Below are 51,723 nucleotides of genomic sequence, written 5' to 3'. Positions count from 1 at the left end.
CGCAGGCCAAGACCCTCTGGAAGGCGCTCCGCGAGGACGCCGCCATCCCCGAGTCCGCCAAGAAGTCCCCCGCGACCGGCGGCTGACGGATCAGCAGCAGGGCCGGGTGCCGCGAGCGCGGCAGCCGGCCGTGACACTCTGCCTTCATGCTGACCCGAGACACCCTGGTGATCGTCGACGCGGCCAACGTGGTCGGGTCGGTACCCGACGGCTGGTGGCGGGACCGGCGTGGGGCCGCCGAGCGGCTGCGGGACTCACTGGTTCCGTACGCCGACGACGGGCTGCCCGGGTACCCCGGCCCCGTCGAACTGGTCCTCGTCGTCGAGGGCCGGGCCCGGGACATCGACCCCGTTCCCGGGGTGCGGGTGGACACGGCTCCCGTCAGCGGTGACGACCGGATCGTCGAGCTGGTCGCCGCGGAGGCCGCAGGGGCCACGCCACGCCGGTGCCTGGTCGTCACCGCCGACCGGGAGCTGCGGCAGCGGGTCGAGGTGTACGGGGCGGTGTGCGCGGGCCCCCGTACGGTACGGCCGCTGTCACCCCCTTCGCGGGAGTGACTGCGGTCGCTCTCAGGTGGCCGTCTTGTTCATCCGGCTGCGCTTGCGCCCGTAGGCGAAGTAGAGGACCGCACCGATGACCATCCAGATGCCGAACCGCAGCCAGGTCTCCGCCGGAAGGTTGAGCATCAGCCAGACCGACGCGGCCACCGACAGGATCGGGATCAGCGGCACCCACGGGGTGCGGAAGGCGCGGTGCAGCCCGGGACGGGTGCGGCGCAGGACGATGACGCCCAGGGCGACGACCACGAAGGCGAAGAGCGTGCCGATGTTCACCAGGGTCGCAAGCTCATCGATGCTGGTGAAACCGGCGACGATCGCGATGATCACGCCGAGCAGGATGGTCGGGCGGTACGGGGTGTGGAAGCGCGGGTGCGTCTTGGAGAAGAACCGCGGGAGAAGTCCGTCGCGACTCATCGCGAAGAACACCCGGGTCTGGCCGAGCAGCAGGATCATGCAGACCACAGTGAGGCCGACGGCGGCGCCGAAGCTGATGACACCGGCGTAGAAGGGGTGCCCGACGGCCTTGAAGGCGTCGGCGAGCGGGGCGCTGACCGAGAGCTCGGTGTAGTGCTCCATGCCGGTGACGACGATCGATACGGCGACGTAGAGCGTGGTGCAGATGATGAGCGAGGCCATGATGCCGCGCGGCATGTCGCGCTGCGGGACCTTGGTCTCCTCCGCGGCGGTGGCCACCACGTCGAAGCCGATGAAGGCGAAGAAGACGACGGAGGCGGCGGTGAAGATGCCCATCACGCCGAAGTTGGTGGGGGCGTACCCGAAGATCAGCTGGACGAGCGGTGCCTGCAGGCCCGATCCGGAGGACTGCGGCTGGGCCTCGGGGATGAACGGCGAGTAGTTCGCGGTGTCGATGAAGAAGAGGCCCGCGATGATCACGATCAGCACCACGGCCACCTTGATGGCCACCACCACGGTGGTGACCCGGGCGGAGAGCTTCATGCCCAGCACCAGGATGACGGTGAGGATCAGGACCAGGACGAACGCGAGGATGTCGAAGCCGAATCCTTTCGTCGCATCGGTACCGGAGAGCGCGTTCGGCAGTGACCAGCCGATGTTGTCCAGCAACGAGCGGACGTAGCCGGACCAGCCGACCGCCACCACCGCGGTCCCCAGTGCGAACTCCAGCACCAGGTCCCAGCCGATGATCCAGGCGACCAGTTCACCGAGCGAGGCGTACGAGAAGGTGTAGGCCGAGCCGGCCACCGGGACGGTGGAGGCGAATTCCGCGTAGCAGAGCGCGGCCAGGGCACAGACGACGCCCGCGACCACGAAGGCGATCGCGGTGGCCGGGCCCGCGGTCTCCTTGGCCACCTTGCCGGTGAGGACGAAGATCCCGGTGCCGATGATGACACCCACCCCGAACACCGTCAGGTCCAGGGCGGAGAGGGACTTCTTGAGCGCGTGCTCCGGCTCCTCGGTGTCGCGGATGGACTGTTCGATCGTCTTGGTGCGGAACAGCCCGTCCCGGCTGGGGGGCAGGTCCTGCTGCGTGCTCACCGGCGTACCTCCACGCACTCGTCGTGCACGCCATGATTCGGACCTGTCTGCCCGCGGCACGCCCCGCAGGGCGGGGTTTCACGCGAATGGGCCGGTCGGACCACCCGTACAGGGTGGGCGACCGGCCCAATCGGGGTGCGGTGCGACGGGTCAGTCGCGGACGGGCTCCACCACGGAGCGGCTCTCCGTGTCCGTCCCGTAGCGGCCGTCGAGCTTGGCGACCAGACCGGTGACCTGGCGGGCGATGTCCGGTGCGGTCAGCCCGATCTCGGCCATGACCTCCTTGCGGGAGGCGTGGTCGAGGAAGACCGGCGGGATGCCGAAGTCGCGCAGCGGGACGTCGACGTCGGCGTCCCGCAGCGCCTGGGCGACGGCTGAGCCGACGCCGCCGGCCCGGCTGTTGTCCTCGACGGTGACGACGACGCGGTGCTGCGAGGCGAGCGGGGCCATGGCCTCGTCGACGGGCTTGACCCAGCGCGGGTCGACGACCGTGGTCGAGATGCCCTGGGCGTCCAGCAGATCCGCGATCTCCAGGCACATCGGGGCCAGCGCGCCGATGGAGACGAGCAGGACATCGGGCCGGGACGTGCCGGGCTCGCGGAGCACGTCCATGCCGCCTGCCGTGCCGACGGCCTTGACCGACGGGCCGACCGCGCCCTTGGAGAAGCGGACGACCGTCGGTGCGTCGTCGACCTCGACGGCCTCGCGCAGCTGGGCGCGGACCTGGTCGGCGTCGCGCGGGGCTGCGATCCGGAGGGTCGGCACGCACTGCAGGATCGACATGTCCCACATGCCGTTGTGCGAGGCGCCGTCCGTGCCGGTGACCCCGGCCCGGTCCAGGACGAAGGTCACTCCGCACCTGTGCAGGGCGACGTCCATCAGGACCTGGTCGAAGGCGCGGTTGAGGAAGGTGGCGTACACCGCGAACACGGGGTGCAGGCCGCCGGTCGCCAGCCCCGCCGCGGAGACCGCGCCGTGCTGCTCGGCGATGCCGACGTCGTAGATCCGGTCCGGGAAGGCCTTCTCGAACTTGGTCAGACCGACCGGCTGGAGCATGGCCGCGGTGATCGCGACGATGTCCTCGCGCTCCCGGCCGAGCTTGACCATCTCCTCGCCGAAGACGGACGTCCAGTCGAGACCGGAGGTGGCGACGGGCAGTCCGGTGTCGGGGTGGATCTTGCCGACGGCGTGGAAGCGGTCGGCCTCGTCGAGCAGCGCCGGGGTGTAGCCGCGGCCCTTCTCGGTGATGCAGTGGACGATGACGGGGCCGCCGAAGCGCTTGGCGCGCTGGAGCGCGGACTCCAGCGCCTCCAGGTCGTGTCCGTCGATCGGTCCGACGTACTTCAGCCCGAGGTCCTCGAACATGCCTTGAGGGGCGATGAAGTCCTTGAGGCCCTTCTTGGCCCCGTGCAGCGTCTCGTACAGCGGCCTGCCGACGACGGGGGTGCGCTCCAGGAGGTCCTTGCCGCGGGCCAGGAAGCGTTCGTAGCCGTCGGTGGTGCGGAGCGTGGCGAGGTGGTTGGCCAGGCCGCCGATCGTCGGCGCGTAGGAGCGCTCGTTGTCGTTGACGACGATGACGAGCGGCCGGTCCTTGGCGGCGGCGATGTTGTTCAGCGCCTCCCAGGCCATGCCGCCGGTGAGTGCTCCGTCGCCGATGACCGCGACGACGTGGTCGGGCCGGTCCAGCACCTCGTTGGCCTTGGCGAGGCCGTCGGCCCAGCCGAGCACCGTGGAGGCGTGCGAGTTCTCGATGACGTCGTGCTCGGACTCGGCACGCGAGGGGTAACCGGAGAGGCCACCCTTGCTCTTGAGCTTCGAGAAGTCCTGGCGGCCGGTGAGGAGCTTGTGCACATAGCTCTGATGGCCGGTGTCGAAGAGGACCTTGTCCTTCGGGGACTCGAAGACCCGGTGCAGGGCGATGGTCAGCTCGACCACGCCCAGGTTGGGTCCGAGGTGTCCACCGGTCTTGGAGACGGCGTCGACGAGGAAGGTCCGGATCTCTTCGGCGAGCTGCTCCAGCTGCTCGGGGGTGAGCCGGTCCAGGTCACGCGGTCCGCCGATGCGGGTCAGCAGATCCCATCCGTCGCCCACCACCGCCCGTGCATGACGCGCTTCGCGCGGCTGTGTCACCGTGCCTCCTTGCGATTGTGCTGGTCGAGCATGCCGATCCGATGAGTCTAATGTTCCGTTCGCCGCCACGGACATCGGGCGGACGTGTGCTGTCCCACCGTTCCCGGCCGGAACCGTTCGGGATGCGCCCGGATCCACCGGCGCGTTCCGGCCGGGCGCGGTGACCGGAACCGACGCCGCGGGGGTCAGGCCCGCGTCTCGCGCAGCCGCCTCACCACGTCGCGCGCACCGCCCAGCAGGATCAGCAGGACCACCACGGTGTAGAAGGCGTCCGGGGTCTGCCAGTCGCCGTTGGCGTCGGACAGGACGGCCGGGTCGAAGAACTCCTGCCGGTACAGGATCCAGGCCAGCGGCAGCGTGAACGCCGCCCGGGCGGCGATGTTCCACACCGCGAGCAACCGCGTCGGGCCCCGCACCGCCCGGATCACGTCGAGTGCCACGAGACCGGCGAGGCCGGCCAGGACCGGCCAGATCCAGCCCGACCACAGTCCGGGGTCGAGCACCTCGAGGTGTGTGCCGTCGTCGGTCCGGTACGGCTGCGCGGTGTGCTGCCAGACGATCAGGGCAAGCAGCAGCGAGTGCCACGCCACCCCGGCGTACAGCGCCGCGTCGCGCCTCTTCGGCGCGCTGCGCTCGGGCAGGTCGTCGGGCTTCCAGGCCGTGCCGGGCGCGGCGGACCGCGTGCCGGAGCGCTCGACCAGGGCGAACACCACGGTGAGCCACGCGATCATCTGGGCGCCGAGGGAGAGCACCGTGCCGGCGGCCCCGCCGATCACCGCTGCGGCCCCCTTCCCGTCCAGCACGTCGAGCGCCGCGCTCATGGCGGTGACGACCGGCAGCACGGTGATCAGCAGGATCCTGAGGAGCCGTACGTACGCCGGGTAGAGCTCCGGCCCGATCAGTACGAGCGGCCGGTCCGCGTACAGGGCGGCGAGCCGGACCGGATCGCCCATCTCGGTGAGTACCTCGCGTTCGGCGGCATCCGCGCCGGCCGGGCCCCGGGCCTCGACGGTGTCGGCGATGGTGCCGCGCAGCTCGTCGGCCACGTCACCGCGCCGGCCTGCCGGGATGTGCCGCACGACCTCCGCCACGTAGCGGTCGGCCAGCTCCCCGGTGCCGGACGCATCCAACATACTCATCGGTCCCCCCTGGTCAGTCGCGATATCGAGGCGTCCAGGGTCTGCCACTCGCGCAGCAGACCGGCGCGGACCCGGGCGCCCTCGGGGCTGATCGAATAGAACTTCCGCGGCCTGGACTGGCCGGTGTTCCACTCGCTGACGAGCAGCCCCTGCTTCTCCAGGCGGCGCAGCAGCGGGTAGAGCGTGTTGCCGTCCACGGCGATCCCCGCGTCGCCGAGCGTTTCCAGGAGCGCGTAGCCGTACTGCGGCTCTTCGAGGAGCGCCAGGCAGGCCAGGACGACCGTGCCGCGGCGTAGCTCCTGGGCCTGGCTGAGGATCAGTTCTTCGGTGCCCACACATGACACGATACTGTGTGCCACACACTATTGTCAGCCAGCTCCCCGATCGCCCCGGAACACGACAGTGCCCGGCGCCCCGTGAAGGGCGCCGGGCACTGTCCGGCTCTGCGTGGGTACCGGGCCCCGCCGGGCCCGGTGATCTACGCGCGGCCTGCGGTCTTCTGCGTACGGCGGGAGACCGAGTCGATGACCACGGCGGCGAGGAGAACCGCACCGGTGATCATGAACTGCACGGCGTTGGCCATGCCGATCATGTTCAGACCCTGCTGGATCGACTGGATGACGATCATGCCGAGGAGCGCGGACCAGACCTTGCCCCGGCCACCGAAGAGGCTGGTGCCACCGATGACGGCGGCCGCGATGACCAGCATCAGGGTGTTGCCGGCGCCGACGCTCTTGGTGGCGCCGCCGGAGAGGCTGGCGATGAAGAGTCCGCCGAAGGCGCCCAGCGTGCCGGAGAGCGCGAACACGATGATCCGGATCCGGTCGACGCTGATACCGGCGCGGCGCGCGGCCTCGGGGTTGCCGCCGACCGCGAAGACCTGACGGCCGAAGGTCGTGCGGCGGGCCACGAAGTCCGCGATCACCAGGACGGCGAGGAAGAGCACCAGGGCCAGCGGCAGTCCGCGGGCGCCCGCGGGCTCGTTCAGGATGTACGCGACGACGAAGCACAGGACGGCGACGACGCCGGTACGCAGCACGATCTCGGCGATCGGGCGGGCCGGGAGCAGCGCCGCCTTGCGGCGCTTGCTGTCGATCAGGAGCGAGGCGGCGTAGGCCACCACGGCGACGAGGGCGAGACCGTAGCCGACGCCCTTGTCCTCGAAGAAGTAGTTGGTGAGGTTCTCGACGACACTGCCGGAAGGCGTGTTGATCGAGCCCTCGCCGCCCATCATCCAGTCCTGCAGACCGCTCCAGCCGAGGAAGCCGGCCAGGGTGACGACGAAGGCCGGCACCCCGATCTTGGCGAAGAAGAAGCCGTGCAGGGCACCGAGCGCCGTTCCGGAGAGGACCGCGGCGAGGATCGCCACCCACTCGGGCCAGCCGTGGTTGACGTTGATCACGGCCCAGACGGCGGCGCCGACACCGGCGACCGAACCGACCGAGAGGTCGATCTCACCGAGCAGCAGCACGAAGACGATGCCGACCGCCATGATGCCGAGGCCGGAGCTGTAGACAGCGATGTTGGCGACGGAGCTGGCGGAGAGGAAGTTGCTGTTCTGGAGCTGGAAGACGATCGCGATGACGATCACACCGACGAAGACGGGCAGCGAGCCGAGCTCACCGCCGCGCACCTTGCGGGTGAACTCCGACCAGTAGCCCTTGAAGCCCTCCTCGCGGACGAGGAGGCGTGGGTCCACCGCGGGGGCGGGCGCCGCCGACGGCTCGGTCGCCTGGGCCGGCACCGTGGCGCTCTGCTCGGCCTTCTCGGTCTTCTCGGCGGAAGACCCGGGGGTCTTGGCGAGGTCGCTCACTTCGCGTCCTCCTTCGTGACTGTGCGTGCCTGACGGCGCGTGACGGCATTGTCCGTGGCGCCGGTGATCGCGGCGATGACCTCTTCGTGGGACGTGGACGCGACGTCGAAGACGCCGTTGTTGCGGCCGAGACGGAGCACCGCGACCCTGTCCGCGACGGCGTTCACGTCGGCCATGTTGTGGCTGATGAGGATGACGCCGTGGCCGCGCTCGCGCAGCCGCTCCACGAGGTCGAGGACCTGGGCGGTCTGCTCGACGCCCAGGGCGGCGGTCGGCTCGTCCAGGATGACGACCTTGGGGTCGCCGATCAGGGCACGGGCGATGGCGACGACCTGGCGCTGGCCACCGGAGAGCGAGGCGACCGGGATGCGGACGCTGGGTATCCGGATGGACAGGGTGTCCAGGAGTTCCTTGGCGCGCTTCTCCATCGCGATCTCGTCGAGGACGGAGGCGCTGCGCAGCTCGTTGCCGAGGAAGAGGTTGGCGACGACATCGAGGTTGTCGCAGAGGGCCAAGTCCTGGTAGACGGTGGCGATTCCGAGGTCCTGGGCGTCGTTCGGCCGGTTGATCCGGACCGTCCCGCCCTCCCACTCGATGGCGCCTTCGTCGATCGGGTGAACACCCGAGATGGTCTTGACAAGGGTTGACTTGCCGGCGCCGTTGTCGCCGACCAGGGCAACCACTTCGCCGGGGTGAATCTCCAGGTTCACATCGGTGAGCGCCTGAACGGCGCCGAACCGCTTGGAGATTCCGCGCAACGCCAGCACGGGCGTAGCGGACACGTGAATCATCTCCTTCGCCGCCTGACCGGCGGGGATGGTGCTGCATTGCACAGGGGGTGCCGGCTCGGGCCGTCGGACCACCGTCGTCGCCTTGCGGCCGGGGGGCCTGGGGCGGCGGCAGTCCGACGACCGGAACCAGTGGGAGGAGTCCGGCCCCGCCCCCGCTTTGCGGGGCGTTGACGGGGCGGGTGCCGGACTGTCTGGAGGGCCCTTGCGGGCGCCCGCCGGTGTTACTTGATACCGGCGGCTTCGCACGCCTTCTTGAACTCGGCGGTGCAGATCTCGGAGGCCTTGTAGACCTTGTCCGCGATCAGCGTGGAGCCGACGTTGTCCTTCGTCACGACCGTGGCGTCGTACAGCCGCGACGGGGTGCCCTTGAAGTCGCCCGACAGGCTGTCGACCTTGGTGTTGGTCAGCGAGTCGATCTTCTCGCCCTTGAGCAGCTTGACCGCGATCTCTGCGGTGACCTCGGCCTGCGGCTTGATCTGCTTGTAGATCGTGAAGGACTGCTCGCCCGCGAGGATGCGCTGCAGACCGGCGATCTCGGAGTCCTGGCCACCGACCGGGACCTTGAGGCCCTGCTTCTTGAGGGCGGTGATGACACCGCCGGCCATGCCGTCGTTGGCGGAGTAGACGCCCTGGATCCCGCTCTTGCCGAGCGAGTCGATGGCGGCACCCATCTTCTTGTTCGCCTCGTCCGGCGACCAGTCCGGGATGTCCTGCTCGTAGACGACCTTCTTGACCTGGGTGTCCAGGACGCTGTGCGCGCCCTTCTTGAAGAAGGGGGCGTTCGGGTCGGTCGGCGCGCCGTTGATCATGACGACATTGCTGTCCTTGGCCTTGTCGCCCAGCGCCTTGACCAGGGCCTCGCCCTGGAGGCGGCCGATCTTCTCGTTGTCGTACGAGATGTACGCGGAGATCGGGCCCTCGGCGAGACGGTCGTACGCGACGACCTTGACGCCCTTCTTGTCGGCCTGCTGGACCCAGGACTTCGCGGCCTTGTAGTCCACGGTGTCCAGGATGATGACCTTGACGCCCTGCGTGACGAGCGCGTCGAACTGCTTCTTCTGCGTCTCGGTGTCCTGTGCGGCGTTGTTGTACTTGACGTCGCAGTCCGAGCAGAGCGCCTTGATCTTCGCCTCGATCATGGGGCGGTCGAAGGTCTCGTAACGCGTGGTCTTGTTCTCCGGCAGCAGCAGACCGATGGTCTTGCTGTCACCACCGCTGCCGCTGTCCTTATCGTCGCCGGCCTTGCCACAGGCTGCGAGGGAGACGGCCATGGAAACTGCGGCCGTGCCTATGACGATGCGTCGCGTCATTGCGTTCATTGCGGGTGTGCCTCCCTGACGAGGCCGCAGCGTTGCGGCCGAGGTGGCCAGAAGTCAACTCGGCCGCAGCGCCAGCGTCAAGGAGTAAATCCTTAACGAGATGACAACGGTGCCATTCGTTATCTAAGTGAAGGCAGGAGTGGCTGCGGGGAGCGTGCTCTCCAAAAGGGTTGAATCCCCCATCTCGCTCAGCACGAGAGCGAGTGCGCCCAGCACTTCGGCCCGGCCCCCGAGGGCTCCGGGGAGCACCGAGAGCTGCCGTGCGGCGCTGGGGATGGAGTAGCGCGCGACCGAGTCGCGGATCGGTCCGAGGACCAGTTCGCCGGCCTCCGCGAGCGAACCGCCGAGCACCACCCGGCTCGGGTTGAGCAGATTGCAGAGGTTGGCCACCCCGCTGCCGATGTGCCGCCCGACGTCGCCGATCACCCGTCGGCAGCCCGGATCGCCCTCACGGGCCAGCTGGACCACCCGCTCCATGGTGAGATCGGCCCCGTGGCTGGGCTGGAGCAGGGGCAGCACGTACCGCGCGGCGGTGAACGTCTCCAGGCATCCCCGGTTGCCGCAGCGGCAGACCGGACCGGACTCGTCGAGGGTGATGTGGCCGATCTCGCCGGCCGTGCCGCCGGGGCCGCGGTAGATGTGCCCGTCGATGACCAGCCCCGCGCCGACACCGCTGGCGACCTTGATGTACGCGAGGTCCCTGACCCCCCGGCCGCTCCCCCAGACCAGCTCGCCCAGTGCCCCGAGGTTGGCGTCGTTGTCGACGTACACCGGCACTCCGAGGCGCCCGGCCAGCTCTTCCCTGGGGTTGATGCCCGTCCAGCCCGGCAGGATCGACGTGGAGCCCAGCGTGCCGGACTCGACGTCGATCGGGCCGGGTACACCGAGGCCGACCCCGATCACCTTGCCGGGACTGATCCCGGTCGTCTCGATCAGCCGGTTGACCAGCTGTTCCGCCCGTCCGAAGCCCTCGGCCGACGAGGCGTCCACGTCCAGCGGCTCGGACTCCTCGGCGAGCACCTGGTGGGCCAGGTTGCCGACCGCCACCCGTAGGTGCGTATGCCCGAAGTCGACGCCGATGACGATGCCCGCGTCGCCGCTGAGCGAGACGCTGCGGGCGCGGCGGCCGCCCGCCGAGGTGGGGGTCACCTCGACCGTGCCGCCCTCTTTCAGTTCGCGAACGATATTGGAGACGGTGGCCGCGGAGAGGCCCGTGCTCCTGGCGATCTCCGCCTGGGTGAGCGAACCCGCCATGCGTACGGCGCGCACTACCCGCTCAAGGTTGGCGCGATGCAGAGATGTCTGCGACCCCGGAGTCTCCATCGACTCACTCACTCCTGCCATATTCTCCAACATGTGAACCCTAAGCTGAGCGTTTTGGGGTACTCCCCGTCAAGACCTTGAGCAGTCGAAGCCTCGGATGAGCACCGGACCCTCGCACGACGGCCCCTGCAAACTCCCCCGTAAACAGACGAACCGCCCGTCGGCGCGGACGCCGACGGGCGGTTCGGTCATTCGGTGCGAGCGTTCGAGGAGTTACTTCACCGCTCCTGCGGTGAGGCCCGCCACCACCTGGCGCTGGAAGATGATGTAGGCCGCGAGGACCGGCAGCATCGCCATCACCAGGCCGGCGAAGAGACCGGACCAGTCGCCCTTGTAGCCCTGCCCGTTGGCCAGTTCGACCAGACCCTGCGAGAGCACCCGGTACTTCGGATCGGTGTTCAGCACCGTTGGCAGCAGGTACTGGTTCCACTGCCCGAGGAAGTTGAAGATACCGACGCTGATCAGGCCGGGCTTCGCCATCGGCAGCATCACCTGGAAGAACGTCCGGGTGTGCGAGGCACCGTCGAGCATCGCGGCCTCGGCCACCGAACTCGGCAACGAGCGGAAGAACGAGGTGAGGAAGAAGACGGTGAACGGCAGCGAGTACGCGATATAGACCATGATCAGTCCGTGCCGCGTGTTCAGCAGGCCCATGTTGTTCATGACGAAGAACAGCGGGACCAGCGCCAGGATGATCGGGAAGCTCATCCCGCCGATGAAGAGGTAGTACACGAAACGGTTGCCGGGGAAGTCGAACCGCGCCAGCACGTACGCCGCCATCGAGCCGAGCAGCAGGGTACCGATGAGTGAACCGCCCACCACCAGGATGGTGTTCAAGAAGTAATCGCTCATGTGCGCCTGACTCCAGGCGCGCGACCAGTTCTCGAAGTGAAGCTTGTCCGGCAGCGCCCACGGCGTCGACAGGATCGAGTCATCCGTCTTGAACGAGGCCATGATCGCCCAGAGCAGCGGCATGACCACCAGGATCGCCCAGATGACCAGCACGCCGTGCGAGAAGACGTTGAGGACCTTGCCCTCGCTGCTCTTCGCCTTGCCGGCCGGTGCGGGCGCCTCGGACACGGGGGCCGGTTCCTTCACCGTATCCACGGGAGGGGTGTCAGTGGCCTTCACGTGTGCTCACCTCGTACTACTGTCGAGCCGGCCGCCGCGGCCGGGCTGTCTTGCCTGCTGGGGGTCCGGGCACCGCGCCCCGGGGAGCGTGGCATCAGAACTCCAGCCGCTCGCGCCGGCCCAGTCGCATCACGATGGCGGCGAACACCATGGTGATGATGAGCAGTCCGACACCGATCGTCGTCGCGTATCCGGCCTGACCGTCACGGAAGGCCGTCTGGTAGACGTACAGCGGCAGGACGGTGGTCGAGTAGTCGGGGCCGCCGGGGCCCACGGTCATGACCTGTACTGCGGTGAACGCCTCGACCCCGAGCGCCAGGATGCCCATGTAGACCCAGCCCGACTGCACCGTGTCCCAGAGCAGCGGCAGGGTGATCCGGAAGAACGTCGTGACGCGGCTGGCCCCGTCAAGGAGCGCCGCCTCGTAGAAGTCCTTCGGAATGGACGCCATTCCGGCGGAGAAGAGGACGACGAAGAATCCGACCGTCGACCAGATCAGCACCGACATGACGCAGATGAGCGCCAGGCTCGGGTCGCCCAGCCAGTCCGGCTGAATGGAACCGAGGCCGACCCCCTTGAGCGCCGAATTCAGCATTCCACTGCGCGGGTTGAACGCGAACTGGAACAGCAGGGCGACAATGACGATCGACAGCACCTGCGGGAAGAAGTAGGCGATCTTGTAGAAACCCGAACCCCGCACGCCGGAGACCGCGGCGTTCTTGCGCCGCCGGCCTCCGACATTGAGCATGAAGGCGAAGAAGAGCGCGAGGCCCAGCGTCACCAGCGGCAGCAGCAGCACAAGCAGCAGGCTGTGCTGCAAGGACTTCCAGAAGATGTCGTCCTTCAGCATCCTGGTGTAGTTGTCGAAGCCGACCATCTTGAAGTCGGGGCTCAGACCGGTCCAGTCCGTGAACGAATAGTAGATGGCCTGGATGAACGGCCAGATGACGAAGACCGCGTACAACACCAGTGGGACTACCAAGAACCCCACAATGAAGCGGTACTTGCCGTGCTGCATCGTTTACCGACCCCGATCTTTCCGCGGGTGCCGCCGCTGGTGACGGTTACTCACTGGTGCTTGTAGTGCTTGATGGACTGGTCCTTGGCCGCTGCGTCCGCGTAGCCCTGGATCTTCTTGATGGCTTCGGCAGGCGTCAGACGCCCGGCCATCATCTCGCCGAGGCCGGCACCGATCTGCTCCTTCTGGAGCTTCACGTACCAGTCCTGCAGACGCGGGTTCACCACGTTGTCGCCGGCCTTCTCCAGCACGTCGACGCCGGACTGCATGGCCGTGGACAGGGTCAGTCCGTCGGTGCCGCCGTTGAAGGCGCTCAGCGACTTGACCTGCTTGGTGAAGTTCTTCGATGACGCCTCGGAGAGCATGATGCGCAGCTGCTCCATGCCGCCCTCGGGGTTCTTCGCCTTGGCCGGGATGATGAACGGCTCGCCGCCGGACGCCCAGAGGGTGCCGAAGGGCAGCTTGTCGGACGAGTCCAGGCTGGACGGCGCCGCGACCATCATCTTGAAGTCCTTGGGCGTGGTCGGCGCCGCCTCGTTCTCCACCCACGAACCGTTCGGGATGAAGAGCGCCTTGCCCTTGGTCCATTCGGTCTGCGACTGGATGTGGGTCAGGCCCGCGGTGCCCTTGAGGATGTACCCCTTCTGCTGCAGCTCGTAGTACGCCTCGAACGCCGCCTTGACGGCCGGGTCCTTCCAGGCGTTCGGCTCCAGGTTGTCGATCTTGTCGAGAACCTCCCGGCCACCGATCTTGGCGATGAACGGGTAGAGCGAGAACGGAAGGTAGTAGGGGTACTTACCGGCGTACGTCCAGCCGGCGATGCCCTTCTTCTTCGCCTTCGCGCACAGGGCGAGCATGTCGTCCCAGTTCTCCGGGTACTCGGCGTCCAGACCTTCGAGCGCGGTCTGCGAGTACCAGACGCCGTACACGGTGTACGCGTAGTACATGATCCAGACCGGGTCGCCGTCGAACTGACCCATTTCCAGGACGCCCGGGCGCAGGGTGTCGCGGACCTTCTTGGCCGGGTCGTCGAAGGACGGGGCGTCCATCAGCGGCGTCAGGTCGAGCAGCTGCTTCTTGCCGACGAGGACACCCATGTCCATCTGCTCGGCGCCCGAGTTGTCGATCAGGTCCGGCGGGGTGCCACCGTTGAAGCGCGGCTGCAGCTGCGACTGGATCTTCTGCGTCGCGGAGTGCTTGACCTTGGCCTTGGGGAACGCCTTCGTGTACTCCTTCTCGGCGTCGATGGCGTACTGCTCGCCGAAGCCGCCGTTGAAGATGACCACGTCGAGACCGGCCGTGTCATTGACTCCCAGCGGGTTCTTCGCGCTGGTCTTGCCCTTCTTGACCGTGTCGTCGTCGCTGCTGTCGCTACTCGCACACGCCGACAGGAAGCTCATTGTCGGGACGGTGATCAGACCGAGTGCGGCAGACCGCTTGATCACGTCGCGACGGCCAAGGCCCTCATTCTTGCGGGCGGAGGTGGATGCCATGCTCAAGTCCTCGCCTTCTCCAGGACTCAGGCGGTGTTGTACCGGTCGCCCATCGATATTCGCCTCAGGCGAAGGGCCCCGCCACCGCGGTCAGTTGCGCTTGGGTGGTGCAGATTTCAGGCTAGCCATTGCAGTGGGGGGCGTCGGGGACCGGACAGTGGTCGCCCGATGGCTCCCAGCTGCCTCCCCCGTGTCCCCCTCCCACACAGTCGTAAAACTCCTGTGCAGACGCCGACAGGTATAGTCCACTTGTCGCCAACTGAGCAAGATCGAATGCAGGTTTGGGCGGCAGTCTTTCCCGAGTTGAGACCTCGCGGATACCTCGGCACCGCACGGCCTCCTCCGGATGTAACGATTTCCGCAATACGGTCGATTCGACTGCGGCCTCCCATCCAACACCCTTGACACCACCAGGCACTTCGCTCCCTACTAGATCCTGCGCACGGTTCTGACAACGTTGTCCAAGTGCACTTCCTCGGGAGGAATGGCTCGGCATGCAGCCCCGACACGGTTCTCGCAAGAGACAAAACGGTATGGCCGCGCTCATCGCGGCTTCACTCGTCCTGGTCGTGACAGCCCCCACCGCGGCCGCCGCTCAGTCGGCCGGGTCAGGAGAAAAGGGTCATAAGCCTGCGGGCGACCGGATATTCAGTTCATCCTTCGAGGCGGACGAGAAGCAGCCGGACTGGCGCAATACCGTCGAAGAAGGCCCTGACGGAAAGAAGCGGACATCGGGCATCGATGGCGCCTTCTCCTCCGGAATTCCGGGCAATGTCACCGACAAGGTCACAGATGTCCGCGCAAGCGACGAGAACACCAGCGGCGGTGAGGTGAAGGAAAACCTCATCGACGGTGAATCCGGTACGAAGTGGCTGTCGTTCGAGTCCACCGCCTGGGCCGAGTTCGATCTCTCCGAGCCGGTCAAGGTCGTGACGTACGCGCTGACTTCGGCCGACGACCACGACGAGCGGGACCCCAAGGACTGGACCCTGCAGGGCTCGGAGGACGGCAAGACCTGGACGGACCTGGACTCGCAGACCGGCCAGACCTTCTCCGAGCGCCTCCAGACCAAGTCGTACGACTTCAAGACGGACAAGGCCTACCAGCACTTCCGTCTGGACATCACGAAGAACAACGGCGCCAGTGACGCGACCCAGCTCGCCGACGTCCAGTTCTCCGACGGGGACACCTCGGCACCCGCCCCCGACGACATGCGCAGCCAGGTGGACCGCGGCCCCTCCGGCTCCCCCACCGCCAAGTCGGGCGCGGGATTCACCGGAAAGAAGGCACTGCGGTACGCCGGTACGCACAAGGCGGACGGCCGGGCGTACTCGTACAACAAGGTCTTCGACGTCAACACGGCGGTCACCCGGGACACTGAACTCTCCTACCTGGTCTACCCCCAGATGGGTGAGACGGATCTGAACTACCCGGCCACGCACGTCGCGGTGGACCTGGCGTTCACGGACGGCACGTACCTGAGCGACCTGCGCGCCACCGACTCCAACGGCGGTCTGCTGACCCCGCAGGGCCAGGCCGACGCCAAGCGGCTGTACGTCAACCAGTGGAACAAGGTCGACTCGCAGATCGGTACGGTCGCGGCCGGCAAGACCGTCGACCGGATCCTCGTCGCGTACGACTCCCCCAAGGGCCCGTCGAAGTTCCAGGGCTGGATCGACGACGTCAAGATCGCGCCGAAGACGCCGGTGAAGCCCAAGGCGCACCTCTCGGACTACGCCTCGACCGTCCGCGGCACCAACTCCAGCGGCAGCTTCTCGCGCGGGAACAACTTCCCCGCCACCGCGGTCCCCAACGGATTCAACTTCTGGACCCCGGTGACCAACGCCGGATCGACCAGCTGGCTGTACGACTACGCGCACGGCAACAACGAGGACAACCTGCCCACCCTGCAGGCCTTCAGCGCCAGCCATGAGCCGAGCCCCTGGATGGGCGACCGGCAGACCTTCCAGATGATGCCGTCGGCGGCCTCCGGCACCCCGGACGCCTCCCGCGAGGCACGCGCGCTGCCGTTCAAGCACGAGAACGAGACGGCGAAGCCCCACTACTACGGGGTGAAGTTCGAGAACGGCCTCAAGGCCGAGATGACGCCGACCGACCACGCGGCACGGATGCGGTTCACGTATCCGGGCAAGGACGCGAGCATGGTCTTCGACAACGTCTCCAACGACGGCGGACTCACGCTCGACGCGAAGACCAGCTCCTTCACCGGGTTCTCCGACGTGAAGAGCGGCGGATCCACGGGCGCCACCCGGCTCTTCGTGTACGGCGTCTTCGACGCCCCCGTCACCGGAAGCGGCAAGCTGTCCGGCGGCGGTGGCGACGATGTGACCGGCTACCTGCGCTTCGACGCGGGCAAGGACCGTACGGTCAATCTGCGCCTGGCCACCTCGCTGATCAGCGTCGACCAGGCGAAGCAGAACCTGGCTGCCGAGATCCCCGCCTCGCGCTCCTTCGACCGGGTCGAGGACAAGGCCCAGGGCGCCTGGGACGACCTGCTGGGCAAGGTCGAGGTCGAGGGCGCGTCCGCCGACCAGCTGACCACGCTGTACTCCAGCATGTACCGCCTCTACCTCTACCCGAACTCGGGATTCGAGAAGGTCGGAGGCAAGGACAAGTACGCCTCGCCGTTCTCGCCGCAGGTCGGCTCGGACACCCCGACGCACACCGGCGCCAAGATCGTCGACGGCAAGGTGTACGTCAACAACGGCTTCTGGGACACCTATCGGACGACATGGCCGGCGTACTCCTTCCTCACCCCGAAGAAGGCCGGCGAGATGGTGGACGGCTTCGTCCAGCAGTACAAGGACGGCGGCTGGATCTCCCGCTGGTCCTCGCCCGGCTACTCGGACCTGATGACCGGCACCTCGTCGGACGTCGCGTTCGCCGACGCGTACGTCAAGGGCGTGAAGTTCGACGCCGAGGCGGCCTACGACGCGGCCCTGAAGAACGCCACCGTGGTCCCGCCGTCCTCGGGTGTCGGCCGCAAGGGCATGGAGACCTCGCCGTTCGTCGGCTACGCGAACACCGACACGCACGAGGGCATGTCCTGGTCGATGGAGGGATACGTCAACGACTACGGCATCGCCCAGATGGGCCAGGCGCTCTACAAGAAGACGCACAAGCAGCGCTACAAGGACGAGTCCGAGTACTTCATGAACCGGGCACGCAACTACGTCGAGCTGTTCGACGACAAGGCCGGCTTCTTCCAGGGCAAGGACGCCAAGGGTGACTGGCGGCTGCCGTCCGACCAGTACGACCCGCGGGTCTGGGGCTACGACTACACGGAGACCAACGGCTGGGGCTACGCCTTCACCGCCCCGCAGGACAGCAAGGGCCTCGCCAACCTGTACGGCGGCCGGGACGGTCTGGCCAAGAAGCTGGACACGTACTTCTCCACCCCCGAGACGGCGGGCCCGGAGTACGTCGGCTCGTACGGCGGCGTCATCCACGAGATGACGGAGGCGCGTGACGTACGGATGGGGCAGTACGGCCACAGCAACCAGGTCGCGCACCACGTCACGTACATGTACGACGCGGCCTCGCAGCCGTACAAGACGCAGGAGAAGGTCCGCGAGGTCCTGAGCCGCCTGTACACGGGCAGCGAGATCGGCCAGGGCTACCACGGCGACGAGGACAACGGCGAGCAGTCGGCCTGGTACCTCTTCTCCTCGCTCGGCTTCTACCCGCTGGTCATGGGCAGCGGCGAGTACGCGATCGGCTCCCCGCTGTTCACCAAGACCACGGTGCACCTGGAGAACGGCCGCGACCTGGTCGTCAAGGCGCCGAAGAACAGCGCGAAGAACATCTACGTCCAGGGCCTGAAGGTCAACGGCAAGAAGTGGACCTCCACCTCGCTGCCGCACGACCTGCTGGCCAAGGGCGGCGTGCTGGACTTCGACATGGGCCCCAAGCCGTCGGCCTGGGGCACCGGCAAGAACGCCGCCCCGGTCTCCATCACCAAGGACGACAAGGTGCCGTCGCCGAAGAAGGACGTCCTGAAGGGTGCGGGCGCCCTCTTCGACGACACCTCCGCGACCTCGGCATCGGTCGAGGGGGTGGAACTGCCTGCCCCCGCCGGCGCGAAGGCGGTCCAGTACACGCTGACCTCGGACGCGGCGGCGAAGGCGCCGAGCGGCTGGGTGGTGCAGGGGTCGTCGGACGGCAAGAAGTGGAAGGACCTCGACAAGCGGTCCGGCCAGTCGTTCGCCTGGGACAAGCAGACGAGGGCCTTCACGGTGAAGACCCCCGGCTCCTACGCGCACTACCGGCTGGTGCTCGACAGCAAGGCGACGCTCGCGGAGGTGGAGCTGATCTCCTGACCGCGGGTTGACGAACGGACGGCCGGTATCTCCCCACGAGATACCGGCCGTCCGCGTTCTCATCCCACCGTGGAGACGGGTCCGGTGGCGGAATCCATGACTGGGAGCGCTCCCATCATCCGGGGAGAGTAGCGCGGTGCGGCAGCGCTGTAAACGCCCCCGGCCCCGGTTTCCGCCTGCCACCCTTGTGGGTGGGATCCCGGCCGTCGGCCGTTGGTACGGGACGGGTTCCCTTGACCGGATCGTCTCGGCGGCGAAGGAGTTCGCGACGCCATGAGCACCACACCTGATCTGCGCACCGCTGCCTGGCGCAAGTCGTCGTACAGCAACGGGGACGGCGGCGACTGCGTCGAAATAGCCGACAACCTCCCCGGCGTCGTCCCCGTCCGCGACAGCAAGGCCGGTCCCGAGGGCCCGACGCTCACCTTCGCGGTGCCGGTCTGGGCACCGTTCGTGGCCGCCCTCAGGAGCAGCTCGCTCTGACGGGAACTCCCCCGGGCACGCCGCGCGTCATGAAGATCGTGATGGATATGGACGGCACAACGCTCGACGAACTCAGCGAGACCTGGAACGGCATACGGGAGGACTACCGGGAATCCGACAACAGCGACTACGACCGGGCGGTGCTCGACTGCGCTGCCCGGCTGGCCGCCGACCCCGGCGGCGATTCGGCGTACGTGTGGACGTTCGGGCTGGTGCTCATGGCCCCCTACCTCACCTGGCTGCCCGGCCTGGGGGTCGCGTCGCAGGCCGTGACCGCCCTGGAAACGGCCGACAGGGCCCTGCGCGGGCACAGTTGCACCCACGACTCGCATGCCTACCGGAGCCACGAGGACGAAGAGGACGAGTACCTCGCCGAGTTGCTGCCCGTACTCGCCGACGAGACGGCCGACTGGGAGGACGACCGGCCGCGGAGCGAGTGGCGATGCCCGCTCAACGCGGCCGGATTCGCGCGGATAGCCCTGGACATCATCGACCCCGGATCGGTCCCCGATGTGCCGCCCCGGCTGCCGGTGGCGGCCGCCGACGCCATCAGCACGCTGTCGGCGCTGCTGCACGGGTATCCGAAGCCGTGGACCGACATCGACGAGGAGATCAGCAGCCAGGCGTCCGAGCTGTCCGACGCCGACCCGGCGGACCGCGCCGGACGTCTGATGGTGGTCAGGGCTGTGACCTGGTACGCGGTCTCGGGCATGGTGCGCACGAAGTCCGTACTCGACGATCTGGCCGAGGCGGTGGAGGAGACGCTGACGCACTTCGCGGACGCCGGCTGCGCCCACGACGGGCACCCGGCCCTGCCGGGCAGCGGGCCGGAGGCAGTGGAACTCGGCATCGAGCTCAGCAGTGCCGGCGGACGCGGCCTCTACGAACGGGCCCGCATCGCATCGGGCCGGAACCCCGCACTGGACCGGGTGGTGTGCCCGGCCTACATGGCGGAGATCGCGGACGAGACCCTGACACTGCTGCGCAGGCGGCGCGACGAGCTCTTCGGGGAGCGTGACACCTCGCACGCCGACGCCGAATACCTGCGTGCGGACGGCCGGCTGGACATGGGGAAGCTCGTGGAGCGGACCGACCACAAGAGCTGGAACGAGGAGTACGCCGAGGATCTCGGCCTGTGGGCCGCCCGTCGCCACGCGCAGTCCGACGCCCGGGACCGCATCGTGCTGCTGCTGGTGGCCCGCCAGTCGATGGACAACTCGTACCCGAGCCCCCCGGTCTCAGTCGTCCGGGACGTCCTGGCCACCATGCGCGCCGTCGCTGCGGCTCCGCTGCCCGCCGAGTGCCCGCACGAGGACGAGCACCCGACGCTGCGGTACGCGGAGTTCCGCGACGCGATGGCGCACTTCTGGGCTCCGGAGGAGTTCCCCCCGGCCGAGGAGATCCGCACCCCGGAGTCCTGGACCTGTCCGCGGTTCGCGGCGGAGGTCGCCGAGGCGTGCGTCGCCGAGCTGGAGCACCTCGACGAGGAGGACCGGAGCGTGTCGTCGAACGCGAGCTGACGCCCGGCCGGCGCGGCGCCACGGCCGCTTCAGGGCTGGGAGGCGTCCGGAACGGCGGCGGGGAACAGGCTCTCCGGCAGGGTCACGTTCCACGCCGTGATGACCGGGTTGCCGTGTTCCCTGCCCAGCCGCGACACCGCGCCCGTGGCGAGCTGGAAGAGCGTGCCCTCGGCGGGGGTCAGGCCCAGGTAGCGGGCGGTCAGGACGCGCAGGAAGTGCGAGTGGGCGACGAGCGCGATGTCGCCGTCCCCGGCGCGGCCGGCCGCTTCCCGGACTTCGGCCAGCACCCGGTCGGCCCGCTCGCCGACCTCTGCGGGAGTCTCGCCGGGGTGCGCGTCGGGGCCGGCGGCGACGCCGTCCGTCCAGAGGTTCCAGCTGGAACGGGTGAGGCGGATCTCGTGGGTGGTGATGCCCTCGTAGCCGCCGTAGTCCCACTCGCGCAGCTCGGGGGTGATCCGGGGCGCGGCGAGCCCGGCGAGTTCGGCGGTGCGCCGGGCCCGTACGGAGGGGCTGACGAGGGTGAGGGCGATGTCGCGGTCGGCGAGCAGCGGAGCGAGGGCCCGGGCCTGGCGTTCGCCGAGGGGCGTCAGGGGCAGATCGGTGTGGCTCGTGTGCTGTCCGTTGCGGGACCACTCCGTCTCGCCGTGCCGGATAAGGATCAACTCGCCCATGGAGGCCATCCGCTCTCAGTGCTGTTACCGCTCACATGCTGTCGGTGGTGCAAACCCGCTGGTCCACGATCGCATTCCGACGGTGGCGACGGAGGCGGCGCGCCCGGGAGGTGACCGGATGCGGCTACCCGCCGGGCCGCCGGTCGGCGAGGATCTCCGCGATGACGTGCCGCGCGGTGTCGGCCATGAACGCGTTGCTCTCCCGGTAGTACGCCAGCTCCATCAGCGCGACCGAGAGCGCCCACCCGGTTCCCCGCGCCCAGGCCGCGTCGTCGGCGCCCACGGCGGCGCGGAAGGTGTGGCGCGCCCCGGCGGGCAGGACGTACCAGGCCACGATCAGGTCGACGGCGGGGTCACCCAGGCCGAGGCAGCCGAAGTCGATGACGGCGGTGAGCCGTCGGGCGGCTGTGAGCATGTTCCCCGGTTGCAGGTCCGCGTGGATCCAGACCGGCGGGCCGGCCGGTGCGGGGGCGTGCAGGGCCGCTTCCCAGATCTCGGCCGCCGCCGTCGTGTCGATGTCCGTATGCAGGTCCGCCAGGGCGCCGCGCGTCGCCGCGTCCCGGTCGGCCAGTGGTTCGCTGCGGTAGGACGGGGGGCCGTCGGTGGTGCCGATGCGGTGGAGTGCGGTGATGAAGACGGCCAGGTCCTGGGCCAGCAGAGTGGCGTCGGTGGTGTCGCCGGTCACCGGACAGCTGCCGTCGAGCCATCCGTAGACGGACCAGGGCCACGGGTACCCCTCGGCGGGCTTCCCCGCACCCAGCGGTACGGGAACGGCGACCGGGAGCAGCGGGGCCAGGCGCGGCAGCCAGCGGTGCTCCTTGACGGTGTCGTCCGCCGAGCCGGCGGTGCGCGGGAGCCGGACCACCAGGTCGGCACCGAGGCGGTACATCGCGTTGGAGGTCCCGGCGGCGCCGACGCGTTCGACGGGAAGACCGGCCCAGTGCGGGAACTGCGCGGCGATCAGCCGGTGCACGAGGGCGTCGTCGGTCCCGGGTTCGCCGGCGTGCATCCTGCCCGTGTTCATCGGTGCCTTCCGTGTCTTCCGGATCAATTCCGGATCAAGAGGTCTCCCTGGTCACCGGTCATACGACCTCGGCGGTGCTCCGCCCGTCAATCCCGTTCCGGCCCGTTCCGAAACACCGACAGGGGGCTGTCGCCGGAGACGCCGAGAGTGGGCGGAGCCGGGACGAGCCCGGCGGAACACGTAAGGGATGAACGTCATGGCTCAGATCAACTCAATCGCCTGGTTCGAGATCGGCACAGCCGCCCCGGCGGAGGCCGAGCGGTTCTACGGGGACGTGTTCGGCTGGACGGTCGCGCACGACGACACGAAGAGCACCGACCAGGCGTACCGGATCGTCACCACCGGTGACGGCGAGGGGATGCGCGGCGGGCTGTTCGCGACCGGGGGCAAGCTGCCGGACTACGCGGTCTTCACCGTGCTCGTCGAGGACGTCGAGGCGACCTGCCGCCAGGTCGAGGAGGCGGGCGGCACGGTTCAGCGTGCGCCGCACGTCAATCCGGTCGGGGTGACCTTCGCGCACCTGCTCGATCCGGCCGGTAACCACTTCGCCGTGTTCACGCCGCCGGCCGTCCGGGCCTGATCCGGTCTGCGGCCCCGGGGCTGCCTCGGCTCAGCTCAGGGAGAGCTGGTGCACGACGCCGTAGGGGATGTCGAGGTCCTCGCGCCGGAGTTCTCTCGGCTCGGGCACCTCGGCGGTGGCGTGGACGGAAACGATCCGGTCGGTCCGGAAGGCGCGCAGGGCGTCCCGCATCCGGCACCAGGCCAGCAGATACCAGTGGCCCGTCTTGCCGATGTATCCGAGCGGCTCGATATCGCGCGTCGTCGTGGCCCCCTCGCGGTCGCCGTACTCGATGCGCAGGACGCGGCCCGTGGACAGCGCGTCCGTCACGCCTCGCGGCCCCTGGGGCGGCGCGGGCGCGTCCACCGGGCCGAGCAGGTGGATGCGTCCGGCCATGTCGTGCGCGGCGGCGGCATCGTCCTCTCCCATGGCCGCGACCAGCTTCCGCAGCGCCGCCGCGGCCGTCGTCCGGAACGGTGTCCCCTCCATCCCGCGCAGTGCGACCGCCATCGCGACCGCCTCGCCGGGGGTGAGGTTCACCGGGGGCAGGGTCCGGGTCCGGTCGAGGCAATAGCCGCCGGTGCGGCCGGGCTCGGCCCAGATGGGCACGCCGGACTGCTGCAGGGCGCTGATGTCGCGCTCGACCGTGCGCAAGCTGACCTCGAACCGGTCGGCCAGCCAGCGGGCGCTGCGCGGGCGGGGTGACACGGCGCGCAGCTCTTCGACGAGGGCGTAGAGGCGATCGGTCCGGTTCACCCGGACAACCCTAACCTCGCGCTTTCGTCAGCGCGCTCGTCCATGCCATGACCGAATAAGCGAATAGTGCTACTGAGCTGCAACGATGTGATTCATCCAGGGTTCTGTCAGCAGTACGGGGAGAAGCACTCTTCAGGTGCGTGAGCGTATCGGGTGGTACCCGAGTGTCCGTGCCGGAGGCGTGCCGCTGCCGTCGCCGAAGTCGCGATGGTCATCGATCGCGATCGCATGCGCGGGAGGATCCTCCGAGGCCGGGTCGTCACCACCATGAAGGCCCTGTTCTCGTACAGCTACCGCCAGGTGGCGTGTAGCGCTGTGCGCGGTCTCGACGGCCTCCGGGTACGCCCGGGCCTTCTCATGCTCGGCGAGCGCCCGGTAGATGCTGGAGAGGCTGGGGCCCTGTCCCTTGCGGCGGCCGGTGGGGATGAGTAAGTCGGGCTGGATGTCCTCGACGGTCTCGCCGTTCGCGCGGCGGCGGAGCACGGTGTGCAGCATGTCGTCGGTGATGACCGGGCCGGCCGTCACCCGCCCGCGGCCGCCGCTTCAGTAAGCCGTGACCTGTGGCGAAGCGGCGCTCTTCTCGCCTTCACCCGCAGCTGTCACACCTCTCCGGAACGCTGAGCCGAACAACGCAGTCCGCCCGCCACCCCCACGTCGCACAACGGCCCTCCCCCGGTCACCGCAGTGCTGGGCCAGGGCAACCTCGGGTGGACCCCTGCGCCGTCGACCTCGCCCTGGCCCTCCTCGGCCCCCTGTGGCGCAGAATGCCCTGCACGCCCCGCCCCCCCCCAGCAGGGCCGCCGTCGGCGGTCCAGGACCTCACGCTGCGGGACGCTCTGCCCGCTACCGTGGGCTCCGCCCCGATGTCGCCACGCCGGTTGCCGCCGCCGTGGGCCCCTGGGCAAACGCTCGGCATCGCTCGGCCCGAGGCACGATGCCGTCTGGCTCCTCCCGTCAGGCGGCGGTGCGGTCGCCGGCGCGACGCCGGCGCGGACCGGTCTCCTGCAGGGCGGGCGGCTGGTAGGCCATATCGAGGCGCCCGACGTCGGTGCCGGGCGCGACGATCTCGTCGATCGCGTCCAGGAGGGCGTCGTCGAGTGTGACGTCGGCGCCCGCGAGGAGGTCGTCGAGGTGTTCCATGGTGCGCGGGCCGATGATGGCCGAGGTGACGCCGGGGTGGGCGACGGCGAACGCCATCGCCATGTGGGTCATCTTGATGCCGGACTTCTCGGCGAGCGGGATGAGCTGCTCGACCGCATCGAGACGGTTCGGGTCGCTGTAGTGCTTGAAGTGTCCGCCGCGGTGCGTGGTGGGCTGCTGGCCCTTGCGGTAGCGGCCGGTGAGCATGCCCTGCGCCAGGGGGCTCCACACGAGGGTGCCCATGCCGTACTTCTGGACCAGGGGCAGGATCTCGTACTCGATGGCGCGGTTGAGGATGGAGTAGGTGGGCTGTTCGGTGCGGTAGCGCTCCAGGTTGCGGGCTTCCGCGACCCATTGGGCCTCGACGATCGCGGAGGCGGGGAAGGTGGAGGAGCCGATGGCGCGGACCTTGCCGCTGCGCACCAGGTCGGTGAGCGCGGACAGGGTCTCTTCGTGGTCGACTGCGGGGTCCAGGCGGTGGACCTGGTAGAGGTCGATGTGGTCGGTGCCCAGGCGGCGCAGCGAGTCCTCGACCGCGGTCATGATCCAGCGGCGGGAGTTGCCCCGCTGGTTGGGGTCATCGCCCATCGGGTTGTGGAACTTCGTCGCCAGGACGACGTTGTCCCGGCGGCCCTTGAGGGCCTTGCCGACGATCTCCTCGGACTCGCCGCGGGAGTACATGTCGGCGGTGTCGACGAAGTTGATCCCGGCGTCAAGTGCCTTGTGGATGATGCGGATCGAGTCGTCGTGGTCGGGGTTGCCGATGGCGCCGAACATCATGGCGCCCAGGCAGTAGGGGCTGACCTGGATGCCGGTGCGGCCCAGGGTGCGGTACTTCATGACAGGGGTCCTTGCTGAAGAGATGGCGTGGGGGCTGGGGTTACTTGGATTCGACGGTGCCCACGGGGTCGGGCATGGCCCGTGACCGCCGAGGATCTTCAGCGGTGCCGCTCCAGGGTGAGGACGGGCTTTCACGATCGATGTGAGGCGGTTGGGGCTGATCCGGGCTTTACGGAAGATGCGCCACCGAGGTTCTTCCAACCTGGCCAGAGGACTGCGAGTTGAACGAATCCGCCGCACAACTCGCGGCCGGGTTCGGTATCGGTGGAGGACGTCGAGCACGTCGAGGATGTGCCCGGTGCCGCGTACGAGGCGGAACATCTCGGAGATGTGCACGGTGTCCCCGGGCCGGGCGTAGTCAAGGAGCACGCGGAATTTCGGACGCTGGAGCGGGTGGACGCGGCTGGAGGTGCCGCCGTCCTCCTCGAAGACGACCGGGCCCCTGGTCCCGGCTTCGTGAAGGACGAGGTTCGTTTGCCGACAGGCGGGGCGCGGCCGTGGTCGTTGAACGGCAGGCGGCTGCCGCTCATCTGCGGGAGCGGCGCGGGGCTTGGTGGCCTGTGCGGTAGAGGTCGATGGCGAGGGCGACGGCGGCGCGGGCGGCGGGGTGGGGGTCCTGTCGGCGCCAGATGAGGTGGACGGGGACGGGCTCGGCGTCGCGCAGGGGGCGGTAGGTGATGCCGGAGGGGCGGTACTGGGCTGCGGTGGCTTGGGGGGTGACGCCGACACAGCGGCCGGAGGTGATGGCGGCGAGCCAGTCGTCGATGTCGTGGACGTGTTCGGCGGCGGGCCGTTCGGTCTCGGGCCACAGGTTCAAGGTGGTGGTGCCGGTGCGGCGGTCGAGGGCGAGGGTGCGGGTGGCGACGTCGGCCAAGCGGATGCTGCGGCGGCGGGCCCAGGGGTCGTCGGAGGCGAGGGCCAGGTAGCGGTCCTCGTGGCCGACGAAGGCGTGGGACCAGGGTTTGAGGTCGAGGGCGCTACGGATGACCGCGATGTCGCACAGTCCTTCGGCAAGCCCTCCGGTGGAGGAGTTGTGGCGGACGAGACGGAGCTCGATGTCGGGGTGATCGTGGTGCCAGCGGCGCTGGAACTCGGTGGTGTAGCGCCCGAAGGCCGACCAGGCGTGACCGATGTGCAGGCGGCTGTGGCCGGAGGCGGCCTCGGCAACGAGTTCGTCCGCGCCGGCCAGCAGCAGACGAGCTCGGGTGAGGACCTGCACACCCGCCACGGTGGGCTCGACGGTGCGGCTGGTGCGGTGCAGCAGCCGCACCCCCAGGGTCTTCTCCAGGGCGAGCAGAGTGCGGGAGACCGCGGCCTGGGAGACGCCGAGCTCCAGGGCCGCGTCCGTGAAGCTGCCGGTGTCGACGATGGCGACCAGGCAGCGCAGGTGCTTCAGCTCCAGCCCCGCACCGTATTCTCCGCGCGTATTCATACGCTCAGCGTATCGATTGGCGGCTGGATGCATTTTGCGTATCGTGCGCGGAGGCGCACGGTGAGGAGATGAAGACCGCACAGGATCTCGCCGTCGACGCGGATGCGCTGGGCCAGGGCGGGAGCCGCTCATTGACCGGCTCGCTCTCGGTGCGGCGCGGCTTCGCCTTCCTCGCGTTCGCCGGGATCGCCTGGGGAACCACCGGTGCGGCCGTGGAGGTCATCTACCGGACCAGCGACCTGGGGCCCATGGCCATCTCGTTCTGGCGTTTCCTGGCCGGAGCGGTGCTGCTGCTGCCGGCCTGGGCCCTGCGCCCGGCCCGCAAGGCGCCCCGCGCGCCGCAGCCTGCCGGGCGGCGTGTGCTGCTGTTGGCGGGCACCGGAGTCGGGCTGGCCGTCTTCCAGACCGCCTACTTCGCCGCCGTGCGGGACACCGGCCTGGCGGTGGGCACCATCGTCACGCTCGGCGCCGCACCGGTGTTCACGGCCGCCGGCGGGCGCCTGTTCCTGGGCGAGCGCATCGGCCGCGCCGGGGTGCTGGCCGTCGCCGGCGCGCTGGCCGGACTGACTGTGCTCGTACTGGGCAACCAGCCCGGCGTCGTCCGCACGGGGGGCGTGGCGATGGCGCTGCTGTCCGCCGCCGGGTACGCCGTCTCCAACCTGCTGGGCCGGTGGACCGGACGGCACGGAACCGGCGAGGACGCCTTCACCCTCACCCTGTGGTCCTTCCTCATCGGCGCGGCCGTGATGCTGCCGCCGGCCTTCCACGAGGGCCTTGTCCCGCGGGGCGGAAACCTCACCGAGGCGGCGCTGCTGATGCTGTACATCGCCGCCGTCACCACCGCGCTCGCATACCCGCTGTACTTCGCCGGCGTCGCCGTCCTCAGGGCCGCCACCGCGTCGGTGATGATGCTGCTCGAACCGGTCAGCGCCGCCGTCCTGGCCGTGCTGTTCCTTGACGAACGACTCACCGCGGCCACCGTCGCGGGCACGGTGATCCTGCTCGGGGCCATCGCCGCCCTCGCCCTCGCCGAGTCCCGACTGCAGGCCAAGCCCGAGGTTCCGTGAGGTGACGCAAGGCCCGTGGGGTGTCAGTCCCCGCCGTCGTCGTCCTCGTCGAGCTCAGGGCGTCCGGGTCGCGCAGCGGGCGCAGACCCTGGCTGCCGCCGGCTCAGCTCGGAGCGCCGACCGACTCGCCTTGTGGACTGCGCGGACCGGGCACCGCGGCCCCGGTGGCCGCACGGTCCAGGTCGAGACGGCTGTTCCTATCCAGTTCGAACCGGCCATACGGATTCACGTGGGTCCGGAACAGCGGCGGCAGTCCCCGCCGGTCCGCCTCGGTGAGCGTGTCCGCCCAATTCGGGTCGCCTGGTGGGTCGGATGCTCTGGGCCGCCCTTGGTGAAGCGGCGCAGGACCTGCTCGGCCTCGGCGGTGCCCAGCCTCAGCGCGGTGGTGTACTTCACCATCTGGTCGTACTGCTGGGCGATCAGATCCCATTCGATCGTGCGGGTGGAGAGCACCGGGGCCAGGTGCGGCCAGTTCTTGTCCTCGCCCGCCGCCGGCCGGTACAACCGGCAGGCATCCGTCCCGTGCGCCGAGAGAATTTTCGGTCCTGAGACCGACAAGAATCCGCCGATGTCTCTCTGCAGCGTGCCCGGAGCGTTCTTCAGCGGCCTGGGTGGTCCCCTGCCCATACCGTGGGGGTTCGGCCTGACCACGGACTTGCCTGTTCGAGTTGTCCGGCGAGGCGGAAGAGCCGGCTTTCAAGGCCGTATCCGGCGGCGAACTGCATACCGACCGGGAGCCCCGTCCCGGCATCGGCCGTCACGGGTACGGACATGGCGGGCGTGCCCGCCACGTTGAACGGCATGGTGAACGGCGACAGGTCGTTGATGCGCTCGATCCAGCCGAGACCGTCCAGTGTCTGGGCACCCTCGGTGTGGGTGCCCAGAAGCACGGGAGGATCCGGCAGGGTCGGCGTGAGGAGGATGTCGTACGCGTCGAAGTGCCGCGCCAGGCTTCGCGCCACCCGGTTTCGCATCGAGAGAGCGGTGAGGAACTGCGCGCCGCCGACCCGCTGCCCGTAGTGGTAGCCGGCGAGGGTCGTCGGCTCAAGGGTCGAGGAGTCGACGGGACGGCCGAAGGCGGCGGCCAGCCCGTCGACCAGGGTGGTGAGGTTCACCGTCATGAGCCGGGCGTTGGCCAGGACGAATTCCTCCCAGTCGGCGCCGAGGCCGACCTCGGCCTCCTCCACCTGGTGACCGAGGGATTCAAGCAACCGCACGGTACGGGAGAGGGCGTCGGTCACCGGTGCGGCAGTACGGCGTCCGCCCCATGCCTGGGTGAGGACACCGATCCGCAACGAGCCCGGATGACGGGTGACTTCCTCCGCGTACGGCCGTGACGGCTGCTGGGCGAAGTACGGGTCGCCCGATTCCGGGCCGCGTATCCGGTCGAGCAGTACCGCACTGTCACGTACGGTGCGGCTGACGCTGCCGTGCACGGCCAGGCCGTTGAAGACCTCGTCGACGTCGGGCCCCATGGAGACCCGTCCACGGGTGGGCTTGATCCCGAAGAGGCCGTTGTAGGCGGCGGGGATACGGAGCGATCCGGCGGCGTCGGTGCCATGGGCGACCGGGACCACCCCGGCGGCGACTGCGGCGGCCGCGCCTCCACTGGATCCGCCCGCACTCCGCTCCAGGTCCCACGGGTTGCGGGTCGCGCCGTGCAACGCTGATTCCGTCGAGATGCCATAGGCCATCTCCGGTGTCGCGGTGCGCCCGAACGTCACGAGGCCAGCGTGCCGGAAGCGCTGCATCAGCGAGGAGTCGGCGCCGGCGACGTTACCGGCCGCCAGGCGGCTACCCAACTCCATACGCTTCCCGGCCATGGCCACCGCGATGTCTTTGATCAGAAAAGGTACGCCGGCCAGTGGTGTGCTGCCGGGGACCGGTTCGTCGTCGGTCAGCCAGGTCTCCACGACGGCGTTGATCCGCGGATCAACTGCCTGCACAGCCTTGCGTGCGGCTGCCTCCAGTTCGGCGGGGAGTACCTCGCCCTTGGCCACCAGCTCCGCCAACCCGACTGCGTCGAAGCTCACGTACTCAGAGACTCTCACTGCCGCTCCCTGGCAAGAACAATACCTTTGAGTACCGAACGATACCGCACGGTATCGAAAGGGTCGGACTGGTATCGTGAGACGGGTGGTGAAGCGCGCGATCGACCGGAGTGACGGAGCAGCCATGGCATCGACCCCCAGAAGGCCAAGCAGAGTGGCGAAGCTGCCGCCTCGTGAGCGCATTCTCGACGCGGCCGAAGAGCTCTTCCAGAGGGAAGGGATCCGGCAGGTGGGGGTCCAGGCGATCGCCGACAAGGCCGAGACCACCAAAATGGCGATCTACCGGCACTTCGAGACCAAGGACGCGCTGGTCGCGGAGTGGCTGCGGATCGTCGCCGCGGACTATCAGGCGGCCTTCGACCGCGTGGAAACCGAATACCCCGACCGGCCCGAGGAGCAGATTCTGGGCCTGGCCCGCTTCATCGCCGAGGGGCTGCCGGCGATCTCATACAGGGGCTGCCCGTTCGTCAACTCCCTCGCCGAGCTGCCCGACCGCCTTCACCCGGCACGGCAGGTGATCGAGGACCACAAGGCCCACCAGGCCCGCAGGCTGATCGGCATGTGCACCGAGGCCCGGATGTCCGACCCCGGACAGGCCACGGCCGAGATCACCTTCGTACTCGAAGGGGCACAGGTCAGCACACAGAACGGAAGCATCGATCAGACGGGAGACCGCCTGATGAAGATCGTCGAGGGAATCGTGGACCGGCACCGCTCCCACCTCGGCGCATACGGGGCGGCTGACTGACCGCCGCGCCACCCGCCCGGCCATCGCTCGACGTGGGCATGCGAGTGTGACCCGGCGCGCCCGCTCACCCTGGACGATGCTCGTTCTCAAGGCCAAGGGCTGTCCCGCGCCGAAACCTCTTTGACCGAGGGCGGTCAAGGCATGAGAGTGTCGCCCCGGTCGAAGTCAACAGCGCACGTGGGATGGTGAGTAGTGGTCGGCTCGGATGTGACCCGGGACCTGCGAGTCGAGGGGGCCCCGTCCGATCCGGCGCTGTGGACAGCGGATTTCCGGCGGTTCTTCACCGCCCGCACCACTTCCCTGCTGGGCGACGCGATGCTTCCCGTCGCGATCACGGCCGCCGTGATCCGGGCCGGGTACGGGGCGAGTGGTGTGGGCTACGCGCTCGCCGCGCTCGTGGCACCGTTCGCCGCATTGATCATCTTCGGCGGAGTGATGTCCGACCGCTTCGGTGCCCGGCGGCTGATGGTCGTCTCGGACACGGCCCGGCTGTGCTCTCAGGGGCTGCTCGCGCTGCTGTTCCTGCTCGGCACGCCACGGTTGTGGCAGATCCTGGTGCTGCTGGCCCTGATCGGGGCGGGCAGTGCGCTCTTCCAGCCGGGAGTCGCCAGCATCACGCCTCTCATAGCCCAGGACGTGCAGAAGGCCGTCGCGACCCTCCGCATCTCGGAGTCCGTCACCGTCGTCATCGGACCGTCTCTGGCCGGCCTGCTGCTGGCGGTCTCCTCGCCTGCCGCGGTGGTCGCCCTCGACGCCTTGACCTATGCGGCCAGCGGGGCTTGTCTGCTCCTGCTCCGCTCGGTCCCGATGGGCCCCACCGAACGGGACGGCCCATCGTCGTTCCGGGCCGATCTGGTGGAGGGCTGGCAGGAGTTCCGGTCCAGGACCTGGCTGTGGAGTGTCATCGTCGTCTTCATGCTCTGGCAACTGGCCGGAGCCGGCCCCACCACGACCCTCGGCAACAGCATGCTCGTCACCGACTACGGAGCTTCTGTCTTCGGTCTGGTCATGTCGTCCCTCGGGGCGGGAAGTGTGGTGGGCGGGATCATCGCGATCAGGCTCCGCCCGCGGTACCCGCTCAGAGCCGGAGCCCTCTCGATGATCCTCTGGGTGCCGATGCCGTTGAGTGTCGCTCTCGACCTTCCCGCGCCGCTCATCGCCGGGTGCTACGGGGTGAGCGGCATAGGCATGGCGTTCTGGGTCGTCATGTTCCACACGAGTGTGCAGACCCACATCCCGCAGGACGTCCTCGGCAGGGTGCACGCATACGACGCGGCCGGCTCACTGGTGATGAAGCCGGTCGGGCAGGCGGTGGCCGGACCGCTCGCGCTCGTCGTGGGGGCCGGGCCACTGCTGTACGTGTCCGCGTCCATGGCGCTCGTCGCCTGCGTCCTGCTGCTGGCGATCCCGGCCGTGCGCGGTCTGGGGCGCGTGGAGCGCTAAGGGCTTTCCCGTCTCGGGAGGCCGGGACGGGAGGTCACGTGGACGCCGGTCCGCGGCCCGGGAGCGGCTCGGCGTCGTACCGACCGGCCGCCGACCTCGCCTCGGCCAGCACGGCCGCGTCGGTGAGCCGGTCGGCGCGAACGACGACGTCGACGCCGGCCGGAGTGAGCAGGGACCGGGTGAAGACGATCACGGCCCACGCGTCGTCCTCACCCGTCTCGGTCACCTCCCACACACTCGTCAGCGCCGCCAGCAGGCCCTTCCCCCGCCAGCGGTAGACCGTGCCGGGGCGAGAGGTCAGCCGGGTGTCCGTACCCGAGATGCCGCGCGTTCGGCCTCGCACCCGGTACGCGACCTCGTCCCGCATCCGGGGTGCGCGCGAACTCCGGCCCGGCAGTGGGGTGTACGTGAACGTGGCGCCGGTGCGCCTTCCGCTTCGCCACATGGGGAACGACGAGCACACGATGTGCCACGTTCCGGCCAGCCGTTCGGGGTTCGCGTCGACGTGGTCCATGAGCGCGAGCCTACGGGCACCTCCGGGCGGGCGGAGACGCAAGCAGTCGGGTCCCCATGAGTCACCCGGCTCGTCTGCCGTCGCGGGGCCGCCCGGCGGGCCGAACCGGACGGAGCAGCACCGGACGCAGCCTGCTGTAACCGCGCACCGACACCGGTCGGAGCGCCTTGAGTTCGTATGCGGCCATGCCCGCCAGTTCGCCGGCGAAGACCGTGTCGACCAGCACGGCATCGGGGCGGGCGACCGCGGTGAGCCGGGCCGCGATGTTGACCGCCGCCCCGTAGACGTCGCCGAAGCGGCCGAGGACGGCTCCGTATGCCAGCCCGGTCCGCAGCCGGGGCAGCCCCTGGTCCACCTCTGCACGGGCGGTGAGCTCCAGGGCGATGCCGGCGGCCGAGGATGCCGACTCGCATACGAAGAGCACCTCGTCCCCGATGGTCTTCACCACCCGGCCCCGGCCCTCGGCGACCACATCGCCCGTCAGCCGCTCGAACCGGTCGAGCACCCGGACGAGCTCGGCGCTGTCCAGTCCACGGGTCATGCGCGTGTAGCCGACCATGTCGGTGAAACCAACCGCCCGGTCACGGACGTCAGCACCCTCGCCGGACGGCACCGGCCCACCCGCCGCGGCACCTCCCGGCTCGCCCTCCGCCCGTCCGGGCCGCTGCCCTGCTTCCACGGGCGCGTCTTCCTCGGTCTCGGCGAGCACCCGTGCGGTGCAGGCCGCGAGGTGCCGGCGCCACACATGCCGCTGCAGCAGTTCCATCTCCGGGAGCAGCGCCGCGGCACGGCCGGCCGGCTCCCCGTCCTCGGAGGCGCGCGACTCGCGGTTCATCCAGGTCCGGAGGGTCTGCGCCTGCCATTCGGCGAGCCGGGACAGATGGTGCCCGAGGGCGCGCGCCATCATGGTCTCGCCCTCCTCCGTGATGAGTCCGGCTTCGATGAGCCGCTCCCCCACGCGCAGCGCTTCCACATCGGCTTCGGTGAACGCCCGTACGTCGTCGCCGACCGCCGGAAACCCGAGCGCACGCCAGATCTGTACCGTGCGCCCGGGCCCGACCCCGGACCGCTCGGCGACGTCCCGCCTCGTCCAGATGCGGCGGCCTCCGAGGAGCACCTCCTCGACGGCCCGTCGCAGTTCGTCGCCACCGGACGGCGGCGCCTGTTCCTCCGAGGGGTCTGCCGCACTCATGTGGTGTGCACGATGAGCACGTCGAGACCGGCCTTTCTGGCGATGTCCGCGGGTACGGAGCCGAGGAGGCGCCCGGCCAGCGAGCGCAGCCCCCGGTTCCCGACGACCAGGAGGTCGGCCGAGCACTCCCGGGCGAGCCGCACGAGTGCGGCGACCGGTTCGTCCTGCACCGCGACGGACCGCACGTTCACCGCACCCTGCGCCCCGGCCCGGGCCTTGGCGGTACGCAGGGTGTCCTCGGCGGGAGCCGAGCCCACCACCTGGTACGCCTCGGCGCCCAGTTGGTCCTGTGCCAGGGCGAGCTCGGATCCGCGCATCGGTACGTACGCGCAGGCGATCACGAGTTCGGCCCCGCAGACGGCGGCGAGCCTGGCCGCCCCTTCGACGGCTGCCAACGACGACTCCGAGCCGTCCGTGCCGACCATGACAGTCCGGTAGGCGACCAAGGCAATCTCCTTACCCCAGAGTAAACTTACTTTGGAGTAAGTTAGAGGGTGGCCGACCCGTAGGCAAGAGGCAGGACCGGTGATGTCCCCGCGCCGGCCGGATCCGCCGGCGCGCGGACATCACCCGGATGGCGCCGGCAACTGGTTCGGAGCCGAAAACAGGGGAAGCCGGACAAGACACCTCTCACACAACGGAAGCAGGAACCGTCGTGACCACCTTCGTCATCACCGTCCCCGGAACGTTCGTCACCGAGATCTCCGACACCTCCCGTGCGGCCCTGGAGCAGACGCTGGCCAAGCAGCACACGGAGCTGAGCAGAAGCGAGGGGCTCGACCTGCTGACCCTCAACGACGACGGCACCTTCTCCATCCGTCTGGAGGTCGAGGCCGCAGACCGGTACGCCGCGGAGCTCGACGCGGTGGGACTGGTGTCCGCGGCACTGCAGGAGACAGGGTTCTCGGCGCAGGACGCACCGCTCGGAGCTCCGGCCGTCACGGGAATCGACAGCGATCTCTGACGGCACGGAAGGAGGCCGCCCGGTCCGATCGGCCCGACCGGCCCCGGCCCCGTTCCGGACAGGATGCCTGGTGCCCGGCGGGGCTGTCGGTGATCCATCGGCCATGTGTCGGTGGCTGCTGACACCTTGATGCCGAGGGTGGCCGGCGGAACAGCCGCGGGCGCCTTCCCCCGCAAAGGAGCCGCACCGTGATGTCGTCGTCCACCTCCGCCCCGCCGCCGTGGGATGTTCACCGGCCACCGCGTGCCGACGGCAGCCTCTTCATGGTCACCGGCGGCAACGCGGGCATCGGGTACTTCGTCGCGGAGCAGCTGTCCGCGACCGGCGCCACCGTCGTGCTGGCCGGCCGGAATCCCATGAAGGGCGAGGCAGCCTGTGGATCGATCCGCTCACGGGTACCCGGCGCGCGGGTGCGGGCGGTCCGGCTCGACCTCGCCGACCTCGCGTCGATCGGACCGGCGGTGGAGTCGCTGCGGTCGGAACGCCTCGACGCCGTGGTCCTCAACGCCGGCGTCGCACTCGACGACCCGCCGCGCGAGGAGACCGGGGCCGGTCACGAGCTGATGTTCGGCACGAACCATCTGGGGCACTTCGCCCTGACCCAGCGGCTGATGCCGCTGCTGTCGGCCGCACCGGCGGCCCGGGTCGTGACCATGGGCAGCTTCGCGGCGAAGACCGAGCGGCTCGACCTGGACGATCTGCAGTCCCGTACGGACTACCGGCCCAAGCGCACCTACGGCCGCTCGAAGCTGGCGCAGATGTACTTCGGCCTCGAACTCGACCGCCGTCTGCGGGCCGCCCGCAGCACGGTGGCGAGCGTGGTGGTCCATCCCGGCGGCGCGCTGGATTCGCTCACCCCGTCGCGGCCGCCGGTCCATGTGCGGACTACCGCCGCCCGGCTCCGTGGCGCACCGGCTGCCCTCCTCCTGCAGGGCAAGGACGCCGGTGCGTGGCCCGCGGTGCGGGCGGCGCTCGACCCCGCTGTGTGCGGAGGGCAGCTGTGGGGGCCGCGCGTCTTCGGCCTGCGCGGCAGGCCCCGGCGCGAACCGGTGTGGGACCACCTCGCCGACACCGATGCCGCGGAGCGGCTGTGGAGCGCGAGCTGCGAACTGACGGATACCGGCTTCGGCTTCGGTGACTTCGGCACGACGCCCCCCGCGCCGTGAGGAAGGGCCTGCCCGGCTCCGATCCGCCGGACAGGCCTTTCGTTCAAGCGGGCCGGCCGCGCCTCAGCCCTTGACGACCTCCAGCGACGCGTCGCCGACGACCACGACCTCGTACGGCCGGTCCGTGTCAGCCGTGACGCGGAGCGTGCCGGCCTCGCGGACCAGTTCGTACGTGGCGGCGGGGGCGCCCGTGAGGTCGGGGACCGTCACCGTGCGGGTGAAGTCGCCGAGGCCCTCGGGGGCGTACACGCGCAGTTCGAGGTTCTGTGTCCAGTCGCTGTCGGGGCGGGAGGCGTCCGCGCCGAGCGGCAGGACCGCGCCGGGGCGGACCAGGAGCGGAAGGCTGTCGAAGCCGTAGGTGTCCTGGCGCCAGGCGGGTCCTGTCACGGTCTCGCCGGTCAGGAAGTGGGTCCAGGTGCCCTCGGGGACGTAGTACTCGACCTGGCCGTCCTCGCTGAAGACCGGCGCCACCAGGAGGTCCGGGCCGAGCAGGTACTGGCGGTCCACCGTGCGGGTCGCCGGGTCGTCGGGGAACTCCAGCAGCATCGGGCGCATGGTGGGGACGCCGGTGCGGTGGGCCTCGACGGCGGCGCCGTACAGATACGGCATCAGGCGGTGCTTCTGCTCGGTGAACTGCTTGGCGACCGCGACCGCCTCGTCGCCGAACTCCCACGGCACACGGTAGGACGAGGAGCCGTGCAGCCGGCTGTGCGAGGAGAGCAGGCCGAAGGCGAGCCAGCGCTTGAAGACCGCCGGGTCGGGCGTGCCCTCGAAGCCGCCGATGTCATGGCTCCAGAAGCCGAAGCCGGAGAGTGACAGGGAGAGTCCGCCGCGCAGCGACTCGGCCATCGCCTCGAAGGAGGACCAGCAGTCGCCGCCCCAGTGGACCGGGAACTGCTGACCGCCGGCGGTGGCGGAGCGGGCGAAGAGGACCGCATCGCCCTGGCCGCGCTCCTTCTCCAGCAGTTCAAAGACCGATGTGTTGAACAGGTGGGTGTAGTAGTTGTGCATCCGCTCCGGGTCGGAGCCGTCGTGCCAGACGACGTCGGTGGGGATGCGCTCGCCGAAGTCCGTCTTGAAGCCGTCGACGCCCTGGTCGAGGAGGGTCTTCAGCTTGGCCTGGAACCAGGCGGTGGCTTCGGGGTTGGTGAAGTCGACCAGCGCCATGCCGGCCTGCCACTTGTCCCACTGCCAGACGTCGCCGTCGGGGGTGAGCACGAAGTAGCCCTTCTCCGCGCCTTCCGCGTACAGGGCGCTCTTCTGCGCGATGTACGGGTTGATCCAGACGCAGATCTTCAGCCCCTTGTCCTTGAGCCGGGCGAGCATGCCGACCGGGTCGGGGAAGGTGTCCGGGTCCCATTCGAAGTCGCACCACTGGTACTCGCGCATCCAGAAGCAGTCGAAGTGGAAGACGGAGAGCGGGATGCCGCGCTCGGACATGCCGTCCACGAAGGAGGTGACGGTCGCCTCGTCGTAGTCGGTGGTGAACGAGGTGGTCAGCCAGAGGCCGAAGGACCAGGCCGGAGGCAGGGCCGGGCGGCCGGTGAGCGCGGTGTAGCGGGTGAGGACGTCCTTGGGAGTGGGGCCGGCGACGACGAAGTACTCCATCGTCTGGTCCTCGACGCTGAACTGCACCTGGCCGACGGCCTCGGAGCCGACCTCGAAGGAGACCTTGCCCGGGTGGTTGACGAAGACGCCGTAGCCGCGCGAGGAGAGATAGAACGGGACGTTCTTGTAGGCCTGTTCGCTGCTGGTGCCGCCGTCGGCCTGCCACATGTCGACGACCTGGCCGTTCTTGACGTACGGGGTGAACCGCTCGCCGAGGCCGTGGATCGTCTCGCCGACGCCCAGGGCGAGCTGGGCGAACATGTGGTGGCTGCCGTCCTGCACGGTGGCGAAGGCGGTGCCCTTGCGTCCGGCGGTGGTCAGCAGACGGCCGTCCGCGTCCAGGAACTCCAGGCCGAAGTCGCCCCCTGTGGGCAGCCGGAGGGTGAGCGGGCCGCTGGTGAGCTCGGCGGCCGTGCCGTCCTCGCGGGTGGTGGCCGTGGTCTCCTCGGTGGCGCCGGGCAGGGCGAACTCCGGGCCGGGGCGGCGCTTTCCCGCGAGGTGGGTGACGCGGACCCCGATGACGCCTTCGGCGGGGGCGTACGCCTCCACTGTGATCAGGGGCGCGTTGAGCGTGTCACCGCGCCGCGTCACGCGCTTGACGGCCGCGTGGGCGGTGAGGCGGTCGGCGTCGAGGCGCAGGTCGCGGAGTTCGGTGGCGTACGAGGCGTCCACACCGTCTCGCATCTGCCAGAAGCCGTCGGTGAACTTCATGGGGGGTCTTCCTTAGCCGGTACGGGGGTGTTCGGGGTGCGTCGTCAGAAGTGGGTGGAGGGGCCGGTCAGGAGCGTCGGTGCCGCCCGGTCCAGGACGGAGGCCACCCGGTCCCAGGTGGCCGTGTCCCGCGGCAGGGCGGGCAGTTCGCGGCCCCTGCCGGTGTCCCACCCGGTGGCCAGGGCCACCGGGTCGCGGCCGGTCGCGGCACCCGCGGCGAGGGCTGCGGCGCCCAGTGCGACCAGCTCCGCCGCGTCGGGGATGACCAGGGGGCGGCCGGACAGCCGGCGCACGGTCTCCACCCACAGCGTGCCGCGCGCGCCTCCGCCGATCAGGCGCAGCGGCGCGTCGGGCGCGTCGAGCGGCAGTTCGTCCAGGGCGCGCAGGACGGCGACGACCGCGCCCTCGTAGGCGGCGCCGAGGATCTGCTGCCGGGTCGTGTCGTGCCTCAGCCCGTGCAGCAGGCCGGAGGCCGCGGGGAGGTCCGGGGTACGTTCGCCGTCCAGGAAGGGCAGCAGCACGCTCTCGCCGCCCGGTTCGGCGTCCTCGCGGTCCAGGCCGAGCAGTTCGGCGACCTTGTCCACGGCGAGCGTGCAGTTCAGGGTGCAGCCCAGCGGGAGGCGGGTGCCGTCGGTGGCGGCGAATCCCGCGAGGTACGCGGAATGCGGGCGGTTGCGGGTGGCGGCGAAGACGGTGCCGGAGGTGCCGAGGCTGACCACCGGGTGGTCCAGGAGCCCTTCGGCGCCCAGCCCCAGGCCGACGGCAGCGGCCATGTTGTCACCGGTGCCCGCGGCGACGGCGATGCCGGCGGGCAGGCCCAGGGCGCGGGCGGCCTGCTCGGTGAGGCCTCCGGCGCGGGTGGCTCCGGTGGGGGCGACGGTGGACAGCAGCTCGGCGCGCATACCGGTGAGGGCGAGCAGCTCGGGGTCGTACTCCCGCGTGCCGGGGTCGTACCAGCAGGTGCCGGAGGCGTCGCCGGGGTCGGTGACGGCGGCGCCGCTCAGCCGTTCGGTGAGGAAGTCGTGCGGGAGGCGGACGGCGGCGGTCGCCGCGGCGGTGGCCGGTTCGTTCTCCCTGAGCCACATCCACTTGGCGGCGGTCATCGAGGCGACCGGTACCGATCCGGTGCGGTCCAGCCAGACGTCCCGGCCGAGGGCGGCGGTGAGGGCTGCGGCCTGCGGGGCGGAGCGGGTGTCGTTCCACAGGAGTGCCGGGCGCAGCGGGCGGCCGTCCGTGTCCAGCGTGACCAGGCCGTGCTGCTGGCCCGCGACGGCGATGCCGGTGACGGCGGCCGGGTCCAGGCCCGATTCGGCGAGGGCCGCGAGGACCGCGGTGCGCAGCGCCTGCCACCACTCCTCCGGGTCGCTCTCGCGGGCGCCGCCCTGGCCGGTCACGGTGTGCGGGGCGCGGCCCACCGCGAGCAGCCTGCCGGTCGCGGCGTCGACGACCGCGGCCTTGGTGGACTGGGTGGAGCTGTCCACGCCGATGACGGCCGATGCCGGCCGGCGCGCCGGTTCCCTGGCTGGTCGCGACGGCATTGGCGTACCTCGTTCCTGTGAGTACCGGTTTTGATCGTACACAAAACAAATGATTTTCGAAGCGCTTCGACGATGGGGAAATCGACGCCGCAAGCCGCCTCGATCGGAGCCCGATGAACTTCGACCCACCCTCACGTTGCCTCTGCGTGACGGGCTTGTGACAGGGATGGTCTAGAAAGAAGCGCCGGGATGGCGTATTAGTACTGCCAGCAAACAAATCGGTCGGACGGCAGCGCAGCCGTTCGGGCATGTCGACAAGAGGCAGCAGAATGTCGAATCGCTTCACCCCCACCCCCGCCGACAGGTTCACCTTCGGACTCTGGACCGTCGGCTGGCGAGGCAACGACCCCTTCGGTGACGCCACCCGTCCCGCCCTGGACCCGGTCGAGTCCGTCGAGCGCCTCGCGGAGCTCGGTGCGCACGGTGTGACGTTCCACGACGACGACCTGATCCCCTTCGGGTCATCCGACAGTGAGCGCGCCGCGATCGTCACGCGCTTCAGGGGCGCCCTGGACCGGACCGGTCTCAAGGTGCCGATGGCGACGACGAACCTCTTCACGCATCCGGTGTTCAAGGACGGCGGCTTCACGTCCAACGACCCTGACGTGCGCCGGTTCGCGCTGCGCAAGGTCATCCGCAACATCGACCTCGCGGTCGAGCTGGGTGCCGAGACGTATGTGGCCTGGGGCGGCCGTGAGGGTGCGGAGTCCGGTGGTGCCAAGGACGTGCGGGTCGCGCTGGACCGGATGAAGGAGGCCTTCGACCTGCTCGGCGAGTACGTCGTCGGCCAGGGCTACGACCTCAGGTTCGCCATCGAGCCCAAGCCGAACGAGCCGCGCGGCGACATCCTGCTGCCGACCGTCGGCCACGCCCTGGCGTTCATCGAGCGCCTGGAGCGCCCGGAGCTGTACGGCGTGAACCCCGAGGTCGGCCACGAGCAGATGGCCGGGCTCAACTTCGCCCACGGCATCGCACAGGCCATCTGGGCGGGCAAGCTCTTCCACCTCGACCTCAACGGCCAGTCCGGCATCAAGTACGACCAGGACCTCCGCTTCGGCGCCGGCGACCTGCGCCAGGCCTTCTGGCTCGTCGACCTGCTGGAGAGCTCCGACTACACGGGCCCGCTGCACTTCGACTTCAAGCCGGTGCGCACCGACGGCATCGACGGGGTCTGGGAGTCCGCGAAGAACTGCATGCGCAACTACCTGATCCTCAAGGAGCGCGCGCTCGCGTTCCGCGCCGACCCGGCCGTCAAGGAGGCGCTGGCCGCCTCCCGGCTGGACCAGCTGGCGCAGCCCACCGCCGCCGACGGCCTGAAGGCCCTGCTCGCGGACCGTTCCGCGTACGAGGACTTCGACGTGGACGGCGCGGCCGAGCGCTCGATGGCCTTCGAGGCGCTGGACCAGCTCGCCATGGAGCACCTGCTCGGCGTCAGCTGACGCCCCCGGGGTCTCCGGCGGACCACAACCGCCGGGCACCCCGGCTTCCCGGGTACGGGCCCGCCGGACCCGTACCCGCGGATACGGCCCCAACCCGCCGGGACACCGTGGGCCCGCCGGGCCGGCACCCCTCTCACGCAAGGGCACCATCGTGACAGCACCTTCCCCGGACGGCCTGCGCCAGCGGCGCCGTCGTCGCCACCGGCGGGCCGTCGTCCCGCTCACCGTCGTCTCCGCACTGGTCGGCGGCGTCGCCCTGTCCGGCTGCGGGCAGCAGCGGGACCCGGATGTGTACACCGTGATGAACTCGTCGACGGACGAGTCCTACCACCGCTGGGACGCCCAGACGCTGGCCCGGTGCAGCAAGCAGCTCGGGGTGAGGATCGAGCAGCAGAGCGTCCCGGCCGCGCAGGTGATGACCAAGGCCCTGCGGATGGCGTCCTCGAAGTCGCTGCCCGACGTCCTTCAGCTGGACGCCTCGGAGATGCCGACGTTCGCCGAGGCCGGCGGCCTGATCCCGCTGAAGGACCTCGGGCTGACCACCACGGACATCCCCCGGGGGATCGTCAACTTCGGCTCGTACGAGGGGACGTACTACGGGGCCGCACGCACGGTGAACACCCTGGCGCTGTTCTACAACAAGGACACCCTCGACAAGGCCGGTCTCGAGGTGCCCACCACCTGGGCCGAGATGCGGTCGACCGCGAAGAGGCTCACCCAGGGCAAGCGGTACGGACTGGCGCTGAGCGCGGGCGGCGCCGAGGACGGCGTCTTCCAGTTCACCCCGTTCATGTGGTCCAACGGCGGGGACGAGACGAAGCTCGACAGCCCGCAGGTGGCCGGGGCGCTCGACTACTGGAAGAGCCTGCTCAAGGACCGTTCGCTGTCGAAGTCGACGGTCAACTGGACCCAGGCGGATGTGAACGACCAGTTCATGGCCGGCAACGCCGCCATGATGATCAACGGCCCGTGGCAGGTGGAGACCCTCAACACCAAGAAGGGTCTGAACTGGGGCATCGCCCAGATACCGGTCCCGAAGGCCGGGGACGACTCGGTCGGTCCGCTGGGCGGCGGGATCCTGACCGTGCCCAACACCGGTGACAGCGCCCGGGAGAAGATGTCGGCGAAGATCATCGGCTGTATGTCGGGCGAGCAGGAGCAGATCACCTACGCGCTGAACAGCTGGATGGTCCCGGCCAACGAGAAGGCCGCCGCAGTGTGGCGCAAGAAGGTCCCGGAGCTGGCCGCCCTCTCCGAGCAGGTCGCCACCGCCCGCTCGCGTACCGCGAAGCTCGGCGCGGGCTGGTCGTCCGTCTCCCTCGCGCTGCAGAGCGCCTTCCAGTCCGCCCTCACCGGCGAGTCGAGCGAGGCCGCCCTCAAGCGCGCCCAGCAGCGCGCCACGAGCGGGAACTGAGGTATCCGAACCATGTCGACCACCACCGCTTCCGCAGCCGCCGCTCCGGCGCCCGTGACCACGAAGGCCAAGAAGCCGCCCAACCCGGCGCGCAACCGCCGCCGCCGGCGCCTGGCCCAGTGGGGCTTCATCGCCCCCGCCGTGATCTTCATGGCGCTCTTCTTCGGCTACCCGCTCGTCCGCAACATCGTGATGAGCTTCCAGGACTACTCGCCGTCCACGTTCTTCACGGGCAAGTCCCCGTTCAACGGAACGGACAACTGGAGCAACGTCTTCAACGACGAGCTCTTCGGCAAGGCCCTGTGGCACACCATCCTTTTCACCGTCGGCTCGCTGATCGGGCAGTTCTGCATCGGTCTGGGGCTCGCGGTGTTCTTCAGCCGCCGTTTCCCGCTCAACGGCATCCTGCGGTCGCTGATCCTGCTGCCGTGGCTGGTCCCGATGGTCGTCTCCGGTGTCGTCTGGCGGCGCATCCTCGACCAGGACACCGGCGTCCTCAACTCGTTCCTGGGCACGATCGGCCTCGGTGGCGACACGCCGTGGCTGACCAGCACGAGCATGGCGCTGATCTCGGTGGTCCTGGTGAACATCTGGATCGGCATCCCGTTCAACATGGTGATCCTCTACGGCGGTCTTCAGGAGGTCCCCAAGGAGCTGTACGAGGCCGCCTCGCTCGACGGCGCCTCCGCCTGGCGGACGTTCCGCTCCATCACGCTGCCGATGCTGCGGCCCGTCATCACCGTGGTGCTGGTGCTCGGCTTCATGTCCACGGTGAAGGTCCTCGACCTGATCCTGGCGCTCACCGACGGCGGCCCCGCCGACTCCACCCAGACGCTCGGCACCCTCACGTACCAGAACTCCTTCGTCCAGCTGGACTTCGGAGCGGGTGCCGTGGTCGGCAACATCCTGATCCTGATCTCCGCCGTCTTCGCGGTGTTCTACCTGCGGGCCAACCGCAACGAGGGGAAGTGACCGGCATGGCGAGCACTGTGCGTACCCCCGCCGCCCCCACGCATCTCACCGGCCGGCCGAAGCGCCGCTGGGGCGCCACCGTCTTCGGCATCGTGGTGCTGTGCGTGATGCTGTTCCCGCTGTACTGGATGGTGAACACCGCGCTGCAGCCGTCGTCCGGGCTGCTGGAGGTCAACCCCTTCCCGCACAGCCTGGACCTGTCGGGCTTCCGCTCGGCCATCACCGACCAGGGCCGCAACCTGCTGACCTCGCTGGCCGTCGCGCTCGGCGCGGTGGTCATCTGTCTGGCCGTCTCGGCGCCCGCCGCCTACGGTCTGGCCCAGTTCAAGCTGCGCGGCACCAGGACGATCGTCTTCGGCACCCTGATCACCCAGATGGTGCCGGGCATCGTCATCGCCAACGCCCTGTACAGCGCGTACGTGGACATGGGCCTGGTCAACTCCTACGCCGGTCTGATGCTGGCCGACGCCTCGCTCGGCATCCCGTTCGCGATCGTGCTGATGCGCTCGTTCATGGTCGCCATCCCGCGCGAGGTCATCGAGGCGGCCGAGGTGGACGGTGCCGGGCGGCTGCGCACCTTCGTGCAGGTCGTGCTGCCGATGAGCCGTAACTCCCTCATCACAGCGGGGCTGTTCTCGTTCCTGTACGCGTGGAGCGACTTCATGTTCGCGCTGACGCTGAACACCACGGACGACGTCAAGCCGATCACCCTGGGCATCTACCAGTACATCGGGGCACACGTCGGCGACTGGGGCTCCGTCATGGCGGCCTCCGTGCTGTCGGCGATCCCCGCGGCGGTCCTGCTCGTCCTCTCGCAGAAGTACATCGCCGCCGGGATCACCGGCGGCTCCGTCAAGTAAGGATTGCGTTCCCATGAGTGAGTTCCCCGTGTTCCCGCCCGGCTTCGTCTTCGGCGCGGCCACGGCCTCGTACCAGATCGAGGGCGCCGCGCGGGAGGACGACCGCGGTCCGTCGATCTGGGACGTCTACAGTCACACGCCCGGGAAGACCGACGGCGGAGACACCGGTGACGTCGCCTGCGACCACTACCACCGCTACCCCGAGGACGTGGCGCTCCTGCGCGAGCTGGGCGTGGACTCGTACCGTTTCTCCATCGCCTGGTCGCGGATCCAGCCGGACGGCAGCGGCGCGGTCAACGCGAAGGGCCTGGACTTCTACTCCCGGCTCGTCGACTCGCTCCTGGAAGCGGGTATCGAACCGGCGGCCACCCTCTATCACTGGGACCTGCCCCAGGCGCTGGAGGACCGCGGCGGCTGGCGGGTGCGCGAGACCGCGGAGCGTTTCGGGGAGTACGCCGGGATCATGGCGGAGCACCTGGGCGACCGGGTGCCGCGCTGGATCACGCTCAACGAGCCGTGGTGCAGCGCGTTCCTCGGCTACTCCGTCGGCCGGCACGCGCCCGGCGCGAAGGAGGGACGCGGAGCGCTGGCCGCCGCGCACCACCTGCTCGTCGGCCACGGCCTGGCGATGCGGGAACTGCGGGCGGCCGGGGTCCGCGAGGCGGGCATCACGCTCAACCTCGACCGCAACGTCCCGGCCACCGAGTCGGACGCCGACCTGGCCGCCGTCGTCCGTGCGGACACCCAGCACAACCTGGTGTGGACCGAACCGATCCTCGCCGGCCGCTACCCGGCCACCGAGGAGGAGACCTGGGGCGAGCTGATCACCGCGCAGGACTTCCGGCGCGAGGGCGACCTGGAGCTGATCTCCCAGCCGATGGACTTCCTGGGCATCAACTACTACCGCCCCATCGTGGTCGCGGCCGCCCCGCACCGCGAGGCCGACCCGGCGCTGCGGGTCGCCACCGACAACCGCTACAGCGAGGGCGAGTACCGGGGCGTGCGGAAGACGGCGATGGGCTGGCCGGTCGTGCCGGAGTCCTTCACCGACCTGCTGACCGCGCTGAAGCAGACGTACGGGGAGGCGCTGCCGCCGGTGCACATCACGGAGAACGGCTCGGCGGAGTTCGACACGGTGGACGTGGACGGTGCGGTGCACGACGCGGACCGGGTCGAGTATCTGCGCACCCATCTGACGGCGCTGCGGGCGGCGATGGACGCGGGCGTGGATGTGCGCGGCTACTACGTCTGGTCGCTGCTGGACAACTTCGAGTGGGCGCTCGGGTACGCGAAGCGGTTCGGGATCATCCGGGTCGACTACGACACCCAGGAGCGCACGCCGAAGGACAGCTACCGCTGGTACCAGGGGCTGATCGCGGCCCACCGGAAGTAGCCGGCCCCGCTCCCTGCTGCCCCCGTCCGCCGCCCCGCGGACGGGGGCAGTCTTCCGCGCGGCCCCGTCCAGGCACTCAGCGCGCCGCGTACGCCGCCGGATCCGCCAGGACCCCGCGCACCACCCGGGCTGCCGCGCCCCGGGCCGCGTCGCCGGAGCGCGAGGAGGCCCGCAGACTGCTGCCGTTGCCGTGCCAGCGCCCCGACACCACCCGGTCGGCGAGCTGGGCCTGGGCCGTCTCCGCCAGCCACGGCATCAGATCGCGGTAGATGCCGCCCAGCACGACCGTGTCCAGGTCGAAGAGGTTGACCGCCCCGGAGAGCACCAGCCCCATCCGGTCCCCCGCCGCCCGCAGCACCTCCAGCGTCCTCGGGTCGCCCGCCCCGGCCCGCTTCTCCAGTTCGCCGAGCCCGCGCACGCCGGCCGCCGGATCGATCCCGGCGGCCCGCAGCAGCGCGGCCTGGCCCGCGTACTGCTCGAGACAGCCGCGCGCCCCGCACCGGCACAGCGGCCCCTCCGGGTCGACGACCACATGCCCGACCTCACCGGCGAAACCGTGGGCGCCGCGCAGCAGTTCGCCGTGGAGCACCAGTGCACCGCCGACGCCGATCTCGCCGGTGAGGTAGAGGAAGCAGCTGCGGTCCCCGAGGCCGCCGAACCACAGCTCGGCCAGCGCCGCCAGATTGGCCTCGTTGTCGGAGCTGACGGCCAGCGCGCGGCCGGCCGGGCGCAGCGTGCTGAGCGCCTGGCCGAACATGCCCTCGGCGGCGACCCGGTGCCAGCCCAGGTTGGGGGCTTGGCGGACCATGCCGCCGGAGACCAGCCCGGGCAGCGCGAGCTCGACGCCGACGGCCCGCAGGCCCTGTTCGCCGGTCGAGGTGATGACCCGGTGGGTGAGCCGGGCAGCGTGGGCGAGCACCTCCGCGGGCGGGGTGCCGCGGTTGTCGATGTGCTCGGTGACCCGCACCCGGTCGGTGCCGGTGAGCCCGACCGCGCACACCGAGACGTAGTCGATGTTGATCTCGACGCCGAGCCCGGCCGGGCCGGTGTCCGACACCTTCAGCACGGTGCCGGGGCGGCCGGCACTGCCGCTGAACGTCTTCCCCGACTCGGTCAGCTGGTCCAGGGAGAGCAGCTCCTCGACGAGCGAGGAGACGGCGGCCCGGGTCAGCCCGACCCGGCTCGCCACCCGGGCCCGGGTCACCTCGCCCTCCTCCAGTACGGCACGCAGGACGAGGCCGAGGTTGTGGCGGCGCACGGACTCGGTTCCGGCCTTGGCGCCGGCGGGGGCGGCATGGATCGTCATCAGGTCTTCGAGCGTAGGCCCTCATCCGCCGATGCCGCGCAGGCACCCGGCGACGACCTGCGGGTTTCGTGCCGGCCGGACGGTACGGAAGGAGCGGTCGCCCGTGATCACACGTCTGAAACACCACCGCATCCCGCCCGACTAAACAGCCTGTTACGTTCGTCGTACGCGGCCGCCGTCGCCCGCTCCGCCCGCCCCGGACCCCGTGGTCCGGCCCGGTGAACGAGGAGGACAGCGGTGCACGTTCCGGTACGCCGAACGGTGGTTGCGAGGCTGCTGCGGCCCGCCCGTACGGCCGGGCCGCGGCGCCACGCGCCCGACTGGCTCACCCATGTGACCCGCCTGCGCCGGGCACCCGTGCCCCGGACCGCCATGGTGCGCGGCGCCTTGGGCGCGGGGCCGCTGCTCGGTGCCGGGATCGCCGCGGGGCATCCGGGGCCGGGTGTCCTCGCCGCGCTCGGGGCGATGCTCGCCGGGGTCAACGACCGTCCCGGGACCCGCCGCAAGGGCCTGGTCCACATCGGGCTGCCGGCGGCGGCCGGAGCGCTCGGGCTGCTCGTCGGCGCCCTGGTCGCGGACGGCACGGGCCGGTGGGCGGCGGTCCCCGTGCTCTTCGTGCTGGGGTGGGTCTCGGGAGTGCTGAGCGCGAGGGGCGCCGTGTGGTCGGCGGCCGCCCTCCAGATGCTGGTCACCACCACGATCGGCCTGGGGATGCCGCTGGCGGGGCCGGCCTGGCTGAAGGCCCTCTGCTTCCTGTCCGGGGCCGGCTGGCTGGTCCTGCTGCGGCTGTTGCTGCGCACGCCGCGCTCGAAGGAGGCGACGCGTTGGAGCGGCGAACGAGAGGCCGTGGCAGCGGTGTTCGACGCGCTCACGGACGCACTGGGCGCGCTCGGCGGGCCACAGGCACCGGCCGCCCGCCGCAGGCTCGTCGCCGCGCAGCAGCAGGCGGACGAGGCGCTGCGGCTGATGCGGCTGCTGCCCTGGCCCGGCCGCGCGGACGACTCCGGCCACCGCCTCGCCGAACGCTTCGGCGCCGCGGTCGCGCTGTGCGAGGCGAGCATCGCGCTGCTGTGGGAGGGCCGGGCCGTCCCGGACGAGGTGGCCGACGGCCCCCGCCGGCTGGCAGCCGCCGTCCGGGCCGGCGGACCACCGGGAGCGCTGCCGAGCCCGCGCTCGGACACCGTGGCACGGCTGGCCTTCGACCACGCGGTACTGGCGGCCGCGGTGACCTTCGACCGGACGACGGATGGCGCACCGGCTCCCCGCCCGAAGCCGTCGAAGGACGCACGGCGCACGGCCGGCGCGAACTCCGGGCTCCGCCCCGGCCCGTTCACCCCGGCCGGACGAGAGTACGGGCTGCGGGTGGCGCTCTGCGTCTCGGTCACCTCGGCGGTGGCGCTGCTGCTGCACGAGGACCACTGGTACTGGCTGCCGGCCACCGCCGCGTTCCTGGTGAAGCCGGACATGGGCCCCCTGTTCTCGCGGGTGGTGAACCGGTTCGCCGGGACCGTGGCCGGAGTCCTCGCCTTCGTGGCGCTCATGGCCGTGCCCGGCGGCCTCGGGCCGACCCTCGTCGTGGCGGCGGTCGTCGTGGCCGGCGCCCTGCTGCCCCTCTCCACCCGGCACTTCGCCCTCCAGACCGCGGTGATCACCGTGCTGGTGCTGTCGTTCGTGCACACCGCTGGCGACACCGAGGCGGCCGCGTCCCGGCTGCTGGAGACGCTCCTGGCCTGCGCCATCGTGCTGGTCGTGGGCCATCTTCCGCTGCTGGCCGACCCCAGGGTGCGGGTCGGTCACCGGTTCGCCGTCACGCTGCGCTGCACGGAGCGGTATCTGCGCCATGTGCTGGACGGGCCGGACCCGGGCGGGGCCGCGCACCGGGCCGACGCCCGGGGTCTGGCGCTGCGCGGTGCCGCGTACCGCGCGCTCGCCGAGGCGCGGGCGGCGGCGGAGACCGCGACGGCCGAGCTGCCGGGCCCGTTCGGCGGGCGGCGCCGGGACTGGCCGGCGGTGACGGTGTCGGCCGAGCTCGTCGTCGACGCGGCGACCGCGTGTGCGCTGCGGGTCGAACACGGGGTGCCGCGCCCCTCGTCCGCCGATGTGGAGCGGGTGACGACCGCACTGTCGCAGCTGGCCCGGTCGCTGGAGGACGGCCACCGCACCGCGCGTCCCGCGCCGGGCCCCGGGCCGGGCGACTGCCGTTCGCTGCGGGATGTGATGACGCAGTTGCACGGTATTCACCGGCTGACCACGGCCGGGCTCCCCGGGCCGCCGGCGCCTTGCCCGGCACCCCTGCCCTGATCTCACCGGAGCCCGCAACACCCGCATATCCGGGCGAAGATGTCGCGGTGGCATCATTTCGCCAAACCCTTGGACACGTGAGGGACTCGTGAAAGGATCACCCTCAATTCCGTGGCGTGTCCCCGTATCCCGCGGCGCGTCACGCCTCGTCCCACCACCCATGGAGAACACACGTGGCCAAGAACTCTGGCCGTCGGCCCGGACGGACTGCCGCCCGTCTCGCCACCGCCGCGATAGCCGCGGCCCTCGTCGGCACCGGTACCGCCGCCTTCGCCGCCGACCCGGGCGACGCACCCATGTTCGGCATCGCCGGCCTGGACAGTGCCGGCACCTCGTACATCTACGCCCCGTCCGACGGCGGTATCGAGAAGCGTGTCCAGCTCGACACCGGCTGGAAGAACGTCAAGTTCCTCGGCCGGGTGGACAACAACGCCGACAACGTCGCGGACGGCCGCTGGCAGGTCAGCACCAACGGCGACATCCACTACTACGCCAACGACAACTCGGCGGCGAAGAAGGTCGGCTACGGCTGGGACATCTACAACAAGCTGGTGTCCCCCGGCCAGTTCGGCGGCGCCGAAGGCGGTGACCTCCTCGGCCGCGACGGCAAGGGCGACCTCTACCTGTACCTGGGCTACGGCGACGGCACGGTCACCAAGCGCATCAAGGTCGGCTACGGCTGGGACATCTACAGCGAGATCGCCGGCAACGGCGACCTCAACGGCGACGGCAAGAACGACCTCGTCGCCCGCGACAAGTCCGGCGTCCTGTGGCTCTACAAGGGCACCGGCAACCAGCACGACCCCTATGCCAAGCGCACCGAGATCGGCAGCGGCTGGAACCAGTACAACGCTCTGTTCGCCCCCGGTGACGTCGACCTGGACGGCATCACGGACCTGATCGCACGGAACGCCGCGGGCGAGCTCTACCTGTACAAGGGCACCGGCAACGCCGCCGCCCCGTACAAGCCCAAGGCGATCATCGGCACGTCGGGCTGGAACACCTACCGTCTGTTCTTCTGATCAAAAGTGAAGGTTTTGCGCGCAAAGTCGTGACACGATTCAGCTGAATCCGTGGCCCGCCGCCGACCCGCGGCGGGCCACGACCCATCACGATCCATGGAGTACTTCGTGGCCGAAACCTCTGGCCGTCAGCACAGACGCACAGTTGCTCGCGCAGCAGCCGCGGCGCTCACCGCCGCCCTCGTCGCCACCGGCACCTCCGCCGTGGCCGCAGACGCCCCGCAGCCCTCACTGAGCGCGGCGGCGGACCAGCCGTCGGCCGCGGCGTCCGCCGCGGCCGCAGCCGTCACCCCGACGTTCGCCCTGTACGGCGTGAACTCCTCGGGTACCGCGTACTCCTACGGTCCGAACGGCAAGGGCGGGCTCACCGCTCGCGATGTGTCCGGTACGGGCTGGACCGGCGTCAGCGCCATGTTCCAGGTCGACCACCAGGGCGACGGCGAGAGCGACGGCCTCTGGTTCCGCCGGACCAACGGGGACATGGGCTACCTGAAGTTCGACTCGTCGTCGGTCAAGATCGGCTACGGCTGGAACATCTACAACAAGCTCGTCTCCCCCGGCAACATCGGCGGCGCCGCCGCGGGCGACCTGCTCGCCCGCACTCCCAGTGGCGACCTCTACGCCTACCTCGGCTACGGCACCGGCAAGGTGACGGGCCGTATCAAGGTCGGCTACGGCTGGGACATCTACAGCGAGATCGCCGGCAACGGCGACCTGAACGGCGACGGCAAGAACGACGTCGTCGCCCGCGACAAGTCGGGTGTCCTCTGGCTGTACAAGGGCACCGGCAACCAGAAGGCGCCGTTCGCCAAGCGCACCAAGATCGGCAGCGGCTGGAACCAGTACAACGCGCTGGTCTCCACCGGTGACATCAACCTCGACGGCCGCACCGACCTCATCGCCCGCGACAAGGCCGGCGCGCTGTACCTGTACAAGGGCACCGGCAGCGCCGCGGCCCCGTACAAGGCCAAGGTGAAGATCGGCACGAGCGGCTGGACCCAGTACAAGTTCCTGTTC

At 69.9% G+C, this 51,723-nt stretch carries 42 protein-coding genes and 2 pseudogenes; 18 read left to right on the top strand and 26 right to left on the bottom strand.

Annotated features, from left to right (window positions below; translation table 11 throughout):
- The first annotated feature begins 146 nt into the window (after positions 1-146).
- Complete coding sequence (locus ACFVW8_RS17605; RefSeq protein WP_389690837.1) at positions 147-557, top strand: NTP pyrophosphohydrolase; 411 nt, start codon at positions 147-149, stop codon at positions 555-557.
- A 12-nt stretch (positions 558-569) separates the two neighbouring features.
- On the opposite strand, the gene ACFVW8_RS17600 is transcribed toward ACFVW8_RS17605, so the two are convergent.
- The 11 genes from ACFVW8_RS17600 to ngcE all read right to left on the bottom strand — a co-directional run bounded on the left by ACFVW8_RS17600 (position 570) and on the right by ngcE (position 14,232).
- Positions 570-2,075 carry an amino acid permease gene (locus tag ACFVW8_RS17600; RefSeq protein WP_389690835.1) on the bottom strand — a complete coding sequence of 502 codons (1,506 nt, stop codon included), beginning with the start codon at positions 2,073-2,075 and terminating at the stop codon, positions 570-572.
- 150 nt (positions 2,076-2,225) lie between these two features.
- The gene (gene dxs / locus ACFVW8_RS17595; RefSeq protein ID WP_389690834.1) at positions 2,226-4,205 is read right to left on the bottom strand and encodes a 1-deoxy-D-xylulose-5-phosphate synthase; all 1,980 of its coding nucleotides are present in this window, start codon (positions 4,203-4,205) and stop codon (positions 2,226-2,228) included.
- 185 nt (positions 4,206-4,390) lie between these two features.
- On the bottom strand, positions 4,391-5,344 hold the full coding sequence (locus ACFVW8_RS17590) for an HAAS signaling domain-containing protein (RefSeq protein WP_389690832.1): 954 nt from the start codon (positions 5,342-5,344) through the stop codon (positions 4,391-4,393).
- Entirely contained in the window at positions 5,341-5,679 is a 339-nt protein-coding gene (locus ACFVW8_RS17585) for a PadR family transcriptional regulator (protein ID WP_389690830.1), read from the bottom strand. Before ACFVW8_RS17585 ends, ACFVW8_RS17590 begins: the two co-directional genes overlap by 4 nt.
- A gap of 143 nt (positions 5,680-5,822) precedes the next feature.
- Entirely contained in the window at positions 5,823-7,157 is a 1,335-nt protein-coding gene (locus ACFVW8_RS17580; protein WP_389690828.1) for a sugar ABC transporter permease, read from the bottom strand.
- Positions 7,154-7,948, bottom strand: coding sequence for an ATP-binding cassette domain-containing protein (locus ACFVW8_RS17575; RefSeq protein ID WP_389690826.1), 795 nt, complete (start codon positions 7,946-7,948; stop codon positions 7,154-7,156). The genes ACFVW8_RS17580 and ACFVW8_RS17575 overlap by 4 nt, the downstream gene beginning before the upstream one ends.
- A 221-nt stretch (positions 7,949-8,169) precedes the next feature.
- Positions 8,170-9,267, bottom strand: a complete 1,098-nt coding sequence (locus ACFVW8_RS17570) for a substrate-binding domain-containing protein (protein ID WP_389690824.1) — start codon at positions 9,265-9,267, stop codon at positions 8,170-8,172.
- A gap of 123 nt (positions 9,268-9,390) precedes the next feature.
- A complete protein-coding gene (locus tag ACFVW8_RS17565) occupies positions 9,391-10,590 on the bottom strand; it encodes an ROK family protein (protein WP_389690841.1) in 1,200 nt (399 codons plus the stop codon).
- 213 nt (positions 10,591-10,803) lie between these two features.
- Positions 10,804-11,721 (bottom strand): carbohydrate ABC transporter permease, encoded by a 918-nt coding sequence (locus tag ACFVW8_RS17560; RefSeq protein ID WP_389690822.1) that lies wholly within the window; start codon positions 11,719-11,721, stop codon positions 10,804-10,806.
- Between the two features lie 94 nt (positions 11,722-11,815).
- On the bottom strand, positions 11,816-12,739 hold the full coding sequence (locus ACFVW8_RS17555) for a carbohydrate ABC transporter permease (protein WP_389690820.1): 924 nt from the start codon (positions 12,737-12,739) through the stop codon (positions 11,816-11,818).
- Positions 12,740-12,789: 50 nt separating this feature from the next.
- Positions 12,790-14,232 carry an N-acetylglucosamine/diacetylchitobiose ABC transporter substrate-binding protein gene (gene ngcE / locus ACFVW8_RS17550; RefSeq protein ID WP_389690818.1) on the bottom strand — a complete coding sequence of 481 codons (1,443 nt, stop codon included), beginning with the start codon at positions 14,230-14,232 and terminating at the stop codon, positions 12,790-12,792.
- A gap of 494 nt (positions 14,233-14,726) precedes the next feature.
- On the opposite strand from ngcE, the gene ACFVW8_RS17545 reads away from it, so the two are divergent.
- The 3 genes from ACFVW8_RS17545 (at position 14,727) to ACFVW8_RS17535 (ending at position 20,575) form a co-directional block, all read left to right on the top strand.
- On the top strand, positions 14,727-18,572 hold the full coding sequence (locus ACFVW8_RS17545) for a GH92 family glycosyl hydrolase (RefSeq protein ID WP_389690816.1): 3,846 nt from the start codon (positions 14,727-14,729) through the stop codon (positions 18,570-18,572).
- 273 nt (positions 18,573-18,845) lie between these two features.
- Positions 18,846-19,055: a DUF397 domain-containing protein gene (locus ACFVW8_RS17540; RefSeq protein ID WP_389690814.1), complete on the top strand. Its 210-nt coding sequence runs from the start codon at positions 18,846-18,848 to the stop codon at positions 19,053-19,055.
- 47 nt (positions 19,056-19,102) lie between these two features.
- Complete coding sequence (locus ACFVW8_RS17535; protein WP_389690812.1) at positions 19,103-20,575, top strand: hypothetical protein; 1,473 nt, start codon at positions 19,103-19,105, stop codon at positions 20,573-20,575.
- 29 nt (positions 20,576-20,604) lie between these two features.
- Here the strand turns inward: ACFVW8_RS17535 and ACFVW8_RS17530 are convergent, their stop codons facing one another.
- Positions 20,605-21,246: a histidine phosphatase family protein gene (locus tag ACFVW8_RS17530; protein ID WP_389690810.1), complete on the bottom strand. Its 642-nt coding sequence runs from the start codon at positions 21,244-21,246 to the stop codon at positions 20,605-20,607.
- A 124-nt stretch (positions 21,247-21,370) separates the two neighbouring features.
- Positions 21,371-22,270, bottom strand: a complete 900-nt coding sequence (locus tag ACFVW8_RS17525; protein WP_389690808.1) for an aminoglycoside phosphotransferase family protein — start codon at positions 22,268-22,270, stop codon at positions 21,371-21,373.
- A gap of 196 nt (positions 22,271-22,466) precedes the next feature.
- Here ACFVW8_RS17525 and ACFVW8_RS17520 point away from each other — a divergent pair, with 196 nt between their 5' ends.
- Entirely contained in the window at positions 22,467-22,850 is a 384-nt protein-coding gene (locus ACFVW8_RS17520) for a VOC family protein (RefSeq protein WP_389690806.1), read from the top strand.
- Positions 22,851-22,880: 30 nt separating this feature from the next.
- Here the strand turns inward: ACFVW8_RS17520 and ACFVW8_RS17515 are convergent, their stop codons facing one another.
- The 5 genes and pseudogenes from ACFVW8_RS17515 to ACFVW8_RS17495 all read right to left on the bottom strand — a co-directional run bounded on the left by ACFVW8_RS17515 (position 22,881) and on the right by ACFVW8_RS17495 (position 26,997).
- Positions 22,881-23,585, bottom strand: coding sequence for a helix-turn-helix transcriptional regulator (locus tag ACFVW8_RS17515; RefSeq protein ID WP_389690804.1), 705 nt, complete (start codon positions 23,583-23,585; stop codon positions 22,881-22,883).
- 132 nt (positions 23,586-23,717) lie between these two features.
- Complete coding sequence (locus ACFVW8_RS17510; RefSeq protein WP_389690802.1) at positions 23,718-24,110, bottom strand: hypothetical protein; 393 nt, start codon at positions 24,108-24,110, stop codon at positions 23,718-23,720.
- A gap of 429 nt (positions 24,111-24,539) precedes the next feature.
- Positions 24,540-25,565: an aldo/keto reductase gene (locus ACFVW8_RS17505; protein WP_389690839.1), complete on the bottom strand. Its 1,026-nt coding sequence runs from the start codon at positions 25,563-25,565 to the stop codon at positions 24,540-24,542.
- A 246-nt stretch (positions 25,566-25,811) separates the two neighbouring features.
- A pseudogene (locus tag ACFVW8_RS17500) lies at positions 25,812-26,015 on the bottom strand (recombinase family protein); the annotation flags it as partial.
- A 76-nt stretch (positions 26,016-26,091) separates the two neighbouring features.
- A complete protein-coding gene (locus ACFVW8_RS17495) occupies positions 26,092-26,997 on the bottom strand; it encodes a LysR family transcriptional regulator (RefSeq protein ID WP_389690800.1) in 906 nt (301 codons plus the stop codon).
- 68 nt (positions 26,998-27,065) lie between these two features.
- Between ACFVW8_RS17495 and ACFVW8_RS17490 the strand changes: the two genes are divergently transcribed.
- Positions 27,066-28,064: a DMT family transporter gene (locus ACFVW8_RS17490; RefSeq protein ID WP_389690798.1), complete on the top strand. Its 999-nt coding sequence runs from the start codon at positions 27,066-27,068 to the stop codon at positions 28,062-28,064.
- 297 nt (positions 28,065-28,361) lie between these two features.
- Here the strand turns inward: ACFVW8_RS17490 and ACFVW8_RS17485 are convergent.
- Positions 28,362-28,571: pseudogene (locus ACFVW8_RS17485) on the bottom strand (Tn3 family transposase); the annotation flags it as partial.
- Between the two features lie 92 nt (positions 28,572-28,663).
- Positions 28,664-30,115, bottom strand: a complete 1,452-nt coding sequence (locus tag ACFVW8_RS17480; protein WP_389690796.1) for an amidase — start codon at positions 30,113-30,115, stop codon at positions 28,664-28,666.
- A gap of 124 nt (positions 30,116-30,239) precedes the next feature.
- On the opposite strand from ACFVW8_RS17480, the gene ACFVW8_RS17475 reads away from it, so the two are divergent.
- Together ACFVW8_RS17475 and ACFVW8_RS17470 are read left to right on the top strand one after the other, a co-directional pair.
- Positions 30,240-30,863: a TetR/AcrR family transcriptional regulator gene (locus ACFVW8_RS17475; RefSeq protein ID WP_389690794.1), complete on the top strand. Its 624-nt coding sequence runs from the start codon at positions 30,240-30,242 to the stop codon at positions 30,861-30,863.
- Positions 30,864-31,070: 207 nt separating this feature from the next.
- Complete coding sequence (locus ACFVW8_RS17470; RefSeq protein WP_389690792.1) at positions 31,071-32,306, top strand: MFS transporter; 1,236 nt, start codon at positions 31,071-31,073, stop codon at positions 32,304-32,306.
- A gap of 34 nt (positions 32,307-32,340) precedes the next feature.
- On the opposite strand, the gene ACFVW8_RS17465 is transcribed toward ACFVW8_RS17470, so the two are convergent.
- The 3 genes from ACFVW8_RS17465 to ACFVW8_RS17455 all read right to left on the bottom strand — a co-directional run bounded on the left by ACFVW8_RS17465 (position 32,341) and on the right by ACFVW8_RS17455 (position 34,458).
- Positions 32,341-32,820: a hypothetical protein gene (locus ACFVW8_RS17465; protein ID WP_389690790.1), complete on the bottom strand. Its 480-nt coding sequence runs from the start codon at positions 32,818-32,820 to the stop codon at positions 32,341-32,343.
- Positions 32,821-32,881: 61 nt separating this feature from the next.
- Positions 32,882-34,012, bottom strand: coding sequence for an adenylate/guanylate cyclase domain-containing protein (locus ACFVW8_RS17460; protein ID WP_389690788.1), 1,131 nt, complete (start codon positions 34,010-34,012; stop codon positions 32,882-32,884).
- Entirely contained in the window at positions 34,009-34,458 is a 450-nt protein-coding gene (locus tag ACFVW8_RS17455) for a universal stress protein (RefSeq protein ID WP_389690786.1), read from the bottom strand. The genes ACFVW8_RS17460 and ACFVW8_RS17455 overlap by 4 nt, the downstream gene beginning before the upstream one ends.
- 209 nt (positions 34,459-34,667) lie before the next feature.
- Between ACFVW8_RS17455 and ACFVW8_RS17450 the strand changes: the two genes are divergently transcribed.
- Both ACFVW8_RS17450 and ACFVW8_RS17445 read left to right on the top strand, forming a co-directional pair.
- Positions 34,668-34,976, top strand: coding sequence for a hypothetical protein (locus tag ACFVW8_RS17450; protein WP_389690784.1), 309 nt, complete (start codon positions 34,668-34,670; stop codon positions 34,974-34,976).
- Positions 34,977-35,167: 191 nt separating this feature from the next.
- On the top strand, positions 35,168-36,142 hold the full coding sequence (locus ACFVW8_RS17445) for an SDR family NAD(P)-dependent oxidoreductase (RefSeq protein WP_389690782.1): 975 nt from the start codon (positions 35,168-35,170) through the stop codon (positions 36,140-36,142).
- A 63-nt stretch (positions 36,143-36,205) separates the two neighbouring features.
- On the opposite strand, the gene yicI is transcribed toward ACFVW8_RS17445, so the two are convergent.
- Entirely contained in the window at positions 36,206-38,461 is a 2,256-nt protein-coding gene (yicI, locus tag ACFVW8_RS17440; protein ID WP_389690780.1) for an alpha-xylosidase, read from the bottom strand.
- Positions 38,462-38,505: 44 nt separating this feature from the next.
- Complete coding sequence (gene xylB / locus ACFVW8_RS17435) at positions 38,506-39,999, bottom strand: xylulokinase (RefSeq protein WP_389690778.1); 1,494 nt, start codon at positions 39,997-39,999, stop codon at positions 38,506-38,508.
- 269 nt (positions 40,000-40,268) lie between these two features.
- Between xylB and xylA the strand changes: the two genes are divergently transcribed.
- From xylA to ACFVW8_RS17410, 5 genes are all read left to right on the top strand, one after another.
- Entirely contained in the window at positions 40,269-41,438 is a 1,170-nt protein-coding gene (gene xylA, locus ACFVW8_RS17430) for a xylose isomerase (RefSeq protein ID WP_389690776.1), read from the top strand.
- Positions 41,439-41,589: 151 nt separating this feature from the next.
- Positions 41,590-42,852 (top strand): ABC transporter substrate-binding protein, encoded by a 1,263-nt coding sequence (locus ACFVW8_RS17425; RefSeq protein WP_389690774.1) that lies wholly within the window; start codon positions 41,590-41,592, stop codon positions 42,850-42,852.
- A gap of 12 nt (positions 42,853-42,864) precedes the next feature.
- Positions 42,865-43,824 (top strand): carbohydrate ABC transporter permease, encoded by a 960-nt coding sequence (locus tag ACFVW8_RS17420; protein ID WP_389690772.1) that lies wholly within the window; start codon positions 42,865-42,867, stop codon positions 43,822-43,824.
- A gap of 5 nt (positions 43,825-43,829) precedes the next feature.
- Positions 43,830-44,684 carry a carbohydrate ABC transporter permease gene (locus ACFVW8_RS17415; protein WP_389690770.1) on the top strand — a complete coding sequence of 285 codons (855 nt, stop codon included), beginning with the start codon at positions 43,830-43,832 and terminating at the stop codon, positions 44,682-44,684.
- A 13-nt stretch (positions 44,685-44,697) separates the two neighbouring features.
- Complete coding sequence (locus tag ACFVW8_RS17410) at positions 44,698-46,077, top strand: GH1 family beta-glucosidase (protein ID WP_389690768.1); 1,380 nt, start codon at positions 44,698-44,700, stop codon at positions 46,075-46,077.
- A 76-nt stretch (positions 46,078-46,153) separates the two neighbouring features.
- Here ACFVW8_RS17410 and ACFVW8_RS17405 read toward each other — a convergent pair whose 3' ends face one another.
- On the bottom strand, positions 46,154-47,383 hold the full coding sequence (locus ACFVW8_RS17405) for an ROK family protein (protein ID WP_389690766.1): 1,230 nt from the start codon (positions 47,381-47,383) through the stop codon (positions 46,154-46,156).
- 237 nt (positions 47,384-47,620) lie between these two features.
- On the opposite strand from ACFVW8_RS17405, the gene ACFVW8_RS17400 reads away from it, so the two are divergent.
- The 3 genes from ACFVW8_RS17400 to ACFVW8_RS17390 all read left to right on the top strand — a co-directional run.
- Entirely contained in the window at positions 47,621-49,684 is a 2,064-nt protein-coding gene (locus ACFVW8_RS17400; RefSeq protein WP_389690764.1) for an FUSC family protein, read from the top strand.
- 173 nt (positions 49,685-49,857) lie between these two features.
- Complete coding sequence (locus ACFVW8_RS17395; RefSeq protein ID WP_389690762.1) at positions 49,858-50,706, top strand: FG-GAP repeat domain-containing protein; 849 nt, start codon at positions 49,858-49,860, stop codon at positions 50,704-50,706.
- Positions 50,707-50,814: 108 nt separating this feature from the next.
- Positions 50,815-51,723: FG-GAP repeat domain-containing protein (locus tag ACFVW8_RS17390; RefSeq protein WP_389690760.1), on the top strand; the 909-nt coding region annotated here is incomplete at its 3' end.

Source organism: Streptomyces sp. NPDC058221 (assembly GCF_042882365.1).
Classification (GTDB): Bacteria; Actinomycetota; Actinomycetes; order Streptomycetales; family Streptomycetaceae; genus Streptomyces.
This window is presented reverse-complemented; position numbering and strand designations above follow the sequence as displayed.

Excerpts from the sequence above, each read along its gene's own strand:
- yicI (WP_389690780.1), bottom strand. The coding sequence starts at position 38,461 with ATGAAGTTCACCGACGGCTTCTGGCAGATGCGAGACGGTGTGGACGCC.
- ACFVW8_RS17605 (WP_389690837.1), top strand. The coding sequence starts at position 147 with ATGCTGACCCGAGACACCCTGGTGATCGTCGACGCGGCCAACGTGGTC.
- ACFVW8_RS17490 (WP_389690798.1), top strand. The coding sequence starts at position 27,066 with ATGAAGACCGCACAGGATCTCGCCGTCGACGCGGATGCGCTGGGCCAG.
- ACFVW8_RS17530 (WP_389690810.1), bottom strand. The coding sequence starts at position 21,246 with ATGGGCGAGTTGATCCTTATCCGGCACGGCGAGACGGAGTGGTCCCGC.
- ACFVW8_RS17505 (WP_389690839.1), bottom strand. The coding sequence starts at position 25,565 with ATGAAGTACCGCACCCTGGGCCGCACCGGCATCCAGGTCAGCCCCTAC.
- ACFVW8_RS17570 (WP_389690824.1), bottom strand. The coding sequence starts at position 9,267 with ATGAACGCAATGACGCGACGCATCGTCATAGGCACGGCCGCAGTTTCC.
- ACFVW8_RS17590 (WP_389690832.1), bottom strand. The coding sequence starts at position 5,344 with ATGAGTATGTTGGATGCGTCCGGCACCGGGGAGCTGGCCGACCGCTAC.
- ACFVW8_RS17475 (WP_389690794.1), top strand. The coding sequence starts at position 30,240 with ATGGCATCGACCCCCAGAAGGCCAAGCAGAGTGGCGAAGCTGCCGCCT.
- ACFVW8_RS17410 (WP_389690768.1), top strand. The coding sequence starts at position 44,698 with ATGAGTGAGTTCCCCGTGTTCCCGCCCGGCTTCGTCTTCGGCGCGGCC.
- ACFVW8_RS17565 (WP_389690841.1), bottom strand. The coding sequence starts at position 10,590 with ATGGAGACTCCGGGGTCGCAGACATCTCTGCATCGCGCCAACCTTGAG.
- ACFVW8_RS17555 (WP_389690820.1), bottom strand. The coding sequence starts at position 12,739 with ATGCAGCACGGCAAGTACCGCTTCATTGTGGGGTTCTTGGTAGTCCCA.
- xylB (WP_389690778.1), bottom strand. The coding sequence starts at position 39,999 with ATGCCGTCGCGACCAGCCAGGGAACCGGCGCGCCGGCCGGCATCGGCC.
- ACFVW8_RS17495 (WP_389690800.1), bottom strand. The coding sequence starts at position 26,997 with ATGAATACGCGCGGAGAATACGGTGCGGGGCTGGAGCTGAAGCACCTG.
- ACFVW8_RS17465 (WP_389690790.1), bottom strand. The coding sequence starts at position 32,820 with ATGGACCACGTCGACGCGAACCCCGAACGGCTGGCCGGAACGTGGCAC.
- ACFVW8_RS17460 (WP_389690788.1), bottom strand. The coding sequence starts at position 34,012 with ATGAGTGCGGCAGACCCCTCGGAGGAACAGGCGCCGCCGTCCGGTGGC.
- ACFVW8_RS17545 (WP_389690816.1), top strand. The coding sequence starts at position 14,727 with ATGCAGCCCCGACACGGTTCTCGCAAGAGACAAAACGGTATGGCCGCG.
- ngcE (WP_389690818.1), bottom strand. The coding sequence starts at position 14,232 with ATGGCATCCACCTCCGCCCGCAAGAATGAGGGCCTTGGCCGTCGCGAC.
- ACFVW8_RS17520 (WP_389690806.1), top strand. The coding sequence starts at position 22,467 with ATGGCTCAGATCAACTCAATCGCCTGGTTCGAGATCGGCACAGCCGCC.
- ACFVW8_RS17415 (WP_389690770.1), top strand. The coding sequence starts at position 43,830 with ATGGCGAGCACTGTGCGTACCCCCGCCGCCCCCACGCATCTCACCGGC.
- ACFVW8_RS17445 (WP_389690782.1), top strand. The coding sequence starts at position 35,168 with ATGTCGTCGTCCACCTCCGCCCCGCCGCCGTGGGATGTTCACCGGCCA.
- ACFVW8_RS17525 (WP_389690808.1), bottom strand. The coding sequence starts at position 22,270 with ATGAACACGGGCAGGATGCACGCCGGCGAACCCGGGACCGACGACGCC.
- ACFVW8_RS17540 (WP_389690814.1), top strand. The coding sequence starts at position 18,846 with ATGAGCACCACACCTGATCTGCGCACCGCTGCCTGGCGCAAGTCGTCG.
- ACFVW8_RS17405 (WP_389690766.1), bottom strand. The coding sequence starts at position 47,383 with ATGACGATCCATGCCGCCCCCGCCGGCGCCAAGGCCGGAACCGAGTCC.
- ACFVW8_RS17535 (WP_389690812.1), top strand. The coding sequence starts at position 19,103 with ATGGACGGCACAACGCTCGACGAACTCAGCGAGACCTGGAACGGCATA.
- ACFVW8_RS17575 (WP_389690826.1), bottom strand. The coding sequence starts at position 7,948 with ATGATTCACGTGTCCGCTACGCCCGTGCTGGCGTTGCGCGGAATCTCC.
- ACFVW8_RS17420 (WP_389690772.1), top strand. The coding sequence starts at position 42,865 with ATGTCGACCACCACCGCTTCCGCAGCCGCCGCTCCGGCGCCCGTGACC.
- xylA (WP_389690776.1), top strand. The coding sequence starts at position 40,269 with ATGTCGAATCGCTTCACCCCCACCCCCGCCGACAGGTTCACCTTCGGA.